46 protein-coding genes (2 of these 46 cut by a window edge) are annotated in these 56,782 nt (G+C 72.1%); 21 read left to right on the forward strand and 25 right to left on the reverse strand.

Annotated elements, in window-relative coordinates:
• On the forward strand, positions 1-15 hold the end of the coding sequence (locus tag ACJX2R_RS38190) for a methylated-DNA--[protein]-cysteine S-methyltransferase (RefSeq protein ID WP_413103796.1). 489 nt of this gene lie to the left of the window's left edge; only the last 15 of its 504 coding nucleotides appear in the window; its start codon lies beyond the left edge, outside the window; its stop codon occupies positions 13-15.
• A 38-nt stretch (positions 16-53) separates the two neighbouring features.
• Here ACJX2R_RS38190 and ACJX2R_RS38195 read toward each other — a convergent pair whose 3' ends face one another.
• Positions 54-797: an SIR2 family NAD-dependent protein deacylase gene (locus ACJX2R_RS38195; protein WP_413103797.1), complete on the reverse strand. Its 744-nt coding sequence runs from the start codon at positions 795-797 to the stop codon at positions 54-56.
• Between the two features lie 144 nt (positions 798-941).
• On the opposite strand from ACJX2R_RS38195, the gene ACJX2R_RS38200 reads away from it, so the two are divergent.
• On the forward strand, positions 942-1,664 hold the full coding sequence (locus ACJX2R_RS38200) for a hypothetical protein (protein WP_413103798.1): 723 nt from the start codon (positions 942-944) through the stop codon (positions 1,662-1,664).
• Positions 1,665-1,716: 52 nt separating this feature from the next.
• Here the strand turns inward: ACJX2R_RS38200 and ACJX2R_RS38205 are convergent, their stop codons facing one another.
• On the reverse strand, positions 1,717-2,580 hold the full coding sequence (locus ACJX2R_RS38205) for an NAD(P)H-binding protein (RefSeq protein WP_413103799.1): 864 nt from the start codon (positions 2,578-2,580) through the stop codon (positions 1,717-1,719).
• 92 nt (positions 2,581-2,672) lie between these two features.
• On the opposite strand from ACJX2R_RS38205, the gene ACJX2R_RS38210 reads away from it, so the two are divergent.
• Complete coding sequence (locus tag ACJX2R_RS38210; RefSeq protein ID WP_413103800.1) at positions 2,673-3,467, forward strand: TetR/AcrR family transcriptional regulator; 795 nt, start codon at positions 2,673-2,675, stop codon at positions 3,465-3,467.
• Here the strand turns inward: ACJX2R_RS38210 and ACJX2R_RS38215 are convergent.
• Both ACJX2R_RS38215 and ACJX2R_RS38220 read right to left on the reverse strand, forming a co-directional pair.
• Positions 3,464-4,534, reverse strand: a complete 1,071-nt coding sequence (locus ACJX2R_RS38215; protein WP_413103801.1) for an ADP-ribosylglycohydrolase family protein — start codon at positions 4,532-4,534, stop codon at positions 3,464-3,466. The genes ACJX2R_RS38210 and ACJX2R_RS38215 overlap by 4 nt on opposite strands.
• Before the next feature lie 3 nt (positions 4,535-4,537).
• Entirely contained in the window at positions 4,538-6,271 is a 1,734-nt protein-coding gene (locus ACJX2R_RS38220; protein WP_413103802.1) for a hypothetical protein, read from the reverse strand.
• Between the two features lie 291 nt (positions 6,272-6,562).
• Between ACJX2R_RS38220 and ACJX2R_RS38225 the strand changes: the two genes are divergently transcribed.
• Positions 6,563-7,696 (forward strand): glycerate kinase, encoded by a 1,134-nt coding sequence (locus ACJX2R_RS38225; RefSeq protein WP_413106047.1) that lies wholly within the window; start codon positions 6,563-6,565, stop codon positions 7,694-7,696.
• Between the two features lie 846 nt (positions 7,697-8,542).
• Here the strand turns inward: ACJX2R_RS38225 and pssA are convergent.
• The 8 genes from pssA to ACJX2R_RS38265 form a co-directional block, all read right to left on the reverse strand.
• Positions 8,543-9,409 carry a CDP-diacylglycerol--serine O-phosphatidyltransferase gene (pssA, locus tag ACJX2R_RS38230; RefSeq protein WP_185057963.1) on the reverse strand — a complete coding sequence of 289 codons (867 nt, stop codon included), beginning with the start codon at positions 9,407-9,409 and terminating at the stop codon, positions 8,543-8,545.
• Positions 9,396-10,052: a phosphatidylserine decarboxylase gene (locus ACJX2R_RS38235; RefSeq protein ID WP_413103803.1), complete on the reverse strand. Its 657-nt coding sequence runs from the start codon at positions 10,050-10,052 to the stop codon at positions 9,396-9,398. Before ACJX2R_RS38235 ends, pssA begins: the two co-directional genes overlap by 14 nt.
• A gap of 180 nt (positions 10,053-10,232) precedes the next feature.
• Positions 10,233-11,435, reverse strand: coding sequence for an acyl-CoA dehydrogenase family protein (locus ACJX2R_RS38240; protein WP_413103804.1), 1,203 nt, complete (start codon positions 11,433-11,435; stop codon positions 10,233-10,235).
• Position 11,436: 1 nt separating this feature from the next.
• Entirely contained in the window at positions 11,437-11,943 is a 507-nt protein-coding gene (locus ACJX2R_RS38245) for a MaoC family dehydratase (protein ID WP_262705386.1), read from the reverse strand.
• 3 nt (positions 11,944-11,946) lie between these two features.
• Entirely contained in the window at positions 11,947-12,918 is a 972-nt protein-coding gene (locus ACJX2R_RS38250) for an HpcH/HpaI aldolase/citrate lyase family protein (protein WP_413103805.1), read from the reverse strand.
• A complete protein-coding gene (locus ACJX2R_RS38255) occupies positions 12,915-14,933 on the reverse strand; it encodes a protein meaA (RefSeq protein ID WP_413103806.1) in 2,019 nt (672 codons plus the stop codon). Before ACJX2R_RS38255 ends, ACJX2R_RS38250 begins: the two co-directional genes overlap by 4 nt.
• Positions 14,930-16,297 (reverse strand): crotonyl-CoA carboxylase/reductase, encoded by a 1,368-nt coding sequence (gene ccrA / locus ACJX2R_RS38260; protein ID WP_413103807.1) that lies wholly within the window; start codon positions 16,295-16,297, stop codon positions 14,930-14,932. Before ccrA ends, ACJX2R_RS38255 begins: the two co-directional genes overlap by 4 nt.
• Before the next feature lie 390 nt (positions 16,298-16,687).
• Positions 16,688-19,555, reverse strand: coding sequence for a glycosyl hydrolase family 95 catalytic domain-containing protein (locus tag ACJX2R_RS38265; RefSeq protein WP_413103808.1), 2,868 nt, complete (start codon positions 19,553-19,555; stop codon positions 16,688-16,690).
• 149 nt (positions 19,556-19,704) lie between these two features.
• On the opposite strand from ACJX2R_RS38265, the gene ACJX2R_RS38270 reads away from it, so the two are divergent.
• Positions 19,705-21,555: a glycoside hydrolase family 97 catalytic domain-containing protein gene (locus tag ACJX2R_RS38270; RefSeq protein WP_413103809.1), complete on the forward strand. Its 1,851-nt coding sequence runs from the start codon at positions 19,705-19,707 to the stop codon at positions 21,553-21,555.
• A gap of 853 nt (positions 21,556-22,408) precedes the next feature.
• On the opposite strand, the gene ACJX2R_RS38275 is transcribed toward ACJX2R_RS38270, so the two are convergent.
• Together ACJX2R_RS38275 and ACJX2R_RS38280 are read right to left on the reverse strand one after the other, a co-directional pair.
• Complete coding sequence (locus tag ACJX2R_RS38275; protein WP_413103810.1) at positions 22,409-23,233, reverse strand: TetR family transcriptional regulator; 825 nt, start codon at positions 23,231-23,233, stop codon at positions 22,409-22,411.
• A gap of 127 nt (positions 23,234-23,360) precedes the next feature.
• Positions 23,361-25,199 (reverse strand): 3-hydroxyacyl-CoA dehydrogenase family protein, encoded by a 1,839-nt coding sequence (locus tag ACJX2R_RS38280; protein WP_413103811.1) that lies wholly within the window; start codon positions 25,197-25,199, stop codon positions 23,361-23,363.
• Positions 25,200-25,593: 394 nt separating this feature from the next.
• Here ACJX2R_RS38280 and ACJX2R_RS38285 point away from each other — a divergent pair, with 394 nt between their 5' ends.
• Positions 25,594-26,274, forward strand: a complete 681-nt coding sequence (locus ACJX2R_RS38285) for a HEAT repeat domain-containing protein (protein ID WP_262705378.1) — start codon at positions 25,594-25,596, stop codon at positions 26,272-26,274.
• Between the two features lie 38 nt (positions 26,275-26,312).
• On the opposite strand, the gene ACJX2R_RS38290 is transcribed toward ACJX2R_RS38285, so the two are convergent.
• Entirely contained in the window at positions 26,313-27,365 is a 1,053-nt protein-coding gene (locus tag ACJX2R_RS38290; protein ID WP_413103812.1) for an Rv2578c family radical SAM protein, read from the reverse strand.
• A gap of 157 nt (positions 27,366-27,522) precedes the next feature.
• Here ACJX2R_RS38290 and ACJX2R_RS38295 point away from each other — a divergent pair, with 157 nt between their 5' ends.
• From ACJX2R_RS38295 to ACJX2R_RS38345, 11 genes are all read left to right on the forward strand, one after another.
• Complete coding sequence (locus tag ACJX2R_RS38295; RefSeq protein WP_413103813.1) at positions 27,523-27,966, forward strand: SRPBCC family protein; 444 nt, start codon at positions 27,523-27,525, stop codon at positions 27,964-27,966.
• 283 nt (positions 27,967-28,249) lie between these two features.
• Positions 28,250-30,817: an MFS transporter gene (locus tag ACJX2R_RS38300; RefSeq protein WP_413103814.1), complete on the forward strand. Its 2,568-nt coding sequence runs from the start codon at positions 28,250-28,252 to the stop codon at positions 30,815-30,817.
• Positions 30,818-31,516: 699 nt separating this feature from the next.
• Positions 31,517-34,078 carry a SpoIIE family protein phosphatase gene (locus tag ACJX2R_RS38305; RefSeq protein WP_413103815.1) on the forward strand — a complete coding sequence of 854 codons (2,562 nt, stop codon included), beginning with the start codon at positions 31,517-31,519 and terminating at the stop codon, positions 34,076-34,078.
• Positions 34,075-34,794 carry a class I SAM-dependent methyltransferase gene (locus ACJX2R_RS38310; RefSeq protein WP_413103816.1) on the forward strand — a complete coding sequence of 240 codons (720 nt, stop codon included), beginning with the start codon at positions 34,075-34,077 and terminating at the stop codon, positions 34,792-34,794. Before ACJX2R_RS38305 ends, ACJX2R_RS38310 begins: the two co-directional genes overlap by 4 nt.
• A gap of 106 nt (positions 34,795-34,900) precedes the next feature.
• The gene (locus ACJX2R_RS38315; RefSeq protein ID WP_262705372.1) at positions 34,901-35,734 is read left to right on the forward strand and encodes a M55 family metallopeptidase; all 834 of its coding nucleotides are present in this window, start codon (positions 34,901-34,903) and stop codon (positions 35,732-35,734) included.
• Complete coding sequence (locus ACJX2R_RS38320; protein ID WP_413103817.1) at positions 35,727-37,067, forward strand: M20/M25/M40 family metallo-hydrolase; 1,341 nt, start codon at positions 35,727-35,729, stop codon at positions 37,065-37,067. The genes ACJX2R_RS38315 and ACJX2R_RS38320 overlap by 8 nt, the downstream gene beginning before the upstream one ends.
• A 29-nt stretch (positions 37,068-37,096) precedes the next feature.
• On the forward strand, positions 37,097-39,142 hold the full coding sequence (locus ACJX2R_RS38325; protein ID WP_413106048.1) for a prolyl oligopeptidase family serine peptidase: 2,046 nt from the start codon (positions 37,097-37,099) through the stop codon (positions 39,140-39,142).
• Entirely contained in the window at positions 39,139-39,882 is a 744-nt protein-coding gene (locus tag ACJX2R_RS38330) for a 4'-phosphopantetheinyl transferase family protein (protein WP_413103818.1), read from the forward strand. The genes ACJX2R_RS38325 and ACJX2R_RS38330 overlap by 4 nt, the downstream gene beginning before the upstream one ends.
• Complete coding sequence (locus tag ACJX2R_RS38335) at positions 39,875-40,429, forward strand: GNAT family N-acetyltransferase (protein ID WP_413103819.1); 555 nt, start codon at positions 39,875-39,877, stop codon at positions 40,427-40,429. The genes ACJX2R_RS38330 and ACJX2R_RS38335 overlap by 8 nt, the downstream gene beginning before the upstream one ends.
• A gap of 149 nt (positions 40,430-40,578) precedes the next feature.
• Positions 40,579-42,741 carry a DUF5107 domain-containing protein gene (locus ACJX2R_RS38340; RefSeq protein ID WP_413103820.1) on the forward strand — a complete coding sequence of 721 codons (2,163 nt, stop codon included), beginning with the start codon at positions 40,579-40,581 and terminating at the stop codon, positions 42,739-42,741.
• A gap of 459 nt (positions 42,742-43,200) precedes the next feature.
• Positions 43,201-43,644, forward strand: a complete 444-nt coding sequence (locus ACJX2R_RS38345; protein ID WP_413103821.1) for a hypothetical protein — start codon at positions 43,201-43,203, stop codon at positions 43,642-43,644.
• A 32-nt stretch (positions 43,645-43,676) separates the two neighbouring features.
• Here the strand turns inward: ACJX2R_RS38345 and ACJX2R_RS38350 are convergent, their stop codons facing one another.
• From ACJX2R_RS38350 to ACJX2R_RS38370, 5 genes are all read right to left on the reverse strand, one after another.
• Entirely contained in the window at positions 43,677-44,027 is a 351-nt protein-coding gene (locus tag ACJX2R_RS38350) for a VOC family protein (protein ID WP_413103822.1), read from the reverse strand.
• A gap of 23 nt (positions 44,028-44,050) precedes the next feature.
• A complete protein-coding gene (locus tag ACJX2R_RS38355; RefSeq protein ID WP_262705364.1) occupies positions 44,051-44,860 on the reverse strand; it encodes a class I SAM-dependent methyltransferase in 810 nt (269 codons plus the stop codon).
• 114 nt (positions 44,861-44,974) lie between these two features.
• On the reverse strand, positions 44,975-45,322 hold the full coding sequence (locus ACJX2R_RS38360; protein ID WP_262705363.1) for a CBS domain-containing protein: 348 nt from the start codon (positions 45,320-45,322) through the stop codon (positions 44,975-44,977).
• A gap of 186 nt (positions 45,323-45,508) precedes the next feature.
• A complete protein-coding gene (locus tag ACJX2R_RS38365) occupies positions 45,509-45,892 on the reverse strand; it encodes a DUF2795 domain-containing protein (RefSeq protein ID WP_413103823.1) in 384 nt (127 codons plus the stop codon).
• A gap of 102 nt (positions 45,893-45,994) precedes the next feature.
• Positions 45,995-47,164: a Vms1/Ankzf1 family peptidyl-tRNA hydrolase gene (locus ACJX2R_RS38370; RefSeq protein WP_413103824.1), complete on the reverse strand. Its 1,170-nt coding sequence runs from the start codon at positions 47,162-47,164 to the stop codon at positions 45,995-45,997.
• A 363-nt stretch (positions 47,165-47,527) separates the two neighbouring features.
• On the opposite strand from ACJX2R_RS38370, the gene ACJX2R_RS38375 reads away from it, so the two are divergent.
• Positions 47,528-48,070, forward strand: coding sequence for a phage holin family protein (locus ACJX2R_RS38375; RefSeq protein ID WP_413103825.1), 543 nt, complete (start codon positions 47,528-47,530; stop codon positions 48,068-48,070).
• A 6-nt stretch (positions 48,071-48,076) separates the two neighbouring features.
• Positions 48,077-48,652: a TIGR03086 family metal-binding protein gene (locus tag ACJX2R_RS38380; protein ID WP_413103826.1), complete on the forward strand. Its 576-nt coding sequence runs from the start codon at positions 48,077-48,079 to the stop codon at positions 48,650-48,652.
• 494 nt (positions 48,653-49,146) lie between these two features.
• Here ACJX2R_RS38380 and ACJX2R_RS38385 read toward each other — a convergent pair whose 3' ends face one another.
• The 4 genes from ACJX2R_RS38385 to ACJX2R_RS38400 all read right to left on the reverse strand — a co-directional run bounded on the left by ACJX2R_RS38385 (position 49,147) and on the right by ACJX2R_RS38400 (position 54,734).
• Entirely contained in the window at positions 49,147-51,246 is a 2,100-nt protein-coding gene (locus ACJX2R_RS38385; RefSeq protein WP_413103827.1) for a catalase, read from the reverse strand.
• Positions 51,243-51,797, reverse strand: coding sequence for a type 1 glutamine amidotransferase domain-containing protein (locus tag ACJX2R_RS38390; RefSeq protein ID WP_413103828.1), 555 nt, complete (start codon positions 51,795-51,797; stop codon positions 51,243-51,245). The genes ACJX2R_RS38385 and ACJX2R_RS38390 overlap by 4 nt, the downstream gene beginning before the upstream one ends.
• 118 nt (positions 51,798-51,915) lie before the next feature.
• A complete protein-coding gene (locus tag ACJX2R_RS38395; RefSeq protein WP_413103829.1) occupies positions 51,916-53,721 on the reverse strand; it encodes a thiamine pyrophosphate-requiring protein in 1,806 nt (601 codons plus the stop codon).
• 47 nt (positions 53,722-53,768) lie between these two features.
• The gene (locus ACJX2R_RS38400; RefSeq protein WP_413103830.1) at positions 53,769-54,734 is read right to left on the reverse strand and encodes a TIGR03557 family F420-dependent LLM class oxidoreductase; all 966 of its coding nucleotides are present in this window, start codon (positions 54,732-54,734) and stop codon (positions 53,769-53,771) included.
• 226 nt (positions 54,735-54,960) lie between these two features.
• On the opposite strand from ACJX2R_RS38400, the gene ACJX2R_RS38405 reads away from it, so the two are divergent.
• Positions 54,961-55,326: a sigma factor gene (locus tag ACJX2R_RS38405; RefSeq protein WP_413103831.1), complete on the forward strand. Its 366-nt coding sequence runs from the start codon at positions 54,961-54,963 to the stop codon at positions 55,324-55,326.
• Positions 55,327-55,344: 18 nt separating this feature from the next.
• On the opposite strand, the gene ACJX2R_RS38410 is transcribed toward ACJX2R_RS38405, so the two are convergent.
• Positions 55,345-56,538, reverse strand: coding sequence for a PAS domain-containing protein (locus tag ACJX2R_RS38410; protein WP_413103832.1), 1,194 nt, complete (start codon positions 56,536-56,538; stop codon positions 55,345-55,347).
• Positions 56,539-56,680: 142 nt separating this feature from the next.
• Here ACJX2R_RS38410 and ACJX2R_RS38415 point away from each other — a divergent pair, with 142 nt between their 5' ends.
• Positions 56,681-56,782: the 5' portion of an ANTAR domain-containing response regulator gene (locus ACJX2R_RS38415; RefSeq protein ID WP_262705514.1), read on the forward strand. It continues 687 nt past the right edge of the window; 102 of the gene's 789 nt are visible here — the first part of the coding sequence; the start codon lies at positions 56,681-56,683; the stop codon falls past the right edge of the window.

The following is a 56,782-nucleotide window of genomic DNA, read 5'->3' on the forward strand; positions in this document are numbered from 1 at the left end:
CCCGGCCTCTTCTGACGCTGAAGTCAGCGATCAGCGATCAGCGAAGTCGGCGATCAGCCCGCGGCGATGCGATCCAACAACACGGGCAGCGCCACACCGATGGGCTCGCGAACGACCTCGTCCGCGAGCTCGTCGTACGGCGTCGGCTCCGCGTTGACGATGATCAGCCGAGCCCCATGCTCGGCGGCCAGCCCGGCAAGCGAGGCCGCGGGCTGAACCTGGAGGCTGCTACCGACCGCGATGAAGATCTCGCACGCCTGCGCCACCGCGACCGCTTCCGTCAGCACCTCCGGATCGAGGTTCTCCCCGAACATCACCGTGGCCGACTTCAGGATCCCGCCGCACTCCCGGCACGCCGGATCCGCCTCACCCGCCGCGACCCGCTCCAACGCCTCGTCCATCCCGGACCGCGCCTCGCAGTGGGTGCACCGCACGGCCCGCGCGGTGCCGTGCAGTTCCAGCACCTTGCGCGCGGGCATCCCGGCGATCTGGTGCAGCCCGTCCACGTTCTGGGTGATCACCCGCACCGGCACCCCCGAGCGCTCCAGCCGGGCGATGGCCTCATGCGCCCCGTTGGGCCGGGCGCGCAGCGCCTCGCTGTCGCGCCGCATCTCCCAGGAGCGGCGCCGGATGTCGGGGTCGGTCATGTAGTACTCGTACGTCACGAGCTTCTCCGCCTCGGGATCGCGCCGCCACAACCCCTGCGGACCGCGGTAGTCGGGGATCCCGGAGTCGGTGGAGATGCCCGCCCCGCTCAGGATCGCCACCAGCGGCCGGTGCGTCGCCTCACTGCTCATGCGGCGAGCGTACGCACGCGTCGCGACCGGCGGCGAGTGCCTTTAACCGGACGGGTAGAGTCCGGCCCGGCACAGGTCAGGCACGGCACAGGTCAGGCCCGGCACAAGCACGGCACAGGCACGGCATACGGGGAGAGTACGGGGATGGGACGGTTTCTCTGGCTGAGCGGGCAAACCCTGAGCGGGCAAACCCGGAGCGAGAAGGAGCAACCGCCGCAGGACGGCGGCCTCACCTGGCAGATACGGATCTCCGATACCGCCCCCCAGCCCGGCCGGGCCTTCGGCCCCCTCGCCTTCCCCGAACGCCGCGACCCGCCCGGCGGCGATCTGAAGGCGTACCGCGCCGCCCGTAAGGACGGCACCCGCGTGTTCACCCTCTGGGCCGACCCCTACCGCGGGCAGGTTTTCGCGCAGGTTGTCACCGCGTCGGCGGTCAAGGGTGGTCCGGCCACGTACGAGGTGCTGGGCGCCGCCGGTGAATCCCTCGCCCTCATCACCCGCGAACCGGCCATGAGGGGCGGCAGGATCCGCACCCGCTGGACCGTCCGGCAGACCGGCGCGCCGCCCGCCGTCGGACTGAAGGGGCGGGCCTTCTGGTGGTTCGTGTGGTGGCTGATCTCACCCGTCCAGGTGGCCATCGCGATCGGCAGCATCATCGGTGGCGGTGACGTCGCCCGCACCCCGCGCCGTACGAAGTGGCGCGCCGACCGCCGGATCGTCCTCGACTTCCACAGCGGCCCCGGCGGCGCCTTCGAGCTCGAGGCCGTGGCGGACTGGTGGGACAACCGCGTGATCGCTTCCCTGGTCGCCCTGCTCGAAAGCCACAGCGGCTGGCTGGGCAGCGAATGGGACACCGCCGACCGCTGACACCCGCGTGCCCACCGTAGCCGGGCCGACCGGGCCCGATTCGCGCGGTACGTCACCGAGGCGTGGTGAGCGCCGACTTCAGGTAGTCCTCCACGCGCACCGTAGGGCGGCCGAGCAGATCGGCGAGCGTGGGGTCGACCGGGGCGAAGTCCCCTGCGCGGGCCGCGGCGAAGAGGCCGACGAGCAGGTCGGCCGACGGCTCGGGCACCCCATGGCTGACCAACCGCGCCCGGTACTCGTCGTCGGAGACGACCACCCGGCGGATCGGGCGGCCCGTCAGCCGAGTGAGGATCTCCGCGATTTCGGCCATGTCGATCACCTCGGGGCCGGTGAGCGCGGGGCTCAGGCCGTCCAGAACCTCGCCGGTCAGGGCGAGGACCGCCGCGTCGGCGAGGTCGGCGTGGGCGGTCCAGGCGACCGGCCCGTCCTCGGGCACGGCCAGGACGCCCGTTTCCAGCGCGCCCCTGACCAGCTCCACGGCCGATGAGATGTAGAAGCCGTTGCGCAGCGAGGTGAAGGGGACACCGGACTGCCGCAGCGCCTCCTCGGTGGCGGCGTGGTCGGGCATCGGGACGAACGGCGAGGACGGGCTCGCGCCCATGTGGCTCGTGTAGAGGATCCGCTTGGCCCTGGCCGCCGCCGCGGCCGCGATGGCCGTGCGGTGGCCTCGGACGGCGGCCTCGCCCGTGGTGCCCGTCGAGACGATCAGGATCTTCGAGGCGCCCTCGAAGGCGTGGGCGAGGGTGTCCGGGTCGGCGAAGTCGCCCCGGCGGACGCGCACGCCCCGCGCGCCGAGGCCCCGCGCCGCCTCCACATCGCGCACGCTGACGCCGATCTCCTCGGCGGGGACGGCTTCCAGCAGCCGTTCGGCGACCATCCGGCCGAGCTGGCCATTGGCTCCGGTAACGATGATCACGGCGATCTCCTCTGCGTGTTTCCAGTGCTATCGCCATCAACGTATCACCGGAAACGGAGAGTCGCTAACGGCGGCCTGTTATCGTTGGAAGCATGGAGAGGGAGGGCGCCATCGCGCCGAACGCGGACCACGACGCGAGCCACGAGGCAAACCGAGACCGCGACGGGAACCGCGACGGAAATCGGGACGGGAACCGCGACCGCATCGTCGCGGCCGCCGCCCGGCTGCTGTCCGACGGCGGCCCCGACGCGGTCTCGACCCGGGCGGTGAGCTCCGCGGCCGGGGTGCAGCCGCCGACCATCTACCGGCTCTTCGGCGACAAACAGGGCCTGCTCGACGCGGTCGTCGCGTACGGCTTCGCGGAGTACGTGAACAGCAAGGCCGCCGAGGAACCCACCGATGACCCGGTCGAGGACCTGCGCGCCGGCTGGGATCAGCACATCGGCCTGGGCCTGGCCAACCCGGCGCTGTACTCGCTGATGTACGGCGGGCACCGCCCCGGGGTGTCCTCACCGGCCGCCGTCACCGCCTTCGAGATGCTCGCCCGGCTCATCCGGCGCATCGCCGAGGCGGGGCGGCTCGCCATCCCCGAGGAGCGCGCCGCGGCCCTGGTCCACGCGGCGGGCTGCGGTACGACGTTCACGCTCATCGCCACGCCCGAGGACCGCCGCGATCCGGAGCTGTCCCGTACCGCCCGCGAGGCGGCCATCGCGGCGATCACCACGGACGCGCCCGCCGCCACCGAGCCCGGGCCCGTCGCGGCCGCCGTCACCCTGCGCGCCGCGCTGCCCCGGACGGACGCGCTGACCGCGCCCGAACGCGGCCTCCTGCGGGAATGGCTGGACCGGATCGCCGATCCGGAGCGTCGGCGCTCAGATACCCCCTAGCCCGAGACCGCCAGCCGGTGCGTACGCGCCGCCAGATCGCTGATGCGGGCCCCGTCGAAGCCGAAGACGGCGCTGCGCACCCGGTCCTCCAGCGGCTCGGTCCACTGCGCCGGGATGGCCGCCGCGCCGCACAGCACTCCCGCGACCGAACCGGCCGTGGCGCCGTTGGAGTCGGTGTCCAGGCCGCCGCGCACCGTCAGGGCGACCGTGGCCGTGAAGTCGCCCGCGCCATAGAGCAGCCCGGCCGTGAGGACGGCGGCGTTGGGCACCACATGGATCCAGGGCAGTCCGGCGGTCTCCCGCTCGAGCTGGGCGAGCGCGTCCGCCCACGCCACGCCCGCGTCGTGCAGGGACGCGATCCGGCGCACCGTACGGGCCAGGCGGCAGCGCGGCGGGATCCGGTCCAGGGAGCTGTCGACGGCGGCGCGCGGACCGTCCGCCGTGAACGCGGCCGCGATCAGCGCGGCCGCCCACATCGCCCCGTACACCCCGTTGCCGGTGTGGGAGAGGACGGCGTCGCGGCGGGCCATCGCGGCGGCGCGCCGCGGATCGCCGGGGTTGACCCAGCCGTGGACATCGGCACGGATCAGGGCGCCGATCCACTCCTGGTAGGGGTTGTCGAGGGTCGCGGTGAGCGGCGGCCTCACCCCGGCCGTGAGATTGCGGTAGGCGGCCCGCTCGGCGGTGAAGGTCTGTAGGTACGGCAGGCGCAGCAGCCACACCTCGCCGACCTGCTCGGTGCTGAAGCAGGGGCCGTACGTCTCCAGCAGGTGCAGGCCGAGGACGGAGTAGTCCACGTCGTCGTCCCGGCAACTGCCGTGGATCCGGCCGCGCACACAACTCTGCCATTCGGGGCGCAGCTCGAACTCCACCGGGTCGGGCGGCGGCTCCAGCGCGGGGAGGTAGTCGGTCAGCGGGAGGGCGTCGGCGCGGCGCAGATACCGGTCGATGCGGTCGCGGGTCCAATGGTCGCCGTTCTCGACGGGTTTGCCGAGCATGTTCCCGGCGATCCGGCCGAGCCAGCCGCCGAGGATCCGGTCCGCGAGTGCGCTCCCGCTGAGGGCCATGGGTCAGGTGTACCGTTCCAATGGGAGTTGGCCAGTGTCGGTCAACTCGCTACAGACCAGGCTGTTTGGGGCCTGGTGACCTCGCGAACGGTCTTCGAGGTCGGGGAGCGGCACGAGTTGGTCACTTTGGCGCGGTCGGGTCTTGCCGCCCTGGTGAGGCGTGCCCGTTGTCCTGGGTGGGCTCGTGGTCCCGTGTGGCCTGGGCAGGGATGCGGTCTGGCCGGTAGCTCTCCGCCGCCCGATCCTCTGGTCGGGTGCGGTCGTACCTGGCCGACGCCGGATCCTGTGTCCCAGGCCACGCCGTCCGATCGCCACGGCGGCACTGTGGTGCCGGGTGACGGTGGTCTTGGTCTGCTGCTGGAGCGGGCTCTTCCAGTACCTCTCGCCCCAGATCGAGGTGTACGCGGGGTCGACGGCGATGACGGCCAGGCCCTGGTGACAGGCCATGGAGCGCAGTCGTTCGCGGAAGCGTGCGGTAGGGATCTGGGCCACGGTGCGGCGGAAGGCCTTGCCCCGGCGGCCGCGGCCCATGGTCTCCCGGCCGGTGGTGCGGGCGTCGGCGAAGCCCAGGTTCTCGATCACGATGGCGGCGCAGTCGTGCTCGTGGGCGAGGGCGGTGAGGCGCGTGATGGCCGCTCGCAGGTGTCCGTCCCGTGTGGTGGTGGGGCCGGTCAGCTCCAGCGGGATCGTGTGGGGTTCGCCGACGGGGTTGCCGTGTGGGTCGAGGACGATGGCGGCGAGGTGGTCGGCGTTGAGGTCGACGGCGAGCAGTCTCGCGCCGGACGCCCGGATCTCTTCCGGGCTCGGGGGTGGGGTGGTGCTGGTGGACCATGACGCGTCCAGGTACCAGCGGGCGCGGGCGGGGTCATGGACGATGTCGTAGCGCAGGGCCCGGTGGGCGCTGACCCGGTCCAGCCACTCCGGCCGGCGGTGGTGGAAGGTGACCGTGCAGGAGAGCCGGTAGCGGCCGCGCGGGGCGTTGGCCAGATACCGCAAGGGTTCTGGCAGCAGCAGCGTGAGCGAGCCGTCCGCGGGGTCGACGGTGATGGTGTAGTTGCCGTGCGGGGCCCCGGACTCGCCGTCGGCGGTCAGGAACAGGCGGGCAGCATCCCACCGCTTCCGCCAGTCGGCCTCGGTCAGGCCGGTCTCCGCGAGGCGGTGACGGGTCCCGGCCAGCCGACGCCCGCCCACCGTGACTGACGGTCGCCCCTGGTCGATCTGCTGCTCGACCACCGCCAGCCGGGCTTGGAGCTTGCTCAGGTGCCGCTGTTTCTGCCAGCGTTCCGCCCGGTCGGCATACCCGCGCACCTGGCCCTGCCTGTGCCCGCACGCCACCGCCAGCCGCTGTTCGATCTTCCAGATGCGGCGGCGCAGACCGGCCCGTTCATCGATCAGGCAGCGCATCGACAGCTGGTACTGGTCTTCTGACACCCGGGTCATCGCGCCCGCCCACCTTGACGAGGACACCGCCGTCAGCTGCTTCTTCCGCTCCGCCCGCCCGGTCTGCCGCGCCGGGACGTTCCCCGTCCGGACACGTGCGGCGAGATCGGCCCGCTGGTGGTGGCCCAGGTGCTTGCCGACCAGCGTCAGGACCTTCACATCCGCCGCCGTCAGATCCTTCAGCCGGTCCCGGATCCGCGCGCCGCACGGAGCGGCCACCGTGAACGGGGCAGCGATCACACGCAGCTCGCGCTCCCTCCCCCGCTTGCGCGCCACCAGCCACTCCCATCGCCGCATCGAACGAATCCGCCATCACCGATCATGCATTCCCCATACCCCCAACACTCTGAGAAGCGGCCCCGCTCACCCCATCGAGCGACACCCCGGCCAACCACGACCAACAACCGAATCAGCAGTCGGCAACCCGTCTGAGGTGGGTGTACCGGCGGGTCCGTGCCGGATAAGGTCACAGCGGCGCGACCGCCTGTGCGAATGCGAGGGGTTACCAAGGTGACGGACGCTGCGAGGGCAGAGGGCGGGACAGGGACCAGGACATGGGCGGAGGGCCAGGCGACGCCTCCGAAGCGCGTGCTGATCGCCGCGGACAAGTTCAAGGGCTCGCTCACCGCGGTGGAGGTCGCCGAGCGCGTCACGGCGGGTCTGCGCCGCGGCGCGCCCCGGGGCGGCGAGGGCCTGCGGATCGCGGCGCTGCCCGTCGCCGACGGCGGGGACGGCACGGTGGACGCGGCGGTCGCGGCCGGTTTCGAACGGCGCGAGGCGCGGGTCACCGGCCCGCTGGGCGCGCCGGTGACGGCCGCGTACGCGCTGCACGGGACCACGGCCGTGGTGGAGATGGCCGAGGCGTCCGGGCTGCGCCATCTGCCGAAGGGGGTCTTCGCGCCGCTCACCGCGACCACGTACGGCAGCGGGGAGCTGCTGCGCGCGGCACTGGACGCGGGCGCCCGCACGATCGTCTTCGGCGTGGGCGGCAGCGCCACGACGGATGGCGGCGCGGGGATGCTCAGCGCGCTGGGCGCGCGCTTCCTGCGGGAGGACGGTACCCCTGTCGCACCGGGCGGGGGCCCGCTGCGGGACCTCGCGACGGCGGATCTGTCCGGCCTCGACCCGCGCCTCGCACACACCGAGACGGTCCTGGCCAGCGACGTCGACAACCCCCTCACCGGGCCGAAGGGCGCGGCGGCGGTCTACGGCCCGCAGAAGGGCGCGGGCGAGGACGATGTGGCGGCCCTGGACGCCGCGCTCGCCCACTACGTACGCGTCCTGGAGCGCGCGGTCGGAGCCTCGGCCGCCGAGTACGCGCTCGCGCCCGGCGGGGGCGCGGCGGGCGGCATCGGCTTCGGCGCACTCATCGGCCTGGGCGCGGCCTTCCGACCCGGCATCGAGGTGATGCTCGACGTCCTCGGCTTCCCCGCGGCGCTGGAGGGCACCGACCTGGTGATCACGGGGGAGGGCTCGCTGGACGAGCAGACCCTACACGGCAAGGCCCCGGCCGGCGTCGCGGCGGCGGCCCGCGCGCGGGGCATCGAGGTGGTCGCGGTCTGCGGCCGCCTGACCCTGGCCCCGGCGGCCCTGGGCAACGCGGGCATCCGCCGCGCCTACGCCCTCACCGACCTGGAGCCGGACCCGGCCCGCTGCATCGCCGAGGCCGGCCCTCTCCTGGAACGCACCGCAGCCCGCCTGGCGGCGGACTTCCTCGCCTGACAGCGCGCCCCACCGGGGGGCTGTTCCCCACCCCGCCCCTTCCCGAACCGAGGTCAGGCCCCCGGCCCCCCGCCGGGGCTGCGCCCCGCGCCCGACGGGGCTGTCGTGGGTTTCGCGGGGCTGCGCCCTTGCCGTGGTTCCGTGGGTTCGGCTCTGCCGTTGGGCCGCTGGCCGAGGGTTTGTTCCCCACCCCGCTCCTTCCCGAACCCGGGGGCAAGCCCTCGGCCCCCACGGGGCTCCGCCCCGGCCCCCACGGGGCTCCGCCCCGGCCCCCGTGGGGCTCTGGCTCGCGCCCCGTGGGGCTGCGTCCCGGCCCCGGTGGGGCTCCGACTCGGCCCCCATGGGGCTGCGCCCCAACCCCCAGGGCTGTGCCCCGCCCCCACGGGCGGGCTGTGCCCCGGCCCCCGCCGGGAGCTGCTGGAGCCTGCGGGGCTGGGTCCCGGATCTGCGGGGCTGTGCTCCGATCTCCGCGGGCCTGCGTTCGGACCCGCAGGGGCTTGGTCCCAGGACCCAGGGGTGCGCCCTTGCCCTCGCTCCGTGGGTCGGGCTCTGCGGCTGCGGCCCCTGGTTCCTCGGCCTGGGAGGGCACCGGCCCCTGCCCTCGCCCGGCAGGGGCTCGAGCGTCGCGGCGGCGGCAGAGGGGGGGGCGGAGCCCCGGTGGGGGGCCGGGGGCTTGTCCCCGGATTCGGGAAGGGGCGGGGTGGGGAACAAGCCCCTGGCAGGGCCACCGGGCCACCCGGTCCGGGCGGAGGCCCCGCGGGCGGGGGCGGCCCCGGAACGCCGAACGGGGTGGGCCCGAGCACAATGCTCGGGCCCACCCCATCCGGCAGATGCGGCCGCCGGCCGCTACGGCAGCTGGGCTGCCCTTGCCTCGCGGCGGTTGTCGCGGAACGCGTTCACCCGGCGCGCCGTGGCGAAGAGGGGGATCACCGCGCCCATGACGACCTGGAGGGCGCAGGCCGACTGGAGGAGGAGCTCACCGCCGGGGGCCTCGAAGGCCCAGGCGGCCAGCAGGGCCATGCTGGTGACGATCCAGCCGAGCATGGCCACCGCGAGCCGGCCGCGCGGCTTCGGGTACTCCACCCGGCTCACCATCAGCCACGCCACGCCCACGATCGCGAGCAGCGTCGGCACGAACGGCAGCCCCAGCAGCACCACCGAGACGACCGTCAGTGCGCCGAACGGACTCGGCATGCCCTGGAACACGCCGTCACGCAGCGTGACACAGGAGAATCTCGCAAGCCGCAGCACCACCGCCAGCAGCACCACGATCGCGCCCACCACCGAGACCCGCTGATACGCGTCGTCGGACACCATCCCCCAGACGAGGACGAAGTACGCGGGGGCCAGCCCGAAGCTGATCAGGTCGGAGAGGTTGTCCAGCTCCGCGCCCATCGCCGAGCTGCGCAGCTTCCGCGCGACGAGCCCGTCGAAGAGGTCGAAGACGGAGGCGAGCAGCATCAGCATCACCGCGGAGGCGGCGCTGTGCCGGGTCATCCCGCCGTCCTCGCTGCCCGTGAGGTGCGGGATGAGGACGCCGGTGGTGGTGAAGTAGACCGCCAGGAAGCCACACGTGGCATTGCCCAGGGTCAGCGTGTCGGCTATCGACAGCCGCGTCGACAGCGGCATGTCGTCCGTCTCGTCGACGCAGGTCGCGTCCACCTCGGCCTCGGGGACCCAGGCGGCCTGCGTATCGGGATCAATCACGGTCAAGGCGAGTCACCCCCGCGGTGGTGGCCTGGCCGACCTCGACCGCGACATCGACACCCTCGGGGAGGTATACGTCGACCCGCGAGCCGAAGCGGATGAGACCGATCCGCTCACCCTGTTCGACCTTCGTGCCCTGTGGCACATAAGGCACGATACGCCGGGCGACGGCGCCGGCGATCTGGACCATCTCGATGTCGCCCAGCTCGGTGTCGAAGTGCCAGACGACCCGCTCGTTGTTCTCGCTCTCCTTGTTGAACGCGGGAACGAAGCCGCCGGGGATGTGCTCCACGGAGGTCACCGTACCGGCCAGCGGAGCGCGGTTGACGTGGACGTTGAGCGGGCTCATGAAGATGGCGACGCGGGTGCGCCCGTCCTTCCACGGCATGATGCTCTGCACCACGCCGTCGGCCGGGGAGATCACACGGCCCTGCGTGATCTCTCTCTCGGGGTCGCGGAAGAACCACAGCATGCCCGCCGCGAGCGCGGTGGCGGGCACGGCGACCGCCGCCCAGCGTCCGGAGCGGCGGGACCGAGCAAGACTGACCGCCGCGGTGGCGACGGTCGGGAGGAGCCACGGCGACGCTCCGCGCGCGAGGCGTACACCGGCCAGGCTGTCGCGTTGTGCAGAGGATTGGCTGTGGGGCATGGATGACCTTCGTAGCGGAGGATGCCGCGACGCAAGACTGGGGACGGCGGCTTTACGGGATGGTATCGGTTGCGAGCGGTAACTGGGCAAGCGCCAGGGCCCGTCGGTGGCTTGTCAGTGACCGAAGACCCTCGGCGCGGTGTGACCTTCTTCTCTCGGATACCACCCCAAAAGGGACGTTCAGTCTTGGGTTCGGTATTCCTCCAGAAGCCTCCGTCCAATAATCATTTTCTGAATCTCAGCGGTCCCTTCGCCGATGAGAAGCATCGGTGCCTCCCGGTAGAGCCGCTCGATCTCGTATTCCTTGGAGAAGCCGTACCCGCCATGGATGCGGAAGGCGTCCTCCACGACCTCTTTGCAGTACTCCGACGCCAGGTACTTCGCCATTCCCGCCTCGAGGTCGTTGCGCGCGCCCGAATCCTTCTTCCGGGCCGCATTGACCATCATCGCATGCGCCGCCTCGACCTTTGTTCCCATTTCGGCCAGTTTGAACTGGATGGCCTGGTGCTGGGCGATCGGCTTACCGAAGGTATGCCGCTGCTGTGCGTATGCGACGCCCAGCTCGAAAGCGCGCCGAGCCACACCACAGCCGCGGGCGGCGACATTCACCCGGCCGACCTCGACTCCGTCCATCATTTGGTAAAAACCTCGGTTCGGCGCTCCGCCGAGCACCCGATCGGCCGGAATGCGCAGTCCGTCCATGATGAGCTCGGTGGTGTCGACCCCCTTGTAGCCCATCTTCTCGATCTTGCCGGGGATGGTCAGACCGGGCCGGACGTCCCCGAAGCCGGGCTCCTTCTCGACCAGGAAGGCGGTCATCGCCTTGTGCGGCGCGACCCCCTCCTGGGCCTCGCCGGTCCGGCACAGGACCGCCACCAGGGTGGAGCTGCCGCCGTTGGTCAGCCACATCTTCTGCCCGTTCAGGACGTACTGATCGCCGTCCCGCACCGCCTTGCTGGTGATGGCCGACACATCCGAGCCAAGACCCGGCTCGGACATCGAGAAGGCGCCCCGGATCTCGCCCAGCGCCATCTTGGGAAGGAAATACTCCTTCTGCTCCTCGGTGCCGTGCTGCTTGAGCATGTACGCCACGATGAAGTGGGTGTTGATGATGCCTGAGACGCTCATCCAGCCGCGGGCGATCTCCTCCACGCACAGTGCGTAGGTGAGCAGTGACTCGCCCAGTCCGCCATATTCCTCCGGGATCATCAGCCCGAAGACGCCGAGCTCCTTCAGTCCCTCGACGATCGCCGTCGGATATTCATCGCGATGTTCCAGCTCGGTCGCGACCGGCAGGATCTCCTTGTCGACAAAATCCCTGACCGTGGAGAGGATCTCCCGCTGGATGTCGGTCAGGCCCTCCGTCTGTGCGAGGCGGCTCATATCACTGCTCTCCCAGCTCCGGGCGGCCCGGCTGCTCGCCGCCCCGCTCCTTGATGTATGCGGCGGTCGGCACCATCACCTTGCGCCGGAAGACACAGACCAGAGTGGAGTCCTGCTTGTAGCCCTTGGTCTCCACATACACGATGCCCCGGTCGGCTTTGGACTTCGACGGCGTCTTGTCCAGGACCGTGGTCTCGCCGTAGATGGTGTCGCCGTGGAAGGTGGGCGCCACATGCCGCAGTGACTCGACCTCCAGATTGGCGATGGCCTTTCCGGAGACATCGGGGACCGACATGCCCAGCAGCAGGGAGTAGATGTAGTTGCCGACCACCACGTTCTTGCCGAAATCGGTCGTCTTCTCGGCGTAGTTGCTGTCCATGTGCAGCGGGTGATGGTTCATGGTGAGCAGACAGAAGAGGTGGTCGTCGTACTCGGTGACCGTCTTCCCCGGCCAGTGCCGGTAGACGTCGCCCACCGTGAACTCCTCATAGGTACGGCCGAACTGCATGGCTCACGCCTCCGGGGGCTGGAAGGTGGACGTACGGCTCATCCCGGCGGCGCGGCCCTTGCCCGCGACGACCAGGGCCATCTTGCGGCTGGCCTCGTCGATCATCTCGTCCCCGAGCATCGCCGAGCCCTTCATACCGCCCTCCGCCGAGGTGCAGTAGTCATACGCGTCCAGGATCAGCTCGGCGTGGTCGTAGTCCTCCTGCGACGGCGAGAAGACCTCATTGGCCGCCTCCACCTGGCCGGGGTGCAGCACCCACTTGCCGTCGTAGCCGAGGGCGGCCGCACGCCCGGCCACCTCGCGGAACCCGTCCACGTTCCGGATCTGGAGGTACGGTCCGTCGATCGCCTGGAGGTCATGCATGCGGGCCGCCATCAGGATCCGCATCAGGATGTAGTGATAGGCGTCCGCCGGATAGCCGGGCGGCTGCTCGCCCACGACCAGCGACTTCATGTTGATGGACGCCATGAAGTCGGCCGGGCCGAAGACGATGGTCTCCAGCCGCGGCGAGGCTCCGGCGATCTCGTCCACGTTGACCAGGCCCTTGGCGTTCTCGATCTGCGCCTCGATGCCGATCCGCCCGATCTCGAAGCCCATCGTCTTCTCGATCTGGGTGAGCAGCAGGTCCAGCGCCACGATTTGCTGGGCGTCCTGCACCTTGGGCAGCATGATGCAGTCCAGGTTCGGGCCCGCGCCCTCCACCACCGTGATGACGTCCCGGTACGTCCAGTGGGTGGTCCAGTCGTTCACCCGCACCACCCGGGTCTTACCGGTCCAGTCGCCCTCGTTCAGCGCCTTGACGATGGTGTGCCGGGCGTCCTCCTTGGCCAGCGGGGCGCAGGCGTCCTCCAGGTCCAGGAAGACCTGGTCGGCCGGGAGTCCCTGGGCCTTCTCCAGGAAGCGCGGATTGGAGCCGGGCACGGCGAGGCACGAACGGCGCGGACGCAGGCGGCCGGCGGCGTCGGGGGCGGTCATACGAGAACCTCCAGAGGGGGAAGCGTGTTCGCGGCGCGGATCTCATCGACGATACGGCCGATGATCTCCGTGATACCGAAGTCCTTGGGGGTGAAAACGGCGGCGACACCCGCGGCGCGCAGGGCGGCCGCGTCCGAGGACGGGATGATCCCGCCGACGATGACGGGAATGTCCTGGGCGCCCGCGGTGCGCATCCGCTCCAGGACGTCCGGCACCAGCTCGGCGTGCGACCCGGACAGGATCGACAGCCCGACGCAGTGCACGTCCTCGGCCACGGCCGCCGAGACGATCTGCTCCGGGGTGAGCCGGATCCCCTGGTAGACCACCTCGAAACCGGCGTCCCTGGCCCGTACTGCGATCTGCTCGGCGCCGTTGCTGTGCCCGTCCAGACCCGGCTTGCCGACCAGCAGCCGCAGCCTTCCGCCGCCCAGATCGGCCGCGGTCTTCCCGACCTTCTCGCGGACCGAGGCCAGCTTGGAGCCCGCCTCCGTGGCGACGGACAGGGGCGCGCCGCCGACCCCGGTGGGGGCGCGGTACTCGCCGAAGACATCGCGCAGCGCCCAGGCCCACTCCCCGGTGGTCACGCCCGCGCGGGCACAGCGCAGGGTGGCCTCCATCAGGTTGTCGGTCCCCACGGCGGCCTTACGGAGGGCACCGAGGGCGTCCTGGGCGGGCCCCTCGTCGCGTCGCTCGCGCCAGGCGTGCAGGGCCGAGACCACCCGTGCCTCGTTCTCCGGGTCCACCGTCATGATCGCGGTGTCGAGGTCGGCGGTGAGCGGATTGGGCTCGGTGGACTCGTAGCAGTTGACGCCGACGATCTTCTCCTCGCCCGCCTCGATCCGCGCCCGGCGCTCGGAGTGGGAGGCCACCAGCCGCGCCTTGAGATAGCCGGACTCGACGGCGGCCATCGCGCCGCCCATCTCCTGGATCCGCTCGATCTCGGCCTCGGCCTCCTCCACCAGCGTGGCGACCTTGGACTCGATCACATGGGAGCCCTCGAAGATGTCGTCGTACTCCAGCAGATCGCTCTCATGGGCGAGGACCTGCTGGATGCGCAGCGACCACTGCTGGTCCCAGGGGCGGGGCAGGCCCAGCGCCTCGTTCCAGGCCGGGAGCTGGACGGCGCGGGCGCGGGCGTCCTTGGAGAGGGTGACGGCCAGCATCTCCAGGACGATGCGCTGGACGTTGTTCTCCGGCTGGGCCTCGGTCAGGCCGAGCGAGTTCACCTGGACGCCGTAGCGGAACCTGCGGTGCTTGGGGTTCTCGATGCCGTACCGCTCGCGGGTGATCCGGTCCCAGATGCGGCCGAAGGCGCGCATCTTGCACATCTCCTCGATGAAGCGGACGCCCGCGTTCACGAAGAAGGAGATCCGGGCCACCACGTCGCCCTTACGGTCCTCGGGAACCTGGCCGGAGGCGAACACCGCGTCCAGTACGGCGACCGCCGTGGACATCGCGAAGGCGATCTCCTGCACCGGAGTGGCCCCGGCCTCCTGGAGGTGGTAGCTGCATATGTTGATCGGGTTCCACTTGGGGATGTGGTTGACCGTGTACGCGATCATGTCGGTGGTCAGCCGCAGGCTCGGGCCCGGCGGGAAGACATGCGTCCCCCGCGACAGGTACTCCTTGACGATGTCGTTCTGCGTCGTCCCCTGGAGCTTTGCGATATCGGCGCCGTGCTCCTCCGCGACGACCTGGTACAGCGCCAGCAGCCACATCGCCGTCGCGTTGATCGTCATGGAGGTGTTCATCCGCTCCAGGGGGATCTCCTGGAACAGCCGCCGCATGTCGCCCAGGTGCGAGACCGGGACCCCGACCCGGCCCACCTCGCCACGGGCGAGGATGTGGTCCGGGTCGTAGCCGGTCTGGGTGGGCAGGTCGAAGGCGACCGAGAGCCCGGTCTGGCCCTTGGCCAGGTTGCGCCGGTACAGCTCGTTGGACGCCTCGGCGGTGGAGTGCCCGGCGTAGGTGCGCATCAGCCAGGGGCGGTCCTTGGGGCGGGGTGTGCCGCTCATCGCACGCCCCGGCTGGGCTTGTGGCCGTCGCGGTCACGGAACAGGTTGATGGCGTCGATGTGCTGCTCGCGCATCGCCTGGTCGCGCACGCCCATGCCCTCCTCGGGGGCCAGGCACAGCACGCCGACCTTGCCCTGGTGGAGGTTGTTGTGGACGTCGTACGTGGCCTGGCCGGTGTCCTCCAACCGGTACGTCTTGGACAGCGTCGGGTGGATCTTGCCCTTGGCGATCAGGCGGTTGGCCTCCCACGCCTCGCGGTAGTTGGCGAAGTGCGAGCCGACGATCCGCTTCAGCGACATCCACAGGTAGCGGTTGTCGTACTCGTGGGTGTAGCCGGAGGTCGAGGCGCAGGTGACGATCGTGCCGCCCTTACGGGTGACATAGACGGACGCGCCGAAGGTCTCCCGGCCCGGGTGCTCGAAGACGATGTCCACGTCCTCGCCGCCGGTCAGCTCGCGGATCTTCTTGCCGAACCGCTTCCACTCGCGCGGGTCCTGGGTGCCGTCGTCCTTCCAGAACGTGTAGTCCTCGGCGGTGCGGTCGATGATCGCCTCGGCGCCCATCCGCCGGCAGATCTCGGCCTTCTGCGGCGAGGAGACCACACAGACCGGGTTGGCCCCGCCGGCCAGCGCGAACTGGGTGGCGTAGGAGCCGAGCCCGCCGCTCGCGCCCCAGATCAGGACGTTGTCGCCCTGCTTCATCCCGGCGCCGTTGCGGGAGACCAGCTGCCGGTAGGCGGTGGAGTTGACCAGGCCCGGGGCGGCCGCCTCCTCCCAGCTCAGATGGGCCGGCTTGGGCATCAGCTGGTTGGACTTGACCAGCGCGATCTCGGCGAGTCCGCCGAAGTTGGTCTCGAAGCCCCAGATGCGCTGCTCGGGGTCGAGCATGGTGTCGTTGTGGCCGTCGGCGCTCTCCAGCTCGACCGACAGACAGTGCGCGACGACCTCGGCGCCCGGCTTCCAGGAGTTCACGCCGGGGCCGGTGCGCAGCACGACGCCCGCGAGGTCGGAGCCGATGATGTGGTACGGCAGGTCGTGCCGCTTGGCCAGGGGGGAGAGCTTGCCGTACCGCTCCAGGAAGCCGAAGGTCGGCAGCGGCTCGAAGATCGAGGTCCACACGGAGTTGTAGTTGACCGAGCTGGCCATCACGGCGACGAGCGCCTCTCCGGGGCCCAGCTCGGGCACCGGCACCTCGTCCACGTGCAGTGACTTGCGGGGGTCCTTCTCCCGGGTGGTGAGGCCCGAGAACATCTCGGCCTCGTCCTTGCGCACGGTCACCGCGCGGTACGACTCGGGGACGCGCAGTGCCGCGAACTCCTCGGGTGCTGTGTCCGACGCCAGGATCGCGTCAAGTATCTCGTTCATCGGTGCCTCCGGCGAAGCGTCCATGAGGGGACGCCTGAGGGAACGCTGGGCTCGTGACGGGTGATTGCTGATGCTGTGCCGTCGGTTCGGCGGAGGTGGTGCTCGATGCGGCGCGGGTGGCGCCGGGTGCCTGGTGACGCAGGCGTTGTCCGGGCGCGCAAAGCGGTTGCGGGGACAGCCGACGCACGATGGTTGGCAGTGCGCCGGCCGCCCGGACATCATCACCGTATGGCACTCTGTGCCACGCCGCAAGACACTGGGTGCCAACAATTTCCCTCAGTTGTCATCTCCAGTGCACACATGAGCAACAACGGCCGCCCCAAGCGGGGCGGCCGTCGCGGTGTGTATCCGGTTGTGCGCGTCCTTCGTCAGTGGCCCTCGTAGCCCTCGTCAGTCGTCCTTCTCCAGCGAGAGGGCGAAGATATGCGCCCGTGCGGTGCCCGAGGGGGCGCCCAGGGTGATCGCCGACAGCTCCTTGCCCGGGTCCAGCTCCACCACCTGGTGGAAGATCGCGGCCTTGGTGCCCAACGGGCCGGTACGGGTGTGGATCTGACTCGTCCGCACCGCCTCCGTCTCCCCGTACGCCGGACCCGACATCCAGGCCGTCAGCTGGATGGTCAGCTTGCCGGTGGAGCCGTCGGCGTACGTGGCCTCGGCGGGGACGGACACGTTGCCGGTGTCGCCCGCGCCCAGCACATGGAGCTTCGTGTAGCCGCCCGCCGCCACCGTGACCTTCTGACCCGCGGCGATGACATTGTTGTTGGAGCCCTCGCTGCCGTTGGTGAACGCGAAGGCGATCCCCTCGTCCTCGGTCTGCCCGGTCTGCGGCAGCTGCGCCATCGGATAGGTGCGGCCCGTACCGTCGAAGTCGCCGTCCCCGTAGTACATCTCGGTGGTGATGGCGTCGTTGTCGAAGTGCCCGGTCAGGTCGACCTGGGTGACCGCGCCCGCCTGCGGCAGCTCCGGCAGGCCCCACGGCTCGGCCGGGGTGGCGACCTTCACCGGGGCGATCCGGAAGTCCGGCCGGGCGCCGGCCGGGTAGATCACCGCCTCGTCCTCCCGGCCCAGCTCCAGCTCGACCTCGCCGTTCCCCAGATCACGCCACTTCGGCGCCGGGCCGCCCACCCCGGCGACCGCCACCCGGCCGCCGATCGAGTGGCGGACGCGGCAGGGCTCCCCGGCCAGGCTGCGCACCCGCACCCAGCGCGTCGTCCCGCCCGTACGCACCCCGCTGACCAGGAAAGCGCCCTGGGTACGGAAGTCGTGCAGCGTGACGTCCTTCCACTCGCCCGGCACCCCGGGGAAGAAGCGGATGGTCCCGCCCCAGCTCTGGCAGAGCATGTCGTGGATGGCCTGTGCGCCCGACAGCGGGGTCTCGATCACCGGACCCGCCTCGTAGTAGTGGGTGTTGGGCTGGATGAACCGCGCCACCAGCTCCCGCAGATACTTCAGCGCGTCATCGCCGCGCCCCATCTGCGTCGAGATCGAGGCCGCGCCCGAGAAGCTGTAGCCGCGCAGCGCGCCCTCGAAGCTGATCCAGTGCTCCAACGAGCGGGCGATCAGGTCCCGGTGCTCCTTCTGGTCCCAGTTGACCAGGTAGAGCGGGTAGACCGAGAGCATATGGGAGTAGTGGCGGTGGGACTTGGCGAAGGGAACCCCGGTGCCGATCATGAAGCCGTTCTCGTCCGCCGGATAGTCGACCAGCTTCTCCAGCACCTCGCGCCACTTGGGCACCAGCGGATCGTCCTTGCCCAGCAACTCGACCGTGGTCAGCAGGGTCTGGCAGGACCAGCGCAGCAGCGCCAGGTCGTAGTTGCAGTCCGGGGCCGCGCCGTACTCGGGGGAGAAGGTCTTCGGCAGGTGCAGCCTGCCGTCCGGCTGCTGGGTGAGGAAGTGGAGGTAGTAGTTGGTGGAGCGGCGCAGCAGCGGATAGAGCACGTCCTCCAGCAGGCCCCGGTCCATGGTGTGGCGGTAGCTCAGCCAGACGTTGTGCAGCGCCCAGGGCAGATTGCCGACCTCGGGGGAGTCCCCGACGCCCGGCACCGGCACCGTGCCGTTGTCCTCGCACTGCGCGTCCGTGGAGCGGCGCAGCCCGGCCGAGTCGGCGCGGTACTCGGGTTTGAGGCCGCTGATGAGCACATCGGTGTTCTCCGCGAGGGTGCGCGGAATCGCGTCAAGCTCCAGGTGGTTGGAGCCGTGCACCGGCCAGTACTCCAGCTGGACGTTGAGGTTCCACCACACCCCGGGCCATGGGGTCGGCTCCACCCACGGGCCGGTGGTGGCCATGACGGGGGCGTGCTCACGGGCGGCGCAGGCCAGCTTGTAGAGCTGGATCCAGTAGAAGCTCTGGAGCATCCCGTCGGGCACCGAGATGAAGCTCTTGCGGTAGAAGCGGTGCCACCACTCGTAGTGGGTGCGCCGCAGGCTGGAGACCGGCAGCGCGGACGCCTTGCGCACGGTGGTCCGCGCCCGGCCCTCCGCGTCCGTACCCGGATAGGAGTGCGCCACGGCCAGGTAGTACGTGCGCTCCCGGCCGCTGCCGCGCTGCTTGTACGCGCTCACCGTCTGCCCGCCCGCCACCAGCGACTGGACGGTGACGCCGAGCCCGTCCTCGGTGCGGCTGACCGGGGCCGGGTTGGGCTCGAAGCCCTTCGGCGGATCCTCGCGGACGATGCGCGGACTGACCGCCGGTGAGGGCTTGAACTCCCAGCGGAACCCCTCCTCGCCGGCGCTCGCCTCGACGGTGGCCAGCAGCGTGGTGCGGTCGTTGTGCACCAGCGCGCGGAGCTTCAGCTCCCCCTTGTCCGTGGTGACCGTGCCGCGCAGCTCGGCGTTCCACAGGTCCAGCCGCAGATCGACGCCGGTGATGGCGCCGACCGGGCGCAGCAGCAGATTGCCCACCGGGAGCCGCGCCACGCCCCAGTCGCTGCCGCCTTGCGTGGGCCGGTGGTCCTGCACCTCGCTGTGGTGGACCGTGAAGCGCAGCGCGTTCTCCCCGGGCTCCTGGTAGATCATCGAGCCGAGCAGGCCATTGCCGAGGAACGGCCCCTCGTACCACGTTCTCGGCAAGCGCTTCCAGAGCAGATCCTGACCGCTGAGGAAGCGCTCCCACTCCTGGTCGGTGCGCATGCCCCGCAGGGTCACCGAATGCTGTGGCTGTGCGGCCGCCTCCTGCTCGGGAAGGGTCACACCGACGGCCGTGCTCGCGGCCGCGCCCGCCGCCACCCGGCCCAGGAATCCACGTCTGCTGACTGGCATCCCGATCTTCTCCCGTCCCCGAAGCGAACAGATTGCTCCGATGATTTGGCTAGACGGGAGCGTAGAAACGGGCTGATGATGCGTCAAGGCACCCGATTGCTCTGATGTATCGAGCGCCGTGTCGAGGATGCGGTGAACGAGGAGGAACGATGCGAACGGCACGATCAAAGGTCACCAGAGCCGTGGCCGCCCTCGCCTGCGCGGCCGCCGTGCTGGTGCCGCTCCGGGCGGCGGCGGCATCGGACGGTCGTGCGCAGGACTGGCGGCTGACCGGAAAGGGGCAGGTCAGTGGCGAGCTCAAGCTGAACAACGAGGGTGCGCTGACCCTGACCGCGCGCCATGGCTCCACCACCGTGCTGCGGCCGTCGGGGCTGGGCATCCGCACCGCCGACACCGATTTCAGCAAGGGCTTGCGGTTTGCGGGGCGCAGCGACCGCAAGGTCCACGAGACCTATACGACCACCACCGGCCGCCGCACCCAGCACACCTCCGACGCCGCCGAGTCGACCTTCACCTTCCGCAAGGACGGGCGGACGCTGAAGGTGGTCATCCGGGTCGCGGCCGATGGCCTGGCCTACCGCTATGTGCTGCCGGACAAGGGGACGGTCACCGTCCTCGGCGAGAGCACCGAGTACGCCGTCCCGCCGTCCGCCGACTCCTTCCTCCTGCCGTACGACAACGGCCGCCAGGACTACGAGTCCGCCCATGACCACGGCACGGTGGCCGACGCCAAGGCGGGCGACTACGGCTATCCGTCGCTCTTCCACATCGGCTCCAGCTGGATGCTTATCGAGGAGGCGGACCTCAACAGCTCCTACGGCGGCTCCCGGCTCACCCTCGACTCCGCCACCGACCGCTTCAAGCTCACCCTCCCCGACCCCGCCGAGGTCAGCGGCCCCGGGCTGACCACCCCCTGGCGGACCATGGTCATCGGAGACCTCGCCACCGTCACCGAGAGCGATCTGCCGACCGATCTGGCCGCCCCCTCCAAGGTCGCCGACACCTCCTGGATCAAGCCGGGCAAGGCGGCCTGGTCCTGGTGGTCGGACGGGCAGAGCCCGACCAGCCTGGACGCCCAGAAGAAGTTCGTGGACTTCGCGGCGCGCGAGGGCTGGGAGTACATCCTGGTGGACTCCGGCTGGAGCGACTCCTGGATGCCCGAGCTGACCGCGTACGCCAAGGAGAAGGGCGTCGGGGTCTGGCTGTGGGCCCGCTGGCAGACCATCGACGCGCAGAGCGAGCGGGACCGGCTGTTCCCGCTGTGGAAGTCCTGGGGGATCGCCGGACTGAAGATCGACTTCCTGGAGTCGGACGGTCAGGACCGGATGCGCTGGTATGACGCGGTCTTCAGGGACAGCGCCCGGCACAAGCTGATGCTGAACTTCCACGGCGCCACGATTCCGCGCGGCCAGGAGCGGACCTGGCCGCAGCTGATGAGCACCGAGGCGGTCAAGGGCGCCGAGGGCACCCGCCCCAAGCCGGGCCGCCAGCCCTTCCCGGCGGCGCACTACACGACCCTGCCCTTCACCCGGAACCTCATCGGGCCCATGGACTTCACCCCGGTGACCTTCACCGGCGTGCGGCCCACGAGCGACGCGGCCGAACTCGCGCTCTCGGTCGTCTACGAGTCCGGGGTGCAGCACTTCGCCGACAGCGTGGAGTCCTACGAGAGCAGGCCGCTCGAGCTGAAGTTCCTGAACCAGGTGCCCACGGTGTGGGACGAGACAAAGCTGGTCGACGGCGACCCCGGCGACCGCGCCGTCCTGGCCCGCCGCTCCGGCGACACCTGGTACCTGGGCGCGATCACCTCGGGCGAGGCCCGCACGCTGGACGAGCCGCTGAGCTTCCTCGGCAAGGGCGGCTGGCGGATCGAGGTGTGGAAGGACGGCCCGGACGGAAAGGTCGTCACCGAGACCAAGGAGGTCACGGCGACCTCCCGGCTCAAGGTGGACGTCCCGAAGAACGGCGGCTTCGCGGCGAAGCTGACGAAGACCGACTGAGGCGCCCGCGCCTGCGCCGCCCCCTGCCGGGGCGGCGCAGGCGCGGCGCGGGCGGGGTCCACCTGTGGGGGGCGGACCCCGCCCCTCGGGCCCGGGGGCGGCCGTTGGAGGGGCGGGTGCCGCCTCTCGTCCCCGCCGCGACGGCGGGACGTCAGACGGCGCAGCCCGGCGGTGCCGAACCGCCTGCTCGGCGGGCCATAGGGTGCGGGGTCTGTCTGCGGGTGTGGGAGGGACGGGTGCCGCCCCTCCCTCCCCGCCGCGTCGGCGGGACGTCAGACGGCGCAGCTCGGCGGTGCCGAGCTGCCTGCTCGGCGGGCCATCGGGTCTGGGGCCTGTCTGCGGCCGTTGGAGGGGCGGGTGCCGCCCCTCGTCCCCGCCGCCTCGGCGAGACGTCAGACGGCGCAGCCCAGCGGTGCCGAACTGCCTGCTGGGCGGGCCCTCGGGCCCGGGGTCGGCCGTGGGAGGGGCGGGTGCCGCCCCTCCCTACCCGCCGCGACGGCGGGACGTCAGACGGTGTGGTCCGGCGGTGCCGAACTGCCTGCTGGGCGGGCCCTCGGGCCCGGGGTCGGCCGTGGGAGGGGCGGGTGCCGCCCCTCCCTACCCGCCGCGTCGGCGGGACGTCAGACGGTGTGGTCCGGCGGTGCCGAACTGCCTGCTGGGCGGGCCCTCGGGCCCGGGGTCGGCTGTGGGAGGGGCGGGTGCCGCCCCTCCCTCCCCGCCGCGACGGCGGGACGTCAGACGGTGTGGTCCGGCGGTGCCGAACCAACCGCATGGGCGGGCGGCTCCAGCCCAAATCGAGGGTCACCAAGCCCGGGGGCGAGCCCAGGACCGGCGGACCCGGCGAACCGCAGCGCTAGCGCTGCAACGCTTCCTTGATCGTCCGCATGACCTCCGTCAGCGGCGCGTCCGTCCGCGCCACCATCACCACCACCTCGTCCTCCTCCCTCGCCGAGACGGCCGCCGCGGGGCGCCCGCCGGCCACGGCGGGACGTCCCCCGATGCCGCTCCCGAAGGTCTCGCGGACGATCGCGAACGCGTGGTCCAGCTGGGACTCCACATCGCCCTCCCCGCCCGCCCGCAGCCAGCGCCGCAGCACATGGTTGTGGGCCGTGACCACGGCCGACGCGGCGACCTCGGCCAGCAGCGGATCGTCGTCGCCGTCGTGGTGGGCGCCCTCGTCGAAGTGGCCCAGCAGATAGCGGGTGAACAGCCGCTCGTAGCGGGCCACCGAGGCGATCTCCCGCTCCCGCAGCGCCGGTACCTCCCGGGTCAGCCGGTAGCGCTCCACGGAGACGGCCGGCGAGGCCGCGTACATCCGCATGACCTCTTTGATCCCACGGCACACGGTGTCCAGGGGGTTCTCATGCGGAGGCGCCGCGTCCAGCACCGCCGCCGCCCGCACCAACGTGTCGTCGTGGTCCGGGAAGATCGCCTCCTCCTTGGAGCGGAAGTGGCGGAAGAAGGTGCGCCGGGCCACCCCCGCCCTGGCCGCGATCTCGTCGACGGTCGTCGCCTCGTACCCCTGCGTCGCGAACAACTCCATCGCCGCGGCCGCGAGTTTGCGGCGCATGGACAGACGCTGGGCCGCGGCGCGGCGGCTTCCCGCGCTCTCACCGCCACCGGATGAGGGGGTTCGCTTCGTACGCTCCGTACGCGTGGCCTTCACGGGCTGGGACATGTGGGGAACGTAACACGCTTGTGAGTGCCGGTGCGGGGGCAGACCGACGGAAGGCTCCAGCAGCCCGCCCCACCGGGAACCGGAGTCAGACGGTCCGCCCCACCCGGAGGCGTACTCGGGCTCGTACTCAGGCTTTGGCATACTCGCGGAAGCCGCGCCCGGTCTTGCGGCCCAGGCACCCGGCGGCCACCAGGTGCTCCAGCAGCGGCGCCGGCGCCAGGCCCGGTTCGCGGAACTCCCGGTGCAGCACCTGCTCGATGGCCAGCGAGACGTCGAGCCCCACGACGTCGAGCAGTTCGAAGGGACCCATCGGATAGCCGCCGCCCAGTTTCATCGCGGCGTCGATGGCGTCCGGGGTGGCGTAGTGCTCCTGGACCATCTTCACGGCGTTGTTGAGGTACGGGAACAGCAGGGCGTTCACGATGAATCCCGCCCGGTCGCCGCAGTCCACCGGGTGTTTGCGCACCGCCGCGCACACGGCGTGCGCGGTCGCGCGCACATCGTCCGCGGTCAGCACGGTGTGCACCACCTCGACCAGCTTCATCGCGGGCGCCGGGTTGAAGAAGTGCAGGCCCACCACGTCCTGCGGGCGCGAGGTCGCCCGCGCGCAGGCGACGACCGGCAGCGAGGAGGTGGTCGTGGCCAGCACCGCGCCCGGTTTGCAGACCTTGTCCAGCACCCGGAACAGCTCCTGCTTGACCACCAGGTCCTCGGCCACCGCCTCCACGGCCAGGTCCACGTCGGCGAACGCGTCGAGCGCGTCGGCCGGGGTGATCCGCGCCAGCGCCTGCTCCCGGGCCTGCTCGGTCATCCGCCCCTTGGACACCGACCTTTTCAGGGATTTCCCTATGCGGGCCTTCGCCGCCGCGGCCTTCTCCAGGGTCCGGCCGGCCAGCACCACCTCCAGGCCCGCCTTGGCGAAGACCTCGGCGATCCCGGAGGCCATCGTGCCCGAGCCGGCGACCCCGACGGCGCGCACGGGGCGCGCCCCTTCCGTGGAGTGCCCCACCTCGGCCGTCGCGGCGTCGGGGACGATGGTGCCGCTGCCCGGCGCCTCGTACGTGTAGAAGCCGCGGCCCGCCTTACGGCCGGTGAGACCGGCCTGGGCGAGCTGCCCCAGGATGGGCGCGGGGGCGTGCAGCCGGTCGCCGGAGGCGGCGTACATGGCCTCCAGGACGGTGCGGGCGGTGTCGACGCCGATCAGGTCGAGCAGGGCCAGCGGGCCCATCGGCAGCCCGCAGCCGAGCTTCATCGCGGCGTCGATGTCCTCCCGCGCCGCGTACTTGGCCTCGTACATCGCGGCGGCCTGGTTGAGATAGCCGAACAGCAGCCCGTCGGCGACGAACCCGGGCCGGTCGCCGAGCGCCACCGGCTCCTTGCCCAGATCGCGGGCGAGCGCGGTGACCGCCTCGACGGCCGCGGGGGCGGTCAGCACGCTGGAGACGATCTCGACGAGCCTCATCGCGGGCGCCGGATTGAAGAAGTGCAGGCCCAGAACCCGCTCCGGATGGGCGGACTCGGCGGCCAGCCGGGTCACCGACAGCGCGTTGGTGCCGGTCGCGAGGATCGCGGCGGGGCCGACCACGGTGTCCAGCTCGGCGAAGACCTCGTGCTTGGTGCCGTAGTCCTCCGGCACCACCTCGATCACCAGCTCCGCGCCGGCGGCGGCGCGGAGATCGGTGGAGATGCGGAAGCGGTCGAGGATCCCGGCCCGCTCGCGCTCGCTGATCCGCTCGCGGTGCACGGCGCGGGCGGTGGCGACCTCGAGCGCGGTGACGGCTCGGCGGCAGGCGCTTTCGTCGATGTCGATACCGATCACCTCGCGGCCCGCCCGGGCCAGGATCTCGGCGATGCCGGTGCCCATCGTGCCGAGCCCGACGACGGCGACAGTAGTGAGCGGGGCCCGGGAGGGGGAGAGATCAGAGGGGGACGTAGTGCTGACGCCGGTGTGTGGGAGACGGTCCATCGCGGACTCCAGAGGGTGTTCCCCGGACGCGGGGATGAAGTGACGACTGAGGGGAGCTCGTGCCATGCCACTGCTGCCGTTCACGCCACGCATGCGCGGGGGGCTGACGCGGCTGACACAAATCCCCGATGGAAGGGCTTGCACGCTCCCTTACGGACAGCGCCGCACGGAGGAAACTGCCCGTGGGAGACACGCGGCCGGCCCTGTCCCGGGGCCGTGCCTCAACTGCTGTTCTGGAACTGCCGAACCGACGTCACACAAGGCGGCTGCGTCACCAGGCCGCCGGAGCAGGGGTGCTGCTCGTGTCGCCATATTAACTCGCGGGTAACCAAGATGCCAGAGCTCAAAGTGCGGCCGTGCCGGAACGCGGCCCACCGGGGAGGGGAGACCTCGTATGGACGATGAATTCCGGACGCTGACGGAGCGGGTACGGGCCTCGCTCTCAACCCCCCAGGAAACCGCGGCCCATGCCTCGCTGCTCGCGCTCGTGCGCCAGGGCACCCCCGCCGCGCGTGAACAGCTGGCCCGCATCCTCGTCGCGCCGGAGCAGCCGCTGTGGGCCCGGGAGACGGCCGCCTTCGTGCTCGGCAGCGCCAAGGACCGCCGGGCCTTCGAAACCCTTGTCCTCCTGCTCAACTACCGCGAGCCGGCCCGCTGTGCGACCGCCGCCCGGGTACTGGCCCGGCTCGGCGATCCGCGCACCGCGCGGGCCGCCGCCGCCCTGGCCACGAACCCGCTGCGCACCGCGTACTCCCTGCACCCCATCCGGCTGCTGGTGGAGCTGCGGGCCCCCGAGTCCGTACCGGCCCTGGTGGCCGCCCTGGAACGGCAGTTGGCGGCCCGCGACCGGCACTGGGCGATCGCCCGCGCCTGCGTGGAGGGCCTGGGCGCGATCGGCGACGAGCGCGCCATCCCCGCCCTGACCGCCGCCGCCCAGCACATACGCCTCAGCGCGGCCGCCGCCGCCGCGCTGGCCCGGATCACCGGCGAGGGCGCCGTCACGGGCGGGGGCGCGCCGGAGCCGGCGGGCCAGGGCGGCGCGGCGGAGAGGGTGGGTGAGGCGCGGGTGCCGTGAGAGGGAGCTGGGGCGGCCGGTTTTCAAGGTAGTGGCAGTCAGAGCAGTGACAGCTGGGCCGGTGGCGCGTCGGTCCGGGCGTCCGGCTCCTCCTCGGTCCGGGCGTCCGGCTTCTCGGACACATTGCGGTGGGCGCCCGACGCGTACGGGCCGATGCCGTACTCGGTGGCGAAGTCGTGCACCATCCCGGTGATCCGCCGCTGGTACCACTTCGGGGCGTAGGACCCGCCCTCGTACAGCGCGTCGTACCGCCGCAGCAGCCGGGGGTGGTGGTGGGTGAGCCAGGCGGTGAACCACTCACGGGCGCCTGGGCGCAGATGGAGCACCAGCGGGGTCACGGAGCTGGCGCCGGCCTCCGCGATCGCCCTTACGGTGGCCCGCAGTTGCTCGGGTGAGTCGCCGAGGAAGGGGATCACCGGGGCCATCAGCACACCGCACGGGATCCCGTGGGAGGACAGCGTCCGTACGGCGTCCAGGCGCCGCTCGGGCGAGGGCGTGCCCGGTTCGACGGTGCGCCACAGCTCGCCGTCGGTGAAGCCGACCGAGACCGAGACGCCTATGTCGGTGACGCGTGACGCCCGGCGCAGGAGCTCCAGATCGCGCAGGATCAGGGTGCCCTTGGTGAGGATCGAGAAGGGGTTGGCGCGCTCGGTGAGCGCCGTAAGGATGCCGGGCATGAGCCGGTAGCGGCCCTCGGCGCGCTGGTAGCAGTCCACGTTGGTGCCCATGGCGATGTGCTCACCGGTCCAGCGGCGGGAGGCCAGCTCGCGGCGGAGCAGCTCCGGCGCGTTGGTCTTCACCACGATCTGGGAGTCGAAGCCGATCCCGGTGTCCAGGTCGAGATAGCTGTGGGTCTTGCGCGCGAAGCAGTAGACGCAGGCGTGGGAGCAGCCGCGGTACGGGTTCACCGTCCACTCGAACGGCATCCGGGAGGCCCCGGGCACCCGGTTGATGATCGAGCGCGCCCGGATCTCGTGGAAGGTGATCCCGCGGAACTCGGGGGTGTCGAAGGTCCGGGTGGTCACCGCGTCCGCGGCGAAGAGGGCCGGGGTGGCCGCCGTGTCGTCTCGGGTCAGGTTGTCCCAGCGCATCGAAGGCACCTCCGGGTCTCGCTCGTACCACAATAGAACACATGTTTGATTGGTTTTCGTCAACCCCGGATTTGGGCCGGTGCCCCTGAGGTGGTTGGCTTGCGCCTGTCAGGGCGCCATGGCTGAAGGCGCCACGTCGAGGGCGGAAGGAAATGCGATGGGGCAGGTCGAGGCCACCACGGAGCGGATCGTCACGGGTAAGCCCGAGGATGTGTTCGACGCGATCGCCGACTACCGCGACACCCGCCCCCGGCTCCTCCCGCAGCAGTTCAGCGAGTACGAGGTGCGCGAGGGCGGCGACGGCGAGGGCACCGTCGTGCACTGGAAGCTCCAGGCCACCAGCAAGCGGGTGCGCGACTGTCTGCTGGAGGTCTCCGAGCCGTCCGACGGCCGGCTGGTCGAGAAGGACCGCAACTCCTCGATGGTCACCACCTGGACCGTCACCCCGGCGGGTGAGGGGAAGTCGCGGGTCGTCGTCACCTCCACCTGGACCGGCGCGACCGGCATCGGCGGCTTCTTCGAGCGGACCTTCGCCCCCAAGGGGCTGGCTCGGATCTACGACGCACTGCTGGCCAAGCTCGCCGCCGAGACGGCCGAATAGCGCCCATGGGCGCCACTTATGGCGCCCATGGTCTCCCGTCCCGTCCCGTAGCGTCCCGGTCCTGGCCCGGCCCCGTGCCGTCCCGGTCCCGGCCCGGTCTCCTGGACCGAAGGTCACACTCACCGGTTCGGGTGGTTTTCTCCGCGGTTCCGCATACCCCCGTACACACTCTCACCGGGGCGAATACCGTCCGCGACCCCTCGTCGGCGATTCGTCGCTGTTTGCCCCCCGTTGCGCGTGATGCGAGAAATGGGCGGCGCAGACGTGACGAGGGGAGTAGGACGTGGGCGGCACCACCGGGACCACCGGCGCCACCGTGCCCAAGCGGCGAGAGAGCCACGAGCACGGCGGGTACGAACCGGCGGGCCCTCCCGCCCACGCCATCGACGACGGAACCGAAGCCGGCGGCGCCGGGGCGGGAGCGGCGCCGCCCCCGGCGGACGGCGCCGCCCCGGCGCCCGCCCCGCTCAGCCCGGCCCGGGTGCGGATGGTCTTCTTCGGGCTGATGCTCGCGCTGCTGCTCGCGGCCCTCGACCAGACCATCGTCGCCACCGCCCTCCCCGAGGTGGTCGGCGAACTCCACGGTCTGGGCAAGATGTCCTGGACCGTCACCTCCTACCTCCTCGCGGTCACCGTCGTCCTCCCGCTCTACGGCAAGCTGGGCGATCTCATCGGCCGTAAGAGCGTCTTCGTCTTCGCGATCGTCGTCTTCATCGCCGGATCCGCGCTCGCGGGCTGGTCACGCACGATGGAGGAGCTGATCGCCTTCCGGGCCGTGCAGGGCGTGGGCGCCGGCGGTCTGATGATCGGCGTCCAGGCGATCATGGCCGATATTGTTCCCCCGCGGGAGCGTGGCCGCTATATGGGGCTCATCGGCGCCGCGTTCGGTCTCGCCTCGGTGGCCGGGCCGCTGCTCGGCGGGTTCTTCACCGACCATGCCTCCTGGCGCTGGTGCTTCTACGTCAACGTCCCCTTCGGACTGCTCACCCTCGCCGTCGTGGCCGCCGTGCTCAAGGTGCCCGAGCCGCCGCGGCGGGCCCGCTTCGACTATCTGGGCGCGCTGTTCCTGTCCCTGTTCTCCACCTGCGCGGTGCTGCTGACGAGTTGGGGCGGTACGGAGTACGCGTGGGGCTCCCGCGTCATCCTCGGGCTCGCCCTGGGGGCGGCGGGTTCGGCGATCCTCTTCGTCGTCGTGGAGTGCGTCGTCCCCGAACCCATCATCCCCATGCGGCTGTTCCGCGACTCGGTCTTCTGCGTCAGCGGGCTGATCGGCGCCGTCATCGGCGTCGCCCTCTTCGGCGCGGCCAGCTATCTGCCGACCTTCCTCCAGATGGTCGACGGCGTCTCGGCCACCGAGTCGGGGCTGCTGATGGTGCCCATGATGGGCGGCATGGTGCTGGCCTCCATCCTCTCCGGCCACCTCATCAGCAGCACCGGTCGCTACAAGGTCCTCCCCGTCGTCGGCGGGCTGATCTCCATCGGCGGCATGTGGCTGCTCTCCCGGCTGGAGGAGGACACCTCCCGCCAGGACTACGGCCTGTGGATGGGCGTCCTCGGGTTCGGCATCGGGCTCGTCCTGCCGGTGCTGATCCTCGCCGTGCAGAACTCCGTGCCCGCGGCCGACCTCGGCTCGGCCACCAGCGCCAACAACTACTTCCGGCAGATCGGCGGCAGCGTCGGCGCGGCCGTCTTCGGCACGCTGTTCGCCAACCGGCTCACCGACCGCCTCCAGGCCGACCTGCCCTCCGGGGCGGCGTACGGGAGCGGCGGCGACGGAACCGGTCTGCCCGACCCCGACTCGGTCACCCCGCAGATGGTGCACGCCATGCCGGGTGCCCTGCGTGACGGCTACATCGCGGCGTACGCCCACGCCATACCGCGGATCTTCCTCTATCTCGTGCCGGTGCTCGTCCTGGGCTTCCTGCTCGCCTTCCTCCTGAAGGAGAAACCTCTGGTGTCCCACACCGACTATGCCGTCCAGCAAGACCCGCAAGATCTGCAAGATCTGCACGACCCCGTGGTACCGGCCGCGCGCACGGGCACCCGGCCCCGGCACGCCGCGGCCGCCTCGCCCAGCGCGCCGCCGCCCACCGCGGGCGTCCCGGTCTGCGGCACGGTCCAGCACCACGACGGCACCTCGGTCCCACGGGCGGCCCTCACCCTCATCGACGTCGGCGGACGCCAGATCGGGCGCGGTGCCACCGGGGAGGACGGGCGGTACGCGCTGAGCACACCAGGCGCCGGGTCGTACGTCCTGATCGCGGCGGCCGGCGGTCACCAGCCGCGGGCGGTCAGCGTCACCGTCGGGGACCGGCCGGTCGAACTTGACGTGGTGCTCGGCGGCGCGGGCCGGCTCGCCGGTGCCGTCCTTACGGCGGACGGCACGCCCGTAAGGGAGGCGACGGTCACCCTGACCGATGTGCGCGGCGAGGTCGTCGCGGCCACCCGCAGCGGTCGCGAAGGGGGCTATGTGATGGACGAGTTGGTGGCGGGCGAGTACACCCTCGCGGCCAGCGCCCCCGCGTTCCGCCCCGCCGCCCTCCCCGTCACCGTCCAGGCCGCCCGCGAGACCCGGCAGGACATCGAACTGGCCGGTGGCGCGGTCCTCCGCGGAGTCGTCCGGGCCACCGGCGGCCGGGTGGTGGAGGACGCCCGGGTCACGCTGCTCGACGCGGCGGGCAACGTGGTCGACACGGCGACCACGGGCCCCGAGGGCGCGTTCCGCTTCATCGACCTGTCGGCTGGCGAGTACACGGTCATCGCGGCCGGCTACCCACCGGTGGCGACGGTCCTCCAGATCGCGGGCGGCGGCCGTACGGAGCGCGATCTCCAACTGGGCTACGAGGACTGAGCCCTAGCGCCCCCACCGGATCACACCGCCCCCAGCGGTCTGCTCCCCTCCCCGCCCCTCCCCGCAGCCTCGATACGCGGCTCCGCCGCGCGGTGTGTCTCCGCCCTCGGATCCCGGCCGGAGGACCCGGATGTGGGCGCGCGTCCGCCGGGGCATGTGCCGTGTCGGCGTGCGGCGGGAAGGGGGCAGGCGGTCCGTTCCCCTCCCCGCCCCTTCCCGCAGCGTCGATGTGCGGCTCCGCCGCGTGGTGGGGCTCCGCCCCAGACCCCGGGCCGGGGCTTCGCCCCAGACCCTGCCCTGCGCCGGGGCTCTGCCCCAGCCCCCGGGCTGGAGCTCCGCCCTAGACCCCAGACCCCGGGCCGGGGCTTCGCCTCAGGCCCGGGCTGGGGCTTCGTCCGAGGCTTTGGGGCGGCCGGGGCTTCGCCCCTTCCCGCAGCGTCGATATGCGGCTCCGCCGTGTGGTGGGGCTTTGCCCTGAGGCCCGGGGTCCAGGGGCGGGGCCCCTGGTTACGGGAAGGGGCGGGGAGGGGAAAGAATCGCGGAGCGAAGCCCGGCCTCGTCGGGAGGCGCGCCGTGGCCCCTCCCTCGCACGTAGCCGCACATGACACCTATTCGGGTATTGCCTCCCGCAGCCGCCCGCAACAGCCGTACCGTGGGTAGCGCTGTCGCAGACCTTGCGTGCGAAGGAGTCTTCCGCCTATGGAGTACGGCACGTCGCGCTGCGGTGACGGCCAGGGCGAGCCGCCCGTGGTGCCGGAGCAGCGCAGGGGTGTCCACGGGAGGATGCCGCTCGCGGTCGTCGTCATCGACGCCGAGGGGCGGGTCACGCACTGGAGTTCGGGGGCGCGCAGGCTCTTCGGCCCCACGCGGCAACAGGCCGTCGGCCGTCCCGCCGTCGACCTGATGCCGGTCTCGGGGGCGTTACGCGGCGCCCAGGTGCGCACCGACGCGACGGGCAGTCCGGAGCTCGACGACTCGGGTCTCGGCACCGTGTACTACCCCACCGCGGGGCGGGCGCGTATGGCGGAGCCGGGCCATGGCCAGGTGGATGTCCTGTGGTGGGCGTATCCGCTGGTGGGCCCCGGGCCGGAGCGGCTGTTGGTGCTGGCGGCGGACGCCCAGGGGGTGGGCGGCGACGCGCTGGGGCGGGACGAGCGGATCGGGCCCGGATTCGCGCTGCACACCGAGTTCCCCGGCGCCGAGCGGCTGGCCGGCCGGCTGCCGGACATCCTGCCCAACATGGGCCCGGCCACGGCCGGCCGGATCGTCGCCCAGGTGCTGGAACTGGGCTATCCGGTACTGGAGATCAGCCACCACGAGCGCGTCCCGGTGACGCCGGACTGGGGGATGCCCCGCCACCGCGAGCGCCGCGTGCGCCACGAGCGCCACGAGCACCGGGCGCGCCAGGAGGCCGTACGCCGGAGCGCGATCGTGGCGGAGGGCGCACCGGACCGCGCGCACGCCCCCGAGCGTTCCCCGGATCCCGACGAGGTGGACCTGGAGTACGCGGCGGTCCGTGAGCGGCTGGAGTTCCTCAACGAGGTCAGCGGCCGCATCGGCACCTCCCTGGACCTCGCCCGCACCATCCGCGAGGTGACCAGCGCCGCCGTCCCCCGCTTCGCGGACTTCGCCGGGACCCATCTGCGCGCCCAGGTCCTGGCGGGCGAGGGGTTCCCCGACGGCCCGCCCGACGTCACCACCGTCTGGCACCGCGTCTGGGTCGAGCACAACGACGAACCGGGCCGCTGGGACGATACCGTGCCGGTCGGGGAGAGCATCGCGTTCCCCGAGCACACCCCGTTCTTCCAGTGCATGGTCACGGGCGAGCCGGTGCTGATCCCGCACATCAGCGACGAGGTGGGCGACCGGATAGCCGGGCAGTTCGAGAAGCGCGACCTCAGGCCCCTGATCAACGGCCGGTCGATCCTGATCGTGCCGCTCAAGGCGCGCGATGTGGTGCTGGGTTTCATGGTGCTGCTGCGGCGCCCGGGGCGGGAGCCGTTCGACGACATGGACCGTACGACCGGCGCCGAACTGGCCGCCCGCGCCGGGCTCGTGCTCGACAACGCCCGGATGTACACCTACCAGGAGAACGTCGCCGAGACGCTCCAGGACAGCATGTTGCCCCAGGTGACGCCGTGCATGGCGGGCTGCGACACCGCCACCCGCTATCTGCCCGGGACCCGGCTTGGCCGGGTCGGCGGGGACTGGTTCGACACCATCAAGCTGCCGGGGTCGCGCACCGCGCTGGTGGTCGGCGACGTCATGGGGCACGGGCTCACCTCGGCGGCGATGATGGGGCAGTTGCGCACCGCCGTGCAGACCATGGCCGCGCTCGATCTGCCGCCCGCACAGCTGCTGCGCAACCTCGACGATCTGGCCCAGCGGCTCGGTGAGCACTATCTGGCCACCTGTCTGTACGCGGTCTACGACCCCGTCGGCTCCGAGTTGGTGGTCTCCAACGCGGGCCATATCCCGCCCGTGCTGGTGCGGGCCCAGGACGGCCGCAGCGAGCTGCTGGAGCTGCCCACCGGGGCGCCGATCGGCGTGGGCGGGGTGCCCTTCGAGACGGTGACGGTGCGGGTGGCGCCCGGTGACCGGCTGGTGCTGTGCACGGACGGCCTGGTCGAGGTGCGGGGCCAGGACATCGGCGCCGGGATCGCCGCGCTGTGCGAGTCCGCGGCGCATCCGGCGGCGTCCATGGACGACGCCTGCGACACCATCATCCGGGCGCTGGCCGCCGCGTCCCGCGACACGGACGGCCGTGGCGGCCGTAAGGACGACGTGGCGCTGCTGATGGCCCGGCTGAGCGGCGTACCGGCCGAGGACGTCGCCCAGTGGCGCCTCGCGCTGGACCCCAGCGAGGTCGGGCGGGCCCGCCGGCTCGTCCGCGAGCGGCTGCTGCGGTGGGGGCTGCCGGAGTCCGTGGAGACCGCCGAGCTCCTGGTGAGCGAGGCGGTGACCAACGCGATACGGCACGCCCACACCCACCATGTGCGGCTGCGCCTGGTGCGCACCGACGCCCTGCTGTGCGAGGTCACCGACGACGACCACGAACTGCCGGCGCTGCTGAGCGCGGACCGCGACGACGAGAGCGGGCGCGGGCTGCGGGTGATCAGCGAACTGGCGCGCGAGTGGGGGACGAGCCGCACGGGGCGCGGTAAAACGGTGTGGTTCGAACAGGCGTTGGCACATCCGGCTGATCAGGCGTTGGCACATCCGGCCGAGCAGGCCTCGGTACACCCAGGGGAGCGGCGATGAGCGTCTCGGAGCGCTACCGGCAGGCGTGGGAGAGCTACTGGCGGGAGACCTCGGACGCCCCGGGGGACGCCATCTGGGACGCGGACCCCTCGCTGAGCGCCGCCCCGCATCTGGACCTGCTCGCCCCGCATGCCGACACCTCGCTGCCGATCGTCGACCTGGGCTGCGGCAACGGCACCCAGACCCGCTATCTGGCCGCCCGCTTCGAGCGGGCGCTGGGCGTCGACCTGTCCCAGGCCGCGGTGGAGCACGCACGGCGTGCCGACCCGGCGGGCGCGGCGGAGTACCGGCGGCTGAGCCTGACGGACGCGGCCGCGGTGGCGGACCTGGCCCGGCGGCTCGGCGACACCAATGTGTACATGCGGGCCGTCATCCACCAGAGCGACGCCGCCGACCGGCGTCCGGTCGCGGAGGCGGTGGCCACGCTGCTGGGGCGGCGCGGGCGGGGGTTCGTCGTGGAGCTGACGGCCCGGTCCAAGGCCGTGCTGGGGGAGCTGGCGGCGAGCCCGGGCGGTCCGCCGCCGAAGCTGCGCCGGGTCTTCGACCACGGGCTGCGGCCGGCCGACGCGGCGGACAAGGAGGTTCCGGAGGTGCTGGCGGAGGCCGGTCTTGAGATCCTGGCCGACGGTCCGACGGCGCTGGCCCAAACGGAGCAGTGGCCGGACGGCTCCCGGGTCGAGCTGCCGGCCCGCTGGTTCGTGGTCTCGCGGGCGTAGTCCGGCGTGGCGGGCGGACCCCGCGCGCCGCAGGCGGGAACGGTGGACTGGACCAGTTATCCACAGGGGTGGTTCGGGTCGGGCGCGGCGCGTAACGTGACGAGGCATGAAGATCCTCATCAGCGCCGACATGGAGGGCGCCACCGGCGTGACCTGGCCGGCTGATGTGCTGCCCGGCACCCCGCAGTGGGAGCGCTGCCGCCGTCTGTTCACCTCCGATGTGAGCGCGGCCGTCGCCGGGTTCCTCGACGGCGGTGCGGACGAGGTGCTCATCAACGAGGCGCATTGGAGCATGCGCAATCTGCTGCTGGAGGAGCTGGACGACCGCGCGCAGATGCTCACCGGGCGGCACAAGAGCCTGAGCATGGTCGAGGGCGTCCAGCACGGCGATGTGGACGGGGTGGCGTTCGTCGGCTATCACACCGGCGCGGGCACCGAGGGCGTCCTCGCCCACACCTACCTGGCCAACTCCATTACAGGAGTATGGGTGAACGGCGCGCGGGCGAGCGAAGGCCGGCTCAACGCACTGGTGGTCGCCGAGTACGGGGTGCCGGTGGTGCTGATCACCGGGGACGACAAGACCTGCGAGGACGCCAAGGACTATGTGCCCGACGCCCGGTGCGTCGCGGTCAAGGACTATGTCTCGCGCTATGCGGCGGTGTGCCGCACCCCGGCCCGCACGGCCGCGGACATCCGGGAGGCGGCACGGGAGGCGGCGGTGCTGGCGGTGCGCCATGAGCCCGCCCGCGGCGGGCCGTTCACGCTGGAGCTGGAATTCGACGCCGAGCATCTGGTGGGGGCGGCGAGCGTCGTACCGGGCGTGGAGCGCAGCGGCGAGCGTCGCGTCGCGTACACCTCACCGACCATGTACGAGGGGATCCGCTGCTTCAAGGCCGTCACGACGGTCGTCTCGGCCGCGGTGGAGGAGCAATATGGCTGACGCGGACCGTGCCGAGGCGATCGACGCCCAGGCGTTGGAGGAGGTGGTGCGGTTCACCTCCGATCTGATCAGGATCGACACCACCAACCGCGGCGGCGGTGACTGTTCGGAGCGCCCGGCCGCCGAGTACGTGGCGGAGATGCTCGGCGATGTGGAGATCGAGCCCACGCTGCTGGAGCGGTCGCCGGGGCGCACCAATGTCGTCGCCCGGATCGAGGGCACCGATCCGTCCGCGCCCGCGCTGCTGGTCCACGGCCATCTGGACGTGGTCCCGGCCGAGCCCGCCGACTGGACCGTCCACCCCTTCTCCGGGGAGGTGCGCGACGGGGTCGTCTGGGGCCGGGGCGCCATCGACATGAAGGACATGGACGCGATGGTGCTCGCCGTCGTCCGGGCCTGGGCGCGGACGGGCGTGCGGCCGCGCCGGGACATCGTGCTGGCCTTCACCGCCGACGAGGAGGACAGCGCCGCCTGGGGCGCCGGCTTCCTCGCCGACCGTCACGCCGAGCTCTTCGAGGGCTGCACCGAGGGCATCAGCGAGTCCGGGGCCTTCACCTTCCACGCCGGGTCCGGGATGCGGATCTACCCCATCGCGGCGGGGGAGCGCGGCACCGCCTGGCTGAAGCTCACCGCGCACGGCCGCGCCGGGCACGGCTCCAAGGTCAACCGGGACAACGCGGTCAGCAGGCTGGCCGCCGCCGTCGCCCGCATCGGTGAGCACAGCTGGCCGGTCCGGCTGACGCCCACGGTGAAGTCCGCGCTCACCGAACTGGCCGCGCTCCAGGGCGTTCCGGCCGAGGTGGACGCCCCGGACTTCGACGTCGACGCCCTGCTGGCCAAGCTGGGTCCCGCCGCCGCCCTGATCGAGCCCACCGTGCGCAACAGCGCCAACCCCACGGTGCTCGAGGCCGGTTACAAGGTCAATGTGATCCCGGGCAGCGCGACCGCCTATGTGGACGGGCGGATGCTGCCCGGCGGCGAGGAGGAGTTCCACGACACCCTCGACCGGCTCACCGGTCCGGATGTGGAGTGGGAGTTCCACCACCGCGAGCGCCCGCTGGAGGCGCCGATCGACACCCCCACGTACCGGGCGATGCGCGCCGCCGTGGAGCACTTCGACCCGGGCGCCCGCGCCGTGCCGTACTGCATGTCGGGCGGCACCGACGCCAAGCAGTTCTCCCGGCTCGGCATCGCCGGATACGGCTTCTCGCCGCTGCGCCTGCCCGAGGGCTTCGACTATCAGGCGCTCTACCACGCCGTGGACGAGCGGGTGCCGGTGGAGGCCCTGCACTTCGGCGTCCGCGTGCTCGACCACTTCCTGCAAAGGGCGTGAGGAACACGGTGCAGCAGCAGACGGCCGTCATGGCCCCGTACGGCGACTGGCCCTCCCCGGTCGACGCCGCGCTCGTCGCCTCCTACGACGGCCATCCGGAGTATGTGGGCACGGTTGGCGAGGAGGTGTGGTGGACCGCGCCGCGCCCCGGCGAGGGCGGTCGCCGCGCCCTGATCCGGCGGCGCACCGACGGCGCCGAGGTCCCGGTGCTGGCCCCGCCGTGGAATGTGCGCAGCAAGGTGATGGGGTACGGCGGAATGCCCTGGGCCGCGGTGGACCGCGCGAGCGGCGGCCCGCTGGTGGTCTTCGTCCACTTCGCCGACCAGCGGTTGTACGTCCATGAGCCGGACGCCCCGGCCGGGGCCGCGCCGCGCCCGCTGACCCCGGTCTCGGCGGTGGGGGAGGGGCTGCGCTGGGCCGATCCGGTGCTCCTCCCGGAGCGCGGCGAGGTGTGGTGTGTGCTGGAGGAGTTCACCGGTGCGGCGCCGACGGACGTGCGGCGGGTCATCGCCGCCGTACCGCTGGACGGTTCGGCCGCCGAGGACCGTGCGGCGGTGCGCGAGCTGACCGACGACCGCCATCGCTTCCTCACCGGGCCACGGCTCTCGCCCGACGGCCGGCGGGCCGCCTGGATCGTCTGGGACCACCCCCGGATGCCCTGGGACGGCACGGAGGTGATGCTGGCCGACGTCGCGGCGGAGGGCCCCTTCACCGGTGTCCGGGCGGTGCTGGGCGGGCCGGAGGAGTCGGTCGCCCAGGTCGAGTGGGCCGAGGACGGCGCGCTGCTCGTGGCCACCGACCGCACCGGCTGGTGGAATCTGCACCGTCTCCAGCCGCCGGAGGAGGCGTCCGGGGCGCGGGAGAGGGCCACGGCCGGGCGGCCGGTGGAGCTGTGCCCCCGCGAGGAGGAGTTCGGCGGGCCGCTGTGGAAGCTGGGCCACCGCTGGTTCGCCCCGCTGACCGGCGGTCTGATCGCGGTGCTGCACGGCCGGGGCGCGGCGGCCCTCGGCGTCCTCGACCCACGGACCGGCGAGCTGGCCGATGTGCCCGGCCCCTGGACCGAATGGGAGCCGACGCTGGCCGTGAACGGCACCCGTGTGGTCGGCGTCGCGGCGGGTCCGCACAGCGGCCATGAGGTGGTGGAGCTGGATGTGTGCACCGGTCGCTCCCGGGCCATCGGCAGCGCCCACAGCGACCCCGTGGACCCCGCGTACTACCCCCGGCCGGAGGCCCGCACCTTCACCCGACCGGACGGCGGGGAGATCCACGCCCAGCTCTACCCACCGCACCATCCCGGCCACACCGCACCGGATGGTGAGCTTCCGCCGTATGTGATCTGGGCCCACGGCGGGCCCACCGGCCGTGCCCCGCTCGTGCTCGACCTGGAGATCGCCTACTTCACCTCGCGCGGCATCGGCGTCGCCCAGGTCAACTACGGGGGCTCCACGGGCTACGGCCGCGCCTACCGCGAGCGGCTGCGTGAGCAGTGGGGCGTGGTCGACGTCCAGGACTGCGCCGCCGTCGCCGGGGCGCTCGCCGACGAGGGCATCGCCGACCGGGCCCGGCTCGCGATCCGCGGCGGCAGCGCGGGCGGCTGGACGGCGGCGGCCTCCCTCACCGCCACGGACCTCTACGCATGCGCCACCGTCCGCTACCCCGTTCTCGACCTGGTCTCCTGGGCCACCGGCGGCACCCATGACTTCGAGTCGCGCTACACCGAATCGCTGGTGGGCCCGCCCGATGAGGTGGCCGACCGCTATCGCGAGCGCTCCCCGCTGCACCGGGCCGACCGCGTCGGCTCGCCCTTCGTACTGCTCCAGGGGCTGGACGACACCATCTGCCCGCCCGAGCAGTGCGAGCGGTTCCTCGAGGCGGTCTCCGGGCGCGGCGTCCCGCACGCCTATCTCACCTTCGAGGGCGAGGGCCATGGCTTCCGCCGCGCCGATACGATGATCCGCGCCCTGGAGGCCGAATTGTCGCTGTACATCCAGACCTTCGGGCTGATCAGATCCGATGTGCCCACCCTGGAGCTGCTGAAGTCAGTGGTTCCGAACTCCACTGGAGGAGAGAGTTGACACCCCCACCGGCCCCGCGCATCGTCGGGTCTGATCCGCTGCCCACCGCCGTCGCCGGCGCCTGGCCGCAGGGCGGCGAGCCCGAGACCTGGCTGCTCAGCGTCTCGCGGTACGCCGCGGCCATGGACGCGGCCGCGCCCGGCACGATCCTGGACGCCGAGGAGCGGGAGCGGGCCTCGAAGTTCCTGCGGGCGGAGGACCGGGAGCGCTATACGGCGGCCCATCTGGGGCTGCGGGAGCTGCTCGGCGCCTATCTGGGCGTCTCCCCGGCCGATGTGCCGTTCACGCGTGAGGACTGCCCCGGCTGCGGCGGGCCGCACGGCCGCCCCGCCGTGTCCGGCACCCCGCTGCACTTCAATATGTCCCACGCCGGTGATCTGGTGCTCTTCGCCTTCGCGGGCTCCCCGGTCGGCGTGGACGTGGAGAAGCTCCAGCCCGCCTCGGTGGTCGAGCAGGTCGCCGAGAGCCTGCACCCCAAGGAGCGCGCCGAGCTGGACGCGCTGCCGCCCGCCGACCGGCCCGCCGCCTTCGCCCGCTGCTGGACCCGTAAGGAGGCCTATCTCAAGGGCCTGGGCACCGGCCTGTCCCGGGACCCGGCGGTCAACTACGTCGGCACCGGGCTCTCCGCCGTGCGGGTCGGCCCGTGGGCGATGACCGACATCCCGGTGGACCGGGCCATACCCGGGAGCTCCGGCTATGCGGCGGCCATGGCGCTGCTGACATCATTGCCGCATGCCTGACGTCCGGTATGTCGCCGAGGGAACCCGGGCCGCCATCCGCCACACCCGCCGCGAGGACGCCGCGGAGTTCACCAGGCGCGCCCGGGAGAGCATGTCGTTCCACCGCCCCTGGCTCACCCTCCCCACCACCGAACCGGCCTTTCAGCACTACATCGCCCAGCTGGAGCGCGAGGACCGCGAGGGCTTCCTGGTCCATGCCCGGGAGACCGGTGACCTGGCCGGATTCATCAATATCAACAACATCGTGCGCGGCGCCTTCCAGTGCGGCTCGATCGGCTACGGCGCCTTTCCGCCCGCCGCCGGGCAGGGCTATATGTCCGAGGGGCTCGGGCTCGTACTGCGCCATGCCTTCGGGCCGTTGGGGCTGCACCGCGTCGAGGTCAACATCCAGCCGGGCAACAGGGCGTCGATCGGGCTGGTGAAGCGCCATGGCTTCCGGCTGGAGGGCTTCTCCCCCGACTTCCTCTACATCGAGGGCGCCTGGCGCGACCATGAGCGCTGGGCCATGACCAGCGACATGCTGGACCAGCGGACCGACCCTGGCTGACGGCGCCGGGAGCCGGGGGCCGGGGCGGCTGACGGGTCACCATGATCGGTCCGAAGCCGCTCTGTTCAGCGAGCCCGTCGGCGTTGTTCCATGGTCACCGGACGGTCGCCGCACCGAGGTGACCCAAGGCAGTCGGAACGAGGCAGCCCGTGGCCACGAGCGTGCGACGTACCACCCTGACCCTTCCCACCGCCCCCGTGGGGCCCGACAACCCCCTGCCCGCGCTGCGCCCCCTCGACGAGGTGCACCGCGTGGACGACCGCACCCGGGCCACCCTCCCCACCGACATGGCCCGTCAGGTCGCCTACGCACCACTGCGGTCGGTGCTGCCGGTGCGGCTGCGCGACGGCTACGGCCGCGACCGCGCCCCCGCCGCGCTCGACGCCATCGTCCTGGAGAACGACCGGCTGCGGGCCACGGTGCTGCCCGGTTTCGGCGGCCGGGTCCACTCACTGGTCCACAAGCCGACCGGCCGTGAGCTGCTGTACCGGAACCCGGTGCTCCAGCCCGCCGACTTCGCCCTCAACGGCGCCTGGTTCTCCGGCGGTATCGAGTGGAACATCGGTGCCACCGGCCACACCACCCTCTCCTGCTCACCCCTGCACGCCGCCCGCGTCCCCGCCCCCGACGCCGCCCAAGGGGGCGCGATGGTGCGGCTGTGGGAGTGGGAGCGGCTGCGCGATCTGCCCTTCCAGGTGGACCTGTGGCTGCCCGCCGACTCCGCGTTCCTCTACGTGGGCGTCAGGATCCGCAACCCCCACCACCTCCCCGCCCCCGTCTACTGGTGGTCCAACATCGCCGTCCCCGAGGACGAGCACACCCGCGTCCTCGCCCCCGCCGACGACGCCTGGCACTTCGGCTACGCCCGCACCCTCGGCAAGGTGCCGGTCCCGGAGTGGGACGGCGCCGACCGCACCTATCCGCTGCGCGGCGACTACCCCGCCGACTACTTCTACGAGGTTCCCGACGGGGCCCGCCGCTGGATCGCCTCGCTCGACGCCGACGGCGCCGGCCTCGTCCAGACCTCGACCGATCTGCTGCGTGGCCGCAAGCTCTTCGTCTGGGGCGCTGGTCCCGGCGGACGGCGCTGGCAGCAGTGGCTGACCGAGCCCGGCACCGGCGGCTACGCCGAGATCCAGGCCGGGCTCGCCCGCACCCAGCTCGAACACGTACCGCTGGAGGCGGGGGAGGAGTTCGCCTGGCTGGAGGCGTACGGCCCGCTGACCGCCGACCCGGCGGCCGTCCACGGCACGGACTGGGCCGCCGCCCGCCGCGAGACCGAGACCCGGCTGGAGACGGCGCTGCCGCGCGCCGCCGTCGACGCGGCCTACGCCGCCTGGCGCCCGTACGCCGACGCGGAACCGGCGGAGCGCCTGGCGACCGGCTCGGGCTGGGGCGCGCTGGAGATCGAGCGCGGCGGATTCCAGCTGCCCGGGACGCCGTTCGACCCGGACACGCTGGGGGAGGAGCAGGAGCCGTGGCGCCGGTTGCTGCGCACCGGCGCCCTGCCCGACTGGGAGCCGGGCCCCTCCCGGGCCGACCCCGGCGCCTCCGTGGTCGCGCCCGCCTGGCGCGACCTCCTCGAAGCGGCGCCCTCGACCGCCGCGGCCGAGTACCACCTGGGCGTCGCCCAGTGGCACGCGGGCGACCGCGCCCAGGCCGAGCGCAGCTGGGAGCGGTCGCTGCGGTGCGCGGAGACACCCTGGACGCTGCGCTGTCTGGCCGTCGCCGACACCGCGTCGGGCCATGCGGCGCGCGCGGCGGAACGGCTGCTGCGCGCCGTACGGCTCCTCCTCACCTCGGCCGCCGCCCCGGAGCCCGAGGCGCCCCCGGTACCCGAAACGGCGGGAGCGGGGCAGGGTGCGGCGCGGCGGGAGGGTGCTGGGCAGGGGACGGCCGTCTCAGTGGCCGCGCCGCCCGTCGCCACCGACCCGCTCGCCCTGGAGACGGCCGAGGCGGCGCTCGGCCGGGAGGCGATCCTCGCGCTGCTGGCGGCCAACCGCGCCGACGACGCACGAGCGGTCCTCGACGCGCTGCGCCCCACCATCCGCGCCCGCGGCCGCTTCCGGTTGCTGCGCGCCCAGGTCCTGCTGGCCCAGGGCGACGCCCTGGCCGCTCGCGCCGTCTTCGACGAGGGCTTCGAGGTCTGCGATCTGCGCGAGGGCGACGAGGCGTTGAGCGACACCTGGTACGCGATCGTGGAACGGCTGGCGACCGGCACCGAGGACCCACTCCCCGAGGAGGCCCGCGCCCGGACCCGCGCCGACCACCCCCTCCCCGCCCACTACGAATTCCGCATGCGCCCCGCCTAGCGGGCCCACGGCCCGCAGGTGGCACACCGGGGTGCGCTCCCCTCGGCGAGCGGCCCCACCGGGCCGCGCCCGGCATGCGTCCCGCGCCCGGCGAGTGGTCCGGGCCGGGCCGTGCGACGGCCCGGCCGGCGTGCGCCCGCACGGCGAGTGCTTGTCCTGCGCTCGCAGGCGGCTTCGCGGAGGCGGCCCGGGCCGGGCCGCGCCCGCATGCGTCCCGCGCTTGCATGCGTCCCACGCCCGCATGCGTCCCGCGCCCGCATGCGTCCCGCGCACCGCGCCCGCATCGCGTCCCCACCCGGCGTGCGGCCGCGCAGCGAGCCCGGGTTGCGCCCGTCCGCCCGCGTGGCGGGCCTCCGCATCGTGGGCCAGGGCGGGTCCGGACCCGCATGGCGATGCCCCGTGGCGGGCACCCGGGCACGGACGGCGGCATGGCGCAGCAGCGGAAAGGAGCCGCGTACCGTGAGGACACCGCATGATCCCGGAGCGGATCCGGAGGATGAGGGGATTCCCGATCTCCAGGACGGGACGCCCGAGCAGCAGTGGGCCGAGGATCCCGAGCAGTTGCCCGTGGCCGGGGACGAGCCGACGATCGCCGTGTACCGGGACACCACGAGCGCGGAGACGCGCGAACGGGAGTCGCTCGACGAGCGGTTGACCGATGAGGAGCCGGAGGCGGGGGAGCCGGTCGGCGCGGTGGCGGAACCGGCGGGGCTGCTGTACGACGAGCCGGATCCCGACGTCCCCCGAGAGCAGGATGTCTACTCCCAGGAGGGCTCGATCAGCGGGCTGTCCGCCGAGGAGGAGGCGGTCCGGATCAAGAGCGATGAGCTCCGGGATGTGGACGATCTCTACGAGGAGGTCGACGACGAGGAGGTCATCGTGGATCCGGGACCGCCCTCCTGACGGGTCTGCCGGACGGTGTGTTCACGGGCGGGTCACGCGGGGTTCCGGTCGACGTACTCGAAGATCGAGCCGTCGGGGTGGCGGGCCACCAGGGTACGGCCCACGGGGGCGGGCAGCGGACCGGCGACGATCTGCCCGCCGACCGCCGTGAGATCGGCGATCGCCTCGTCCACGTCCTTCACCGCGATCGTCGCAGTGATCTTGCGGAGAATCGACATCTCCGACTCCGGTCCGCTCATCAGGAAGAAGCAGCCGACCGCCGCGACCGCGACGGGGCCGCGCTGGAAGCGCACCGCCTCGGCTCCCGTCAGCTTCTCGTAGACGGTGATCGCCGAGTCCAGGTCGTCGACGCACACGCGGAGTGAAGTCCCCAGAATATCCATGCGGGCGAGCCTAGTTGAACTGCTCAGACGCGGCAGAGGATCTCACCGTGCAGGACGCCGAACCAACCGTCCGGAGCCTCGCCCCAGGTCCGCCACGCCTCCGCGATCGACCGCAGCTCCTCCTCCGTGGCATGGCCGCCGTCCACCGCGAGCCGGGCGTAGGAGGAGGCGACCGTGCGGTCCGCCCACAGACCGCTCCACCACGCCCGCTCCTCCTCGGTGGCGTAAGCCCACGCCGTGGCGGTCGAGGTGATGTCGGTGAACCCCGCCTCCAGGGCCCAGGAGCGCAGTCTGCGACCGGCGTCCGGCTCACCGCCGTTGGCCCGTGCGACCCGGTGGTAGAGGTCCAGCCAGCCGTCCAGCCCGGGGACGGACGGATACCAGGTCATGGTGGCGTAGTCGGAGTCGCGCACCGCCACGATGCCGCCCGGCGCGCACACCCGTCGCATCTCGCGCAGCGCCCCCACCGGGTCGCCGACGTGCTGGAGGACCTGATGGGCGTGGACCACGCAGAAGGAGTCGTCGGGGTGGTCCAGGGCGTGGACGTCGGCGACCGCGAAGGAGACGTTGGTCAGCCCGCGCTCGTCGGCCACCGCGCGGGCCCGCTCCAGGATGGCGCCCTCCGCGTCGACGCCCGTGACCTGCCCCTGGGGGACCAGCTCGGCCAGGTCCGCGGTGATGGTGCCGGGGCCGCAGCCGATGTCCAGGATCCGCATATGGGGCCGCAGATGGCCGGTGAGATACGCGGCGGAGTTGGCCGCGGTGCGCCAGGTGTGCGAGCGCAGCACCGACTCATGGTGGCCGTGGGTGTAGACGGCGGCGTCCTTCGGCATGGCGGAACTCCCCCTTCGGGACCGGTGAACGGGTCGCTCCACCGTAGAAGGCATCTCGCATCACGAGAAGAACTGTCTCAACATGCGAGCATGCGTGAAGTCACGCCGGTCAAGTCACGCCGGTCCCGTCACGTCGCCCCGGCTGATGACGCCCAGCGCACGCCCCGCCTCGACCACCGGGAGCCGCCCCACCGCATGCCGCCGCATCAGCGCGGCGGCCTCCGCCACCTCCTCGTCCGGCCCGATCGTCACCGGGTCCGGGGTGCATACGGCATGGCAGGTGACGGCGAGGGGGTCGACGCCCTCGGCGACCGCGCGGAGGGTGATGTCGCGGTCGGTGAGGACGCCGAGCACCTCCCCCTCGCTGGCGACCAGCACATCGCCGATGTCCTGTGCCCGCATCAGTTGCGCGGCTTCCACCAGCGAGGCGTCGGGGCGCACCCAGATCGCGGGCCGCGTCATGACCTCCCGCACGGGGCGCGTCGGGTCGCGAGGTGGGTCGTGGGACACCTGTCCACCCCCCCTTCCTGGGTAATGTGCTGCCCGCAGTACCCAGCCGGGGCGGGGGGTATGCGCGACGGACACGAGCCGTCCGCAATCCCTGAGCGATCCCTTATGCGCTCGGGTGCGGCCCCGGCTACGTGCCGGCTACGTGTTGGGGTGCAGCCCCAGCGCCGAGACCACCTCCTGCACCGTGTGGAACGTACGGTCCGTGGGCAGTTCCTCGGCCAGAGCGATCAGCCCGTCCGGTGCGTGCCGGTCCTCCAGGACGCGCAGCAGCCCCTCACGGTCCGCCGGGAACGAGGTACGTCCCAGCCGGCGGGCGAACTCGAACCGCACCGCCTCGGCCTCACCGGTCGTCCCCCGCGCCGGGATCGGCCCCAGGGCGACGTCCGGGTCGTCGTCGGCGGCCGGCTCCGGGTCGTGCCACTCCTCGGCACGGGTCGGGTGCCCGGAGCGGATCAGCCCCTGGAGCTCATGCTTCATCTCGTCGTCCTTGTGGACGCTCAGCCGGTCGCTGCCTCGCTGCATGTCGGTCCCCTTCCTCAGCGGGTCCGTGTGTCTCCCGGGCCGGTCATCTCCCGGGATATGTCAATCGGCTCCCGGGACGTTTCACATCCGCTCCCGGGATGTTCAATCCGCGTCGCCCTCGTACGGCCAGCGCAGCAGTGCGCCGAGGCCGCCCACCGGGATGTCGCCGCCGTTCGGCTCCGCCCCGGCCGGTGCCACCATCAGCGCTTCGGCGCCGGTGGCCACGACCGAGCGGATCAGCGCGTCGTCGGCGCGGGCCGGGGACGGCTGGGTGTCGCCCAGGTACTGGACATCGGTACGGCGCAGTGCCAGCTGGTCGGGTTCGGTGCCCACCCATACCTCGCGGTACAGATCGGGCCCGTCCGGGCGTATCAGCAACGAGCCTATGCGGTGCTCACGCGCCGCGTCGACCAGCGCCGGAATCCCCTCGGCGGCCTCCACGCGCCCGCCGGAGGGCATCCGGCCGGCCCGGAACCGCTCCAGCGCCTCCTCACCGCGCTCATGGGCGTACCGGGCGCGCGCCTCGTCCACCTCCTGGTCCAGCAGCCGGGCGGCGTGGCTGCCGGGCGGGGCGGAACCGGGGGCGCGGCCCCCGCGCGAGGTCTCCACCGCCACCGAGCGCAGCTCCTTGGGCAGCTGCTCGTGGACCGAGCGCCGCTCGCGCGGGTCCCCGGCCAGGACCACCAGATCCGCGCCGGTCTCCTGCCGGCAGGTGCCCAGCTCATCGGCGATCAGGGCGGCGTTCCGCTCCCAGGTGTTCTCCGTCTTGAGCTGGAAGTGGCGCTCCGACCAGTCCGCGGTGGTGGTCCGGTGCACCGGCCACTGCCGTCCCTCCACCGAGCCGACCCGGTCGCCGCCGTGTGCGTCGCGCAGCTCGACGTCCGCGCCGGTGCGGTCGATGTACGCCACCAGGCAGGACGGGTCCTCGCCGGTCAGCTCCAGCAGCGGTCCCACATGGGGGAGCGCCGACCAGCACGGGGGCTCGCTCATGGGCGGCGGGGTCAGCAGCGGGGTGTCGAGGACCACCTCACCGGCCGTGGCGAAGACGGCCCACCCGCCCGGCCCCGCGCCGGGCGGCAGTGCGGCCAGCCTCTCGTACACCGCACGGCAGGTGGCCTGGTCGGCGCCCTGCCCTTCCAGCCGGCGGCTCGCCTCGCGGGCGGCGCGTTCCTGCTCCTCGGCCGCGGACTCGTCGGGGTGCGTGGTGTCGAAATAGACGCTGGCCCACGGGCCCGGGCGGTCGTAGAGCGGTTGGAGATGTCCGAGTCGCATGTACTCCCTCCAGATTCGAGTCCCCCACGCGTACCCATGACGACGGCATCGACACGAGGTCGTGGGGACGAGGCCGTCCGGGACGAGGCCGTCGGGACGATTGGGCCGACGTTCGAAGCCGACGTTCGAAGCCGACGTTCGAAGCCGACGTTTGGGGTTCGTGGGGGAGGGGGACCCGTCTTTCGGCCGAGCGGCCCGTAGGGAGTGAGGAGCGGCGCCGGACCCGGGACATCAGGGGCCGGGTCCGGCGCCGTGCCCTGTGGAAACGCCCTGCGGAAGTGCCCGCGTACCCGTGGTCCGCTCGCGTTGACGAGGACTGCTGAGGACTGTTAACGGAGGTGGGGCACGGGTACCCGGCGGCGCATGACTGATAAATCGGACTATCCGAAGGCGGGCATACCCTCGGTCGGGGACCTGGCGGAGCCGGTCGCACGAGCCGTCCGCGAAGAGGTCCGCCGGGAGCTGCGTGAGCAGTCCGGGCGGCGCGCGGTCCGCCTCTACGGGGGCGCGGCGGCGGCCGCGCTCTACGCGGGGGGTGCGCTGACGGCGTGCCTGGTGCTGCTGTTCGCGTTGGCGCTTCCGGGGTGGGCGGCGGCGCTGGTCGTCTTCGCGCTGTTGCTGGTGGTGGCGGGGTGGCTGAAGAACGCGGCGGGGCAGGGGGTGGGGCGACGGCCCGGTGCGCCTTCCGCGCCCTCCGCGCCCACGGCGCCTTCCGCCCCTTCGGGGCCCGCGGCTCCTCCCGGTCCTTCTGGCGGTCCTGCCGGGCCTCCCGGTGGTCCTGGCGGTGGCCCCGGTGGCCCCGGTGGCCCCGGTGGTCCTGGCGGGCCCGCCGCGCCTCCGACGCCCCCGGGCACACCGGGGCCCGGTGCGCCTCCTCAGCCCCCTCAACCTCCTCACACGGGGTGATCGCCCATGGCGGAGAATCCGCTGCTGACCAGGCACGGCGAGGCGCTGGACCTCTTCACCGAACGGGTGCACGCGATCCGGCCCGATCAGTGGGACGACCCGACGCCCTGCACCGAGTGGACCGTACGTGACCTCGTGAACCATCTCGCGGTCGAGCAGATGTGGGTGCCGCCACTGGTTCGGGAGGGTGCGAGCGCCGGCGAACAGGGCGATGCGCTGGAGGGCGATCTGCTCGGTGACGACCCCGTCGCCACGTGGGACGTGGTGGCGACCGCGGCGCGGGACGCCTTCCGCGAGCCGGGGGCGCTCGACCGGATGGTCGAACTCTCCTACGGGGAGAGCCCCGCGACGCATTACTGCGCGCAGATGACGGCTGACGCGGCGGTGCACGCGTGGGATCTGGCCCGGGCCATTGGGGCGGATGAGCGCATTCCCAAGCCGTTGGTGGACTTTTCGGTGCGGGAGGTCGCGCCGTACGCGGCGGATTTGGAGGAGAGCGGGCTGTTTGCGGCGCCGGTTGAGCCTCCGGCGGGGGCGGATGCGCAGGCTCGGCTTCTGGCGCTGCTGGGGCGTGAGCCGTAGGGGGTCATCCCCACCCCGCCCCTTCCCGAAAGAGGTGGCTCCGCTCCCTCACCCCCCGCCGGGGCTCCGCCCCGGACCCCGCTCCTCAAACGCCGGAGGGGCTGGATTGGGGCACCCCGCGCTGGACCTGGCTCCTCAAACGCCGGGGGGCTGGATTGGGGCACCCTGCCCTGGACCTGGCTCCTCGATCGCCGGAGGGGCTGGATTGGGCGCACCCCGTGCCAAGCACGGACGCCCGGCGCCCCGCGCTCCTGCGGTCATCGAGCGTGCCGAATGCGCGGAGATGACCCGGGTGGGGTCGGCTCTGCCCAGGCGGCGGGCGGGCTGGTGCCCTGGCGGGCTCCCCACCTCGGCGGGCTCCCACCCACCCAGGGCGGCCCCCGCGCGCGAGCGCTACCCACACCCACACGTGCCAACGGGTGCGGGGTGTGCGCGGAGTCAGAACTCCGCGCACACCCCGCACCCGCGTACCGGCCCACCGCGCCCCGCGGAATTCAGCAGCGGACCCGGGGCCGGTCCCAGTGGCGGTGGGCGGCTATGGCTTCGGTGAAGGCCTGGGTGAATTCCTCGCTCGCCGTGCCCGTCGTGGTGTCCGTGACGACGCCGCGGTCGGTGCAGACGTGGCCGTGGCCGGAGGCGATGTGGAGGCCCTCCGGGTCCAGGGAGGAGAGGATGCCGACGCCGGAGCCCAGGGCCGCGATGGGTTTGCCGTGGCGGTAGGCGTCGCGGACGAAGCGCATGGCCTCGCTGTCGGAGGCCAGGCCGGGGGTGCCGGTGGGGCCGCCGGGGAGGAGGACGGCGTCGTAGAGGACGGAGGCGACCGTGGGGAGGGCGCGGTCCACCGCGTAGCCGTTGCCGTCGGCGCCGAGGACCTTGCCGTCGTGCGGGGCCAGGGCCTCGACGATGGCGCCCTGGGCGGTGAGGGCTTCCTGGGCCTGGGTGAGCTGGCCGGTGTCCACGCCGTCCATGACCAGTACGGCGATCTGGCGGGTGCGGATCGAGCCGTCGCCCTGGAGGTTCTCGAAGCTCAGCGCGGGCGAGGCCTGCGGCTTGTGGTTGTTGGCACCGGGTTCCGGCAGCGCCACGCCGATGCCCTGGGCCACCTGCGAGGCCAGGTCGTAGTCGACCTGGGCCAGCTGCTCGACCGTGCGCTCCCGCACATGCACCGCGCCGACCTTGCCCAGCTCGAAGCGGAAGGCGTCGACGATATGGCGCCGCTCCCAGTCGCTCATGCTGTTCCAGAACAGCGCGGCCTGGCTGTAGAAGTCCTTGAAGGACTCGCTCCGCTTGCGGATCTTATGGCCCTCGACCCGCTCCGCGTAGTGGGAGAAGGCGTAGCCGTCCGCTCCGGCGAGGGCCGGACAGCCGCCGCCGAGGGAGTTGGGGGAGTAGCTGGTGCCGCGGTGGATCGCGGTCTGGTGGTAGCCGTCCCGTTGGTTGGTCCGGGCGGGGGTGACCGGCTGGTTGACCGGGAGCTGCGCGAAGTTGGGCCCGCCCAGCCGGATCAGCTGGGTGTCCAGATACGAGAAGTTGCGGGCCTGGAGCAGCGGGTCATTGGTGAAGTCGATGCCGGGGACCACGTTGGCGGTGTGGAAGGCCACCTGCTCGGTCTCCGCGAAGAAGTTGTCCGGGTTGCGGTTCAGGACCATATGGCCGATCGGCCGCACCGGCACCTGCTCCTCCGGAATGATCTTCGTGGCGTCGAGCAGATCGACCTCGAAGTTGAACTCGTCCTCCTCCGGGATCAGCTGCACCCCCAGCTCGTACTCGGGGTACTGACCCGCCTCGATCGCGTCCCACAGATCGCGCCGGTTGAAGTCCGGGTCACGGCCCTGGCACTCCTGCGCCTCGTCCCAGACCAGCGAGTGGACGCCCAGTTTGGGCTTCCAGTGGAACTTCACAAAGGTGCCGCGGCCCCGGGCGTCCACGAAGCGGAAGGTGTGCACCCCGAAGCCCTGCATCATCCGGTAGCTGCGCGGAATCGCCCGGTCCGACATCAGCCACATCATCATGTGCATGGTCTCGGGCTGGAGCGAGACGAAGTCCCACAGGGTGTCATGGGCGGAGGCGCCGGTCGGGATCTCGTTCTGCGGCTCCGGCTTGAGCGCGTGCACGAAGTCGGGGAACTTGATCCCGTCCTGGATGAAGAAGACCGGCATGTTGTTGCCGACCAGGTCGTAGTTGCCCTCCGAGGTGTAGAACTTCGTCGCGAAGCCCCGTACGTCCCGCACCGTGTCCGCCGAGCCCCGGGGCCCCTGCACGGTGGAGAACCGCACGAAGACCGGGGTGCGCACGGACGGATCCTGGAGGAAGGCGGCGCGGGTGAACTCCGCGCAGGACTCGTATGGCTCGAAGTAGCCGTACGCGCCCGCGCCCCGCGCGTGCACCACCCGCTCCGGGATGCGCTCATGGTCGAAATGGGTCAGCTTCTCGCGGAAGTGGAAGTCCTCCATCAGGGTCGGGCCGCGCTCGCCCAGAGTGAGGGCGTCATCGGTGTGGTCGACGGCCACGCCCTGGTCGGTGGTCAGCGGCCCTTCGGCGGGGTCGGGCGCGCGGTACATGTCGCGCTGCCGCTCCTTGCGGTCCTCCGTCATCGTGCCGATCCCTTCGTCGTCTTCGCGAACTCCTCCAGGAACGCCTCGCAGAACGCCTTGAGGTCATCCGGCTTACGGCTGGTGATCAGGGCGTTGGGGCCGTCGGTGCAGACCTTGACCTGCTCGTCCACCCAGGTTCCGCCAGCGTTGGTGATGTCGGTGCGCAGACTCGGCCAGGAGGTCAGGGTGCGGCCGCGTACGACATCGGCCTCCACCAGCGTCCAGGGGGCGTGGCAGATCGCGGCCACCGGCTTGCCCGCGTCGAAGAAGCCCTTGGCGAAGGCGACGGCCTTGTCGTCCAGGCGCAGGAAGTCGGGGTTGGCCACCCCGCCGGGCAGCACCAGCGCGTCGTACTCCTCGACCGTCGCGTCCTTCACGACCTGGTCGACCTCGAAGGTGTCCGCCTTGTCGAGATGGTTGAACGCCTGGATACGGCCGGGCTTGGTGGACACCAGACGGGGGGTGCCCCCGGCGTCCCGGACCGCCTGCCAGGGGTCGGTCAGCTCGACCTGTTCCACGCCTTCCGGGGCGACGAGAAAGGCGACCTTCATTGCTGCTCACGTCCTTCCGGTCTCTTCCGGTCCGGGTTTTCGCATCGTCCGGGTATCCATCCGTCCGGTGCGGCGGGTAGCCAGCGCGGACGGGGTCGAAACGGGAACGTCGGGTGCGTCAGGCGTCGTCCGACGTCTTCTTCCGGTGCGGCAGGAACTCCTGCACCTTCGCCTTCAGGCCCTGCCGGACCACGCCCGCCCGGTCCGCGTCGCCCTTGATGATCGACTCGGCCGTGGCCTCCATCTGCTCCCAGGTGGCATGCGGCGGGATCGGGGGGACGTCCGGGTCGGTGAGGAACTCCACGACCGCCGGGCCGTCCGCGCTCAGCGCCTCGCGCCACGCCCCCTCGACCTGCTCGGGCTTCTCCACCCGGATGCCGGTCATGCCGAGCGATTCGGCGAACCGCGCGTAGGAGACGTCGGGGATCGCCTGCGAGGGCAGGAACTGCGGTGCCCCGCCCATGGCGCGCATCTCCCAGGTGACCTGGTTGAGGTCCTGGTTGTTCCAGACGGCGATCACCAGCCGGGGGTCCTCCCACAGCCGGTGGTACTTGGCCACCGTGATCAGCTCCGCCAGGCCGTTCATCTGCATCGCGCCGTCCCCGACCAGCGCCACCGCCGGCCGGTCCGGACGGGCGAACTTGGCGCCGATCGCATACGGCACCCCGCAGCCCATCGTGGCCAGCGTGCCCGACAGCGAACCGCGCATCTGCCCGCGCATCCGCAGATGGCGGGCGTACCAGTTGGCGACGGAGCCGGAGTCGCAGGTGACGATGGCATCGGAGGGCAGCAGCGGGTCCAGGCAGTGGGCCACGTACTCGGGGTTGACCGGGTCCGCGGACACCTCCGCGCGGGAGCCCATCACCTCGCGCCAGCGCCGTACGCCCGCGATGATCTCCTCCTGCCAGTCCCGCGCCTCCTTGCGCTCCAGCAGCGGCAGCAGCCGCAGCAGGGTCTCGCGCGCGTCGCCGACCAGGTTGACCTCGTACGGATAGCGCATCCCGATCATGTGCGGATCGAGATCGATCTGAACCCCGCGGGCCTTGCCGAACTCCGGCAGGAACTGGCTGTACGGAAAGCTGGAGCCGATGGTCAGCAGGGTGTCGCAGTCCCGCATCAGCTCGTACGAGGGCCGGGTGCCCAGCAGTCCGGTCGACCCGGTGACATAGGGCAGTTCATCGCTGAGCACATCCAGGCCGAGCAGTGCCTTGGCGACCCCGGCGCCGAGGGTCTCGGCGGCCTGCTGGACCTCCTTGCGCGCCCCGGCCGCGCCCTGTCCGGCGAGGATCGCCACCCGCTCGCCCGCGTTCAGCACCTTCGCCGCCCGCTCCACCGCGCTGCTGGAGGGCACCGCGGACCAGCCGCTGCGGTCCAGGCTGGAGGGCACCATCTTGAACTCATGGGTGGGCGCGGAGTAGTCGAGGTCCTGCACATCCGCCGGGATGATCACGGCAGTGGGGGCGCGGCGGGCGTAGGCGGTGCGGATGGCCCGGTCCAGGACGTTGGGCAGCTGCTCGGGGACGGTGACCGTCTCCAGGAAGTCGGAGGCCACGTCCTTGAAGAGGCTGTGCAGATCCACCTCCTGCTGGTACGAGCCGCCCATCGCGCTGCGGTGGGTCTGGCCGACCAGGGCCACCACCGGGACGTGGTCCATCTTGGCGTCGTACAACCCGTTCAGCAGGTGGATCGCGCCGGGGCCCGAGGTCGCCGCGCAGACGCCGAGGCGGCCGCTGAACTTGGCGTAGCCGACGGCCTGGAACGCGGCCATCTCCTCGTGCCGGGCCTGGATGAACCGGGGCTCGTTCTCGGCCCGCCCCCATGCGGCGAGCAGGCCGTTGATTCCGTCCCCCGGGTAGCCGAACACATGCTCGACCCCCCACTCCGACAGTCGGGCGAGGATGTAGTCGGCCACTTTCATGGTCATGGTGGGTCATCGCTCCTCTCGGCGACCGCTCTGCTCGGCGATCGCTGTCAACCGGCCACCTGCGGCAGCACCTTGGTGCGGTAGAAGTCGAAGAAGCCGCGCTGGTCGGGGCCGATCTGATTGACGTAGACGGTGTCGAACCCGGCCTCCGCGTAAGCGTTCAGCGCGGCCACATGCGCCTCCGCGTCATCCCCGCAGACCACTTCCTCGGCGATCCGCTCGGGGGTGACGAGCCGGGCGGCCTGCTCGAACTGGCCCGGGGTGGTCAGCGTCGACAGCACCTCGCCGGGCAGTCCCTCGGTCGGCCACAGCCGGTGGGCGGTGCGCAGGGCCTCGTCGGGATCGGGGCCGTAGGCCACCTTCAGGCCGCCGCGGGCCGGTTTGCTGTTGCCCCCGGCGCCGCTGCCGCGCCGGAACCGCGCCACCAGCTCGGCGTCCGGGGTCATGGTGATGAAGCCGTCGCCGACCCGTCCGGCCAGCGCGGCGGCGGCCGATCCGAAGGCCGCGATGTCGATGGGCACCGGCTCCTCGGGCACGGTGTACAGCCGGGCGTTCTCCACCGTGTAGTGCTTGCCGTGATGGGTGACGCGGCGGCCCTCGAACAGCTGGCGCATCACCATCACGGCCTCCTCCAGCATCTCCAGCCGGATCGGCGCGGGCGGCCAGCGGTCGCCCAGTACGTGCTCGTTGAGCGCCTCGCCGCTGCCCACGCCCAGCCGGAAGCGGCCCTCCAGCAGTACCGCGCTGGTCGCGGCGGCCTGGGCCACGATGGCGGGGTGGACGCGGATGGTGGGGCAGGTCACCGCGGTCTGCACGGGCAGGCTGGTGGCCTGCGCGAGGGCGCCGATCACCGACCAGACGAACGAGCTCTGGCCCTGGGCGTCGTTCCAGGGGTGGTAGTGGTCCGAGATCCACAAATGGCTGAAACCAGCCTGCTCCGCCATCCGGGCCTGCTCGACCAGGTCCGCGGGCCCGTGTTCTTCGGCGGCCAGGAAGTAGCCGTACTCGGTCATGGGGCCCTCCTCGAGCGCGGATGCCGGCAGACGCGACGGGTAACCGGCGCCCGGGGAAGAAAACCTCGTTTGGTCCGGCCCGGGACGGGCACGCGCTCTGTGTGCTTCGGACCGGAGGCACGCCACGGGAGCGGCCCGGCTACCAGAGGCGTGACCACCGGATCACCCTTTCGTCCGGCTTCGCCTCCGTGGTGATACCGACGACAGCTCAAGGGAGATACGGCGTATGACGTCCGTACGAGCACATCCCCGAGCACACCCCAGGCATCCGCACGACGACGCCCCGGACACCTCCGCGGAGTTCCGCCGGATCGCGGCCCTGCCGGACGGACCGTCGAAGGAGACCCTGCGCCAGGATGTCGTGCGCGCCTGGATGCCCATGGCCGAGCGGCTCGCCGGCCAGTTCCGCGACCGCGGCGAGGCCACCGAGGATCTGCGGCAGGTCGCCATGGTCGGCCTGGTCAAGGCCGTCAGGCGCTATGACCCGGACCGCGGCTCGGCCTTCGAGAGCTACGCCGTCCCCACCGTGGCCGGCGAGGTCAAGCGCCTCTGCGCCCGTCTGGGCAGGCAGGCCGGTGCCCGTGCCGTCTGAGCAGGTGCCGTACGCCGATCACGCCCCGGGGGCCGGGGCGCGCTCGGCCGTGCGCGACATGGCCAGGGCGACATGGCGGGAGATCCGGTCCGCCACGCCCGCCTCCGCCATCTCGAAGGCACCGCGCCCGCCCGTACGGAAGAGCGTGAGCGCCCCCAGAACCGGTCCCGTACCGGCGCGCAGGGGGATGCACAGCAGCGAGGTGACCTCCTCCCGCACCAGCACCGGAGCGCCCGTCGCGTCCCGGCCGAAGGCGTCGGCGTCGACCGGGCTCACCCGCAGCGCGGAGGCCCCCTCGTACAGCGCGTCCACCACCAGCGGGCAGTCGGCCGGATCCTGCTCGGCCAGGGGCGCCGTACGGTCGCCCGACGCGTCCCGGGGGCCGAGCGCCACCACCCGACGCGGGTTGCCGGGACCGTTCTCCGGGGCCAGGTCGGCGATCACCCAGTCCGCGAACCGGCCGTGCAGCACCTGCGCGGCCGCGGTCAGCGCCGCCTCCGGGCCGCCTCCGGCCGGTACCGCCCTGAGCAGCGCCGCCGTCATGTCGTCCACCAGGTCGAGCAGCTCGGCATGGCGGGACACCTCGCCCAGATCCGGCCGGGACTCCTGGGCCCACGCCCCGGCCGCCCCCTCGTCCGCCGACGGACCGGCCACCCCGGGCTGGAACGTCGCCAGCACCGCCGGATGGGGCTCGCCCGGCGGCCGCAGCGCGGCCAGGGTCACCCGCACCTCCCCGTGGATGGGCGGCTGCGACAGCCACACCGTCAGACTGCGGTCGCCCTCGCCGCGCGCGACCGCGGCGACCTGCGAGCGCAGCGCCGCCTGCCCGTCGCGCCGCAGCGCGGCGGTGAGCGGGCGACCGGTGGCGTATCCGGCCCGGGTGTGGAACACCTGGGTGGCGGTGAAGTTCATGCGCCGCACCACGGCATCGCGGTCCAGCAGCACCGTGGCGATCGGCAGCCGCTGGAACAGCGCCCGCAGCAGCTGCTGCTCCTGCGGGTCGCCCCGGCCGCCGCCGGGGCCCCGGGACGAGTCGGCCGTCAGCTCCTCGTACCGTGGCCACAGCACATCCGCCACATGCTGGAGTTCGAAGAGAGCGGCGTCCAGCAGGGAAGGCCGCTCGTGCGCGGGCAGCGCCCGCGCGGTCCGCAGCTCGTCCACCCGTCTGCGGAAGTCTGAGAGCTCCGCCCCAAACTCCTGTGCGTCTGGCATGGCCACACCGTAGCCTGCCCGCACTCGCGGGGGCACATGGGTGATGTTTTCCACTCAAGGGCGTGGAGACCCGAAAAGACCGGGCCCTGGAAGGACCGGGCCGGACAGTACGTCGCACCGGAGCGAAGGAGTGAACTCGGCGATGCCCGACCGTACGCACATCCGCGCGGCCTTCCAGACCGACGCACCCTCCCTCGGGCGCGGTCTGGCCGAACTGGCCGAGCAGGCCGCCGCGGGCACACCC

Source organism: Streptomyces sp. Inha503, from assembly GCF_047215865.1.
Taxonomy (GTDB): Bacteria; Actinomycetota; Actinomycetes; order Streptomycetales; family Streptomycetaceae; genus Streptomyces; species Streptomyces lycopersici.

Coding starts and splice junctions, on each gene's coding strand:
- ACJX2R_RS38195 (WP_413103797.1), bottom strand. CDS start 797: ATGAGCAGTGAGGCGACGCACCGGCCGCTGGTGGCGATCCTGAGCGGG.
- ACJX2R_RS38200 (WP_413103798.1), top strand. CDS start 942: ATGGGACGGTTTCTCTGGCTGAGCGGGCAAACCCTGAGCGGGCAAACC.
- ACJX2R_RS38210 (WP_413103800.1), top strand. CDS start 2,673: ATGGAGAGGGAGGGCGCCATCGCGCCGAACGCGGACCACGACGCGAGC.
- ACJX2R_RS38215 (WP_413103801.1), bottom strand. CDS start 4,534: ATGGCCCTCAGCGGGAGCGCACTCGCGGACCGGATCCTCGGCGGCTGG.
- ACJX2R_RS38220 (WP_413103802.1), bottom strand. CDS start 6,271: ATGCGGCGATGGGAGTGGCTGGTGGCGCGCAAGCGGGGGAGGGAGCGC.
- ACJX2R_RS38235 (WP_413103803.1), bottom strand. CDS start 10,052: ATGCCCCACAGCCAATCCTCTGCACAACGCGACAGCCTGGCCGGTGTA.
- ACJX2R_RS38240 (WP_413103804.1), bottom strand. CDS start 11,435: ATGAGCCGCCTCGCACAGACGGAGGGCCTGACCGACATCCAGCGGGAG.
- ACJX2R_RS38245 (WP_262705386.1), bottom strand. CDS start 11,943: ATGCAGTTCGGCCGTACCTATGAGGAGTTCACGGTGGGCGACGTCTAC.
- ACJX2R_RS38250 (WP_413103805.1), bottom strand. CDS start 12,918: ATGACCGCCCCCGACGCCGCCGGCCGCCTGCGTCCGCGCCGTTCGTGC.
- ACJX2R_RS38255 (WP_413103806.1), bottom strand. CDS start 14,933: ATGAGCGGCACACCCCGCCCCAAGGACCGCCCCTGGCTGATGCGCACC.
- ccrA (WP_413103807.1), bottom strand. CDS start 16,297: ATGAACGAGATACTTGACGCGATCCTGGCGTCGGACACAGCACCCGAG.
- ACJX2R_RS38265 (WP_413103808.1), bottom strand. CDS start 19,555: ATGCCAGTCAGCAGACGTGGATTCCTGGGCCGGGTGGCGGCGGGCGCG.
- ACJX2R_RS38270 (WP_413103809.1), top strand. CDS start 19,705: ATGCGAACGGCACGATCAAAGGTCACCAGAGCCGTGGCCGCCCTCGCC.
- ACJX2R_RS38275 (WP_413103810.1), bottom strand. CDS start 23,233: ATGTCCCAGCCCGTGAAGGCCACGCGTACGGAGCGTACGAAGCGAACC.
- ACJX2R_RS38280 (WP_413103811.1), bottom strand. CDS start 25,199: ATGGACCGTCTCCCACACACCGGCGTCAGCACTACGTCCCCCTCTGAT.
- ACJX2R_RS38285 (WP_262705378.1), top strand. CDS start 25,594: ATGGACGATGAATTCCGGACGCTGACGGAGCGGGTACGGGCCTCGCTC.
- ACJX2R_RS38290 (WP_413103812.1), bottom strand. CDS start 27,365: ATGCGCTGGGACAACCTGACCCGAGACGACACGGCGGCCACCCCGGCC.
- ACJX2R_RS38295 (WP_413103813.1), top strand. CDS start 27,523: ATGGGGCAGGTCGAGGCCACCACGGAGCGGATCGTCACGGGTAAGCCC.
- ACJX2R_RS38305 (WP_413103815.1), top strand. CDS start 31,517: ATGGAGTACGGCACGTCGCGCTGCGGTGACGGCCAGGGCGAGCCGCCC.
- ACJX2R_RS38310 (WP_413103816.1), top strand. CDS start 34,075: ATGAGCGTCTCGGAGCGCTACCGGCAGGCGTGGGAGAGCTACTGGCGG.
- ACJX2R_RS38315 (WP_262705372.1), top strand. CDS start 34,901: ATGAAGATCCTCATCAGCGCCGACATGGAGGGCGCCACCGGCGTGACC.
- ACJX2R_RS38320 (WP_413103817.1), top strand. CDS start 35,727: ATGGCTGACGCGGACCGTGCCGAGGCGATCGACGCCCAGGCGTTGGAG.
- ACJX2R_RS38325 (WP_413106048.1), top strand. CDS start 37,097: ATGGCCCCGTACGGCGACTGGCCCTCCCCGGTCGACGCCGCGCTCGTC.
- ACJX2R_RS38335 (WP_413103819.1), top strand. CDS start 39,875: ATGCCTGACGTCCGGTATGTCGCCGAGGGAACCCGGGCCGCCATCCGC.
- ACJX2R_RS38350 (WP_413103822.1), bottom strand. CDS start 44,027: ATGGATATTCTGGGGACTTCACTCCGCGTGTGCGTCGACGACCTGGAC.
- ACJX2R_RS38355 (WP_262705364.1), bottom strand. CDS start 44,860: ATGCCGAAGGACGCCGCCGTCTACACCCACGGCCACCATGAGTCGGTG.
- ACJX2R_RS38360 (WP_262705363.1), bottom strand. CDS start 45,322: ATGACGCGGCCCGCGATCTGGGTGCGCCCCGACGCCTCGCTGGTGGAA.
- ACJX2R_RS38365 (WP_413103823.1), bottom strand. CDS start 45,892: ATGCAGCGAGGCAGCGACCGGCTGAGCGTCCACAAGGACGACGAGATG.
- ACJX2R_RS38370 (WP_413103824.1), bottom strand. CDS start 47,164: ATGCGACTCGGACATCTCCAACCGCTCTACGACCGCCCGGGCCCGTGG.
- ACJX2R_RS38375 (WP_413103825.1), top strand. CDS start 47,528: ATGACTGATAAATCGGACTATCCGAAGGCGGGCATACCCTCGGTCGGG.
- ACJX2R_RS38380 (WP_413103826.1), top strand. CDS start 48,077: ATGGCGGAGAATCCGCTGCTGACCAGGCACGGCGAGGCGCTGGACCTC.
- ACJX2R_RS38385 (WP_413103827.1), bottom strand. CDS start 51,246: ATGACGGAGGACCGCAAGGAGCGGCAGCGCGACATGTACCGCGCGCCC.
- ACJX2R_RS38390 (WP_413103828.1), bottom strand. CDS start 51,797: ATGAAGGTCGCCTTTCTCGTCGCCCCGGAAGGCGTGGAACAGGTCGAG.
- ACJX2R_RS38395 (WP_413103829.1), bottom strand. CDS start 53,721: ATGACCATGAAAGTGGCCGACTACATCCTCGCCCGACTGTCGGAGTGG.
- ACJX2R_RS38400 (WP_413103830.1), bottom strand. CDS start 54,734: ATGACCGAGTACGGCTACTTCCTGGCCGCCGAAGAACACGGGCCCGCG.
- ACJX2R_RS38405 (WP_413103831.1), top strand. CDS start 54,961: ATGACGTCCGTACGAGCACATCCCCGAGCACACCCCAGGCATCCGCAC.
- ACJX2R_RS38410 (WP_413103832.1), bottom strand. CDS start 56,538: ATGCCAGACGCACAGGAGTTTGGGGCGGAGCTCTCAGACTTCCGCAGA.